We start from the raw sequence: 55,580 nt of genomic DNA on the forward strand, positions 1-55,580 counted from the left end.
TGCGCCGGGCGGCAGGCAAACAGGCCGCCATCCTGAACCGGATCGTGGATGAGCTCTCAAGGACCCATGCGGTGCCTCAGGAACGGCTGATGGAACTTCTGGGACACACACCCATGGAGGTCCTGGCGGGCGCCCTTCTGGGCGTGGTGGTGGGCGTGCTGTTCGGAGGATAACGATGGAGCGATTTCTGTATGAACTGGCCATGTGGCTGCCCGGAATTCTCCTGGCCCTGAGCGTGCACGAGTTTGCCCATGCGTGGACGGCCGTTCGTCTGGGCGACCCCACGCCCAGACTCCTGGGACGTCTCACACTGGATCCCCTGCGCCACATCGATCCGGTTGGGCTTGTGCTTCTTGTCCTGATCCACATTGGATGGGCCAAACCCGTTCCGGTGAATCCCGCCTATTTTCGTCATCCCCGGCGGGATATGGCCCTTGTGGCCTTTGCGGGACCCCTGTCCAACCTGCTTTCGGCCCTCCCTGCGGCCCTCCTTCTGCGTTCTGGCCTCCTTCAGGGGCTCCCGGGTCCGGCGGGAGGCCTGGAAGCCATGCTGTTTGCCTTCGTCTTTATTTCGCTGGTGCTCGCTTTCTTCAATCTCTTCCCTGTGCCCCCACTGGACGGATGGCGAATTCTCTCCAGTCTGGTGGGCCCCCGGCCCTGGGTGATCCAGATGGAACGGTGGGGCGGGCTTCTGCTCCTTGCTGTGCTCCTTCTTTTGCCTCGCCTGGGGCTGGATGTGATCGGGTGGTGGTTGGTGCCCTGGATGCGGTTTGCCGGCATGCTTTATCTGGGCATGCCCCTTGCATAGGAGGATCACCGTGGGTGTGCGCATTCGAGGGATGGGTCACTACGTTCCGGAAAAGGTTCTGACCAACTTTGATCTGGAAAAGATGGTGGACACCTCCGACGAATGGATCCGGACCCGGACGGGGATCCGGGAACGTCGGATCGCCTCCCCGGAGGAGGCCACGTCAGACCTTGCGGTGAAGGCCGCCCGAAATGCCCTGGAACGGGCGGGGATCGCGCCTGAGGATCTGGATCTCATCCTGGTGGCCACGGCCACGCCGGACCACATGTTTCCCGCCACGGCCTGCCTGGTTCAGGCCAAACTGGGCATCCGGGGTCGGGCGTGCTACGATATGGAAGCGGCCTGTCCGGGCTTTGTGTATGGCCTCGTTCAGGCGAAAGGGCTTCTGGAGGTTATGCCGGACTGGCGTTATGCGCTGGTGGTGGGTGCGGAAACCCTGTCCCGGATTGTGGACTGGACGGACCGGAACACCTGCGTTCTGTTCGGCGACGGGGCCGGCGCGGCGGTGCTGGAAAAATCGGACAACGACACCCTTCTCTCGGCCGTGCTGGGAGGGGACGGTTTCCTGGGTGATCTCCTGATCCAGGAAGCCGGAGGGAGCCGGCTTCCTGCGTCGGAGGAAACTGTTCGGAACAAGCAGCACGTGGTGAAAATGGTGGGCCGGGAGGTGTTCAAGCACGCCGTGATCGCCATGCAGCAGGCTTCCCTCCAGGCCCTTGAAAAAGCGGGGCTTTCCCCGGATGACATCACCTGGGTGGTGCCCCATCAGGCCAACCTGCGGATCATTGAGGCCACCCGGGAGCGCCTGGGCGTGCCGCCGGAACGGGTGTATGTCAATCTGGACCGATACGGCAACACGTCGGCTGCAAGCATCCCCATCGCCCTTTCCGAAATGGATGCCCGGGGTCTCCTCAGGCCCGGTGACCGGGTGCTGATGGTGGCTTTCGGGGCAGGGTTCACCTGGGGGGCGGTGGTGGTGGAATGGGGGTGACCCTGTTGCCGCGGACCATTGTCCCCCGCCTCCTGGTGTTCACCGGAATCCTCCTCCTCCTTTCGGTGGGGGCAGCCTTTTATCTCGTCCGCGCCCTGGAAGGACGGATCCGGAGTCAGGTGGATCTCACAGCCCGGCTGTATTCGGCGCTCCTCACCCTTCCGGGCAATCAGGAAATCCCCGCCAACCTCATTGACGATGTCCTTTCCCGCCTGGATTTTCCCATCGTGATCACGGACCCCACAGGCAAACCGCAGGCCTGGCGCAACATCCCCGGCCTTCCCGACGAACCGGTGGCTGTTCCGTTTGACTCCCTTTCTCCAGGAGATCAGAGAAAGGTCCTTTCCATTGTGGAAACCGCCCGTCAGTCCGGTCTGGAAGTCCCCCTTTCCTATGAGGGGTTTGACCTGGGACGGCTCTTTTTCACACCTCCACCGCTCCTTCGGCTTGCCCGAACCCTCCCATGGATTCTGCTCGTGGTGGGACTTTTGAGCCTTGTGGGTATGATCTGGTCGGCCCACACCCTGAGTGAAGCCTATGCCCGGGAACTCTGGGCCCTGTTTGCCAAGGGGCTCGCCCATCAGATGGGCACGCCCCTGTCCAGTCTGTTCGGGTGGGTGGAGCACCTGAAATCTTCTCCGGAGGAACTCCCGGACATCCTGGACGAGATGGAACAGGACCTGGAAGACCTGCGGGATATTTCTCTCCGGTTTTCTCGCATCGGTCAGCCGCCGGCGTTTCAGATCTTTGACCTTTCGGAGGCCCTCCAGCGCTGGGGGTATCGCTGGAAACGCCGGTGGCTCCGGGGGGTGGATCTGGTGCTCGACCTTCGCCCGGCCCGGGTCCGGGGGGATGAAATCCTCCTCCGGTGGGCCGTGGAAAACCTGGTGAAAAACGCCATGGAAGCAAGTCAGAACGGCGGGTCCATCCGCGTGATTGTGGATGAACTCCCCACCCGGCACGTCCGCCTCCGGGTGGTGGATCAGGGGATAGGGGTTCCCGAGGATGTCCGCCGCCATCTCTTTTCCATGCGGGTGTCCACCAAACCCCGGGGATGGGGCATGGGACTCTGGGTGGTGAAAAAAATCGTCGAAGAGTGGCACGGGGGCCAGGTTCGCCTGGTCACCTCTCGCCCCGGCCACACCGAGTTTGAGATCCTTCTTCCCGGAACATGAAGCAATCCCTTCGCGTCTGGATCACCGGGCCTCCCGGCGTGGGCAAGACCACGCTGGTGGAGCGGGTGGTGGACACCTGGAGAGAGGCGGGCCGACCGGTCCAGGGATTCTTCACCCGGGAGATCCGGGAGGAGGGGAGACGGGTGGGTTTTGAACTTATCCTTCTTCCGGAAGGGCTCCGTTTCCTTCTTGCCCACGTGCGCCCCATCGGACGAGAACGTCTGGGACGGTATTATCTCACCTTTGGCGGACTCCAGGCCGCTCTTCCCCGCCTCCAGTCAGCGTCGAATTCCACGCTGGTGGTGGTGGATGAGGTGGGACCCATGGAGCTCCGGTATACTCCCTTTCGAACCTGGGTCCAGAACGCCTCCTTTCCACCCGTTTTTCTCGGGACCTTTCAGATGAAACTGGAAGGCACCTTACGGTCCTGGGGTTGCCTGGAAGGGGAGACCGTCTTTCGGCTCACCCGGCAAAACCGGGATACGATGGCTCAGGAAGTGCTTTCAGCCTTGCGCCAGGGTAAAAACACAAAAGGAGGTTGATCATGGCCGAGATTCTGATCCTGAAGGGGGAAGACGACACGGTGGCAGGCCAGAAACTCCAGGCTTTCCTGGGGGAACACGGCTTTGATGTGGGGGAGGTGGACGACGACGGGGATTTCCGGGTGCGATATGAAGGCCTCACCTATCTCTTCCAGCCCCGTCTTCAAACGGATTCCATTGATCGGGTGGTGGTCCACCTCTTCTTCCGGCCCAACCCCTCCCTGTCGGGTGAGGAGATCCTCCACCGTCTGATGGACATGAACCGCCGGTATAACGTGGGGAGCTTCTGGATGGATGAAGATCTGGAGGTGGTGGGTCTCACCACCTACCTAACTTTCCGGGATGCTCTCCACATTGATGATGTTCGGTCCTTCATGCGGTGGATCGCCCGGGTGATGGACCAGCTCGCCGGGGAATTTGGGGACATCGTGGTCTGACTCAGAACGGGAGGGTCCGGAACCCCAGATAAGGGAGAAGGACATGATTTTCCCATACATAGGTGAAGGGCCAGAAAACCCAGAACCCCACCAGGGCCCATAGAGCGCGGTCATCCACCCGATCCAGCATGTCCGGATTGGCCATCATTCCGTCCAGCATGGGCCAGAGCAGGATGGCGTTGGCAATCCGGGTTCGGTCCATGGCCAGCGCGCTGCCCAGCCATGCAATCCCCAGCGCCCCCATCCACCCCTTTCTCCTTTCGCGGGGAAGGCGAGCGAGAAGCACCCAGAGGGGGCCCAGCATGCTCCAGATCCAGAGGGGCAGGGTGGCACCTCCCCACAGGAAAATCTTGTCCGTCCACAGGGCAAAAAACTGCAGCCGGGAATCCGGGGGAACCCCGAGCCGGATGAGATACAACCGCAGGGTGATCCAGCCGAGAATGATCCCGGCCAGAAGGGCACTTTCTGAGATGCCCGGGCGTTTTCGCCGTGAGATCATCCAGGCTATCCATCCCAGAAACGCCGTGGGATAGTGAGTCCAGCCGAGAAGAAATCCCAGGGCTGCCCGTCCCAAAGGCAGGCGGATACCCCAGGCAAGCACCATGAGAAGGAACAGCAGCCCCTCGTTGTTTGGAAGATGCAGGACGCCTGCCGTGAACGCAAAAGGGGAAAGGAAAAAGAGGGTCATGCCGCGCAAGCGTTGAGATAGGGAAAGGGATCGGTGCAGCGTGAGGAAGTAGGCGCTCACCAGCAGGGTGAGAACCACGAAGTGAAACAGGATCAACGTGGAAAGGGTGCGCACCCTGAAAACCCGGAGAAGCGCCCAGAGCAGGTAATTTTCCACGGGGAACACATACGCCGGCGAGAAGATCTGGGTGGGCTGGTCCAGATGGTCCAAAAGCAGGGGAAAATAGCGTGCCACCGTGACAGGATAAAGCCAGAACTGAAGGATCCACCAGACACAGATAAAGGCAAGAACCACCGCCGGGACCCTTCCTGGGGTCCCGGCGGTTTTCAGTTCACGGGAGGTCAAGGGAGAAGGAAAGATCCCGGAACACCCGGTCCGCAAACACCAGGACCTGCCTCAGGTCCAGATAGATATACTGGGTGTGGCCGGGCGGCACCAGGTTGGGGGGATAGACCCCGTACCCTTCGTATTCCGCAAAGTGGAGGAGCGAATCCGGATAGCCCGCCTGCTGGAGTTCACTGTGGAGTTTCCGGGCGTGGAACTGGAGGAGATAGTCGTCCTGAGCCGCCGCGAGGATCAGAATGGGTTTGCCCGCAATCACGCCCGCCTGCACCGAATCCACCAGCATGGTTTTGGCATCCTGGGTGAGCCACTGTTGCCACACAGAGGGGATCAGGATCTGGCTCGTGTCATAAAGGGACGTGTCGTTCAGGAAAGGCAGACGCACCACAAGGCAATACGAACCCTGCGGCTGGAGGCAGAACTCCCCCTGGGACGGATCCAGGGCGTCGGGCGACTTGACCCCGGCGAAGGACCACTGGGCAGCCATGGCCGTCATGAAGGTGGTCACCACCCGGTCCGGTCCCAGCAGGGCCGCCAGGGGCACGTCCGTGGGAACGGGTCCGTTGTTCTCCATGAAAATTTGATCCAGGATGTCCGGACGGCCGTTTCCGTCCAGGTCGGTTTCAATCACCGCTTCCAGGCTGAGCATTCCCTCCATCATGGCCGCGCCCCGGAACATGTCGTGGTGACGGGAGAACAGACGGGCGGTGCCATAGCCTCCCATGGACTGCCCGGCGATCACCCAGTTGGTGTCCGAGACGTTGTAGAGGGCCAGCACCGTGTCCCGCACCACCTGGGTCACATAGGTCTCATACTGCCCGAAGGCCCCGTCCGTATACCAGCCTCCGCCCAGGGCGTTCCGCCCCGTGGGCATCACGATCACGAAGGGCTCCACCTCTCCGGCGTTGATCAGATAGTCCATCATCTGGTCAACGGTGAATACCTCCAGCCAGGAGGCCCCATTGGCTCCAAAACCGTGAAGGAGGAGGAGCACCGGATACGGGTCGGTACGGTTGGGATCGTATCCGGGGGGAAGATACACGTACACTCTGGTATCGGTGGCCGGATCATAGGGCAGGAGACCCGCATAAGGGACATCCAGCACCTCCACCGTCCCCTTCCGGGTGATCTCCGGGCCCTCCACCTCTTTCACACTGGAGCACCCCCCGAGAAACAGGGCCAGGGCAAGAACCGGGAAAATCATGCGTTTCATGGTTCACCTCCTCAAAACGTGTAGGCCACGCCGAATTCAAGGGCCTGAAGGTCCATGGAGTATTTTCCGGGCATGTTGTCCGCCGTGTTGTCCGCATCGGGGTCTTCAAGGCCGGTGAAGTCCAGTTCGGGGACATACAGGAATTCATAGTGTCCGTCAATGCGAATCCGGGGGGTGGCCTGATAGGAGAAGCCCAGGTTCAGCCCCCACTTTGCCCCAATGTCCGGGATGAGAGGCGTGAGGGTGGCATGGGGAATGGGGGTGGGATCGTAATACACCCCGCCCCGGAAACTCACGGTCTCCAGGCTGTACATTACTCCCAGGCTGTGCCGAAGGGTACTCTTCCAGAAAAAGGCAAGCTCCTCATCCTCCAGAGGTTGCCCAAGGGGATCGTTTCCATCCAGTTGAGCCTTCACGGTCTGGAGATCCCCCCAGGTGGTGTAGGAAAGGTCATAAGCCACCAGCACGCTGGGGACAGGTCGCCAGGCCAGGCCAACCGTGTAGGTCCAGGGCAGGGGCAACGTCGCCTTCACATCCGCCGTGGAACTCCGGGTGCCCCCGAGGAAGAGGACAGAATCGGCTGCCCGATCCGGATCCTGGGCAAGCTGGCTGGCAATATAGCGGTTATACGGAAGATACAGGGTGAGATCGGCGGTTCCGGAGAGATTCGGGTTGGTTCCTCCACGCACGGACGCGCCCACCGAGACGTTCTCCACCGGCTGATAGCGCAGTCCGGCGGAGAAAAAGGCGTGAATACCCGACGCCTCCATTTTCTGGTCCACAAAGAAGTGGCTGTATTGCACCGGGAGTTCGGTCTCACCGGTGAAAACCGCAACAGGACGCCGGAGATAGATTTTCGTGTACGCCCCTCCCACAGAAAGACCGGCCTGAATCTGTCCGAACGTTTTGGCCGCGCCCAGTGCAACCACCACATCCTGAAGGTTGCTCTCCCAGTCATACCGGGGATAGGTGGGGGCGTCCTGGAGGGTGTAGAGGGTATCGTAGGCATAGTAGCCCAGGGGAAGGTCAAAGAGATCAAAGCTTCCCCCCAGACCGAAAGGTACAAAGAGGGAAAGGCCGAGGGCAAGATCTTTGTCTTCCATCGGGAAGGTCACACCGCCCGAGGGCACGGGGATCCAGCCCTGCTTGTTGGCCACCCGGGTGCGCCAGGCAAAGCCTCCATCATAGTAATACAGCCCCGTTTTTGGTTCATAGGAGATCACGGGACGGATCCCCACACCGGACAGGGCCACTTCCCGGGGCGCGGCAGCCAGTCCGGCCGGGTTCCAGAAAATCGCAGAGTGATCCGAGACCCAGGCCGAGGCCGCACCGGCCATACCCTGGGGCACCACGCCTGTCCCCGACAGGGCGAATCCGCCCCCATAGGTTATGCCGGGGAGCGCAAGCCACCACCATCGCTTCATACTGCAACCTCCTTGTTTGAGCATTGCTGGCGTTCGCAATTCATGACAGGGAAAATCCCCTGGATGCCAGTTTTTCCCTGACAAAATCCCGCACCATCCGGGCAAGGCGAACCGCCTCCCGGGCTTCATCCACGGAAGGGAAAACAGGGGAATCGTATCGAACCTGAACGGCATAATCGGTCAGGAGATCCACGTTCTGATCAAGAAGGACACGAAATGCTTCATCGATTTCCATACAGCGGTGGAGAAGAAGGGAGAGATCATGGGTTCGGGGAATTTCCTGACCGTGGAACACGAGAAACGCTTTCAGATATTTTTCCGCACATTGCTGGGCGTGAAAACACACGGTATCGGTGGCGGGTTCCCGTGTCTGCAGTTCGTCCATGGCGGTTTTCAGATCGTTTTCGGCCCTGCGCATCCAGATCCTGACCGCATCCTCGTTCATAGTTCCACGCCTTCCCTCAACACGTAGTAGGTTAAGAACCCGGGGTTGTTTCTTTGCTTTTCCAGGCGTTCAGGGGTTTCAAAAACGATGTCTCCCCAGAATCCGTGTTTCACAAACGTCCTGCGGATGCGCAGGCGGATGTATCGTTCAAGAGGGCGTGGAATTTCCCGGTCCACCACAACGAGAAAGTCCCAGTCGCTGTCCGGGCGTGCATCGCCCCGTGCCCGGCTCCCGAACAGAATAATCCGGAGAACCCGATAGCCCTCCCGCTCCACCCCTTCGGTGATGATCCTGCGGGCAAGCGCGCGGGGATCGGTGGTCATGACGTTTTCACCAGGCGGCTTGCAAGCCAGGCCAGGGCGAAACTCACGGGGAAGGCCACGAAGAGTTCATACAGCCCTCCGGGGCGTCCCAGACCATCCCGCCACAGAATGGTCACGATGGGACCGGCAAGGAGGGCGGTCAGGGCCCCGAATCGGTTGAACTTCCGGTCATAGAGAGACAGGATGACGATGGGCGAAAAGGCAGCTCCCAGGGCACTCCAGGCATAGAGCACGAAACGGTATATGAACCGCACATTCATGAGGGCCAGCCCGAGCGCCACAGCCGCAAGCACAGCAATGACGGCCCGGGTGGTCCAGACGAGCTTCCGGGACTCCAGGCGCCGGCCGGTCATGGCAAGATACAGGTCGTTCACCAGGGTGGTGGAGGCATAGATGAGCTGGGAGTCCGCCGTGGACATGATGGCGGCCGTCACAGCGGCAAGAACCACACCCGCCAGGACGGGATGGAGGAAGGTGGCGGTGAACACGGCGAGGGCTTTTTCGGGATCGGCAGGCTGGGGCATTTTCGCCTGGGCCACCAGCACCCGGGCAACAATCCCCAGGGTGACCGCGCCGAAATAGGCGAGCACGCTCCACACGATGGCAATCCAGGCAGCCCGACGGGCCTCCGTCTCATTTCTCACCGTGAAATACCGGATCACGACATGAGGCATGCCCGGATAACCGAAGGCGATGCCCAGGGCTTCCGCGAGAATCACCCCCAGTGCCCCCAGGGCAAAGGCATGGGGACCCCAGATGTGGGTGAGTTCCAGTTCAGTTGCCACCCGCCAGAGCTCCACCGGTCCACCGGCCATCACCACCCCCCAGAGGGGAAAGAGGACCAGAACGGTGGCCATGAGAAGCCCCTGGATCAGGTCCGTGTAGGAGACGGCCGCATAGCCCCCCATCAGGACATACAGGGCGATCACCACCGCGCCCACCCACACCCCGGTGGTATACGACGTGAGGCCCATCCCCTCAAGCTGTTTGCCAGCTCCGGTGAACTGCGCCACCACATAGGCGGTCATGAAAATGGTGATGATCAGGGCGGATAACACCCGAAGAAGATGCTTCGGGTCCTGGAGTTTGTGCTCGATATAATCGGACAGGGTGAGACTTCCCAGCCGATCACCTTCCCGCTTCAGAGGAAGCATGATAAACCGTGCGTTGAACCAGTAGCCCAGGATCCCCCCGAGGGCAATCCAGTACGCGGCGAACCCCTGGGTGTAGCCCATGCCGGAAAGTCCGAGGATCAGCCACGCGCTTTCCGCACTCGCCGCCGCTGAAATGGCCGTCACCCACGCGCCCAGACTTTTCCCGGCTGCGACAAAATCTTTATACCCACGGGAAAAACGCAGCTCTCCGTACAGCCCTATTCCCAAGAGGAGGACGAGATATACGGCGAAGGTGACCCAGACCGCTCCCGCGTGAATGTCGCCGGCATGAAGAAGAGAGGGAAGCAAAAGGACGAGCGCCACCCGCTTCATGTTTCGCCTCCTTTCATGAAGCGGTAAACATCCAGCACCATGATCAGGGTGGGAAGGAGGATGAACAGGACAAACAACAACACATCCATCATGATCGCACCTCCCCGATTTGACCGATCCCGTTCAGGCAAGCCGTTCGCCGTGTATTGTACACCTTGCCCATCATGGCGTCAAGAACAGAAACGATCCCCACTGAAGTTCACCCATGAGTTCGGACACCGGGGAAGAGGGATTGGATGAACGTGTGGTGCACACGTTGAATCAAGGATCTCCATTCTTTGGGTGGCAATCGCCATTTCTTCTCAAGCAGGATAAAAGGTCCGGAAAAGCGTTTCCATCTTGCAGAGCCTGTACGACGGAAAAGTTCCTGGCGTACCTCTCCTCCAAGAAGCAGCACAATACCGTAGACCAGGAGCAAAAATCCTACCAGCTTTTGTCCCGGAACGATTCCCCCATCTCCTCTCCATCCGCCTCCGACACAACCGCAGCGCTTCTTCAGGTTCCGGTGTGGTCATCAGCCATCAAGGTCACCCGCCCCCACGCCCACGTTGACTAACGAATACTTTCCGGGGTCCCCATGGCGTTTCCTTCAGGAAACGCCATGGGGTGAGAGATGGCGCAGGAGAGTCGTATAGCTGAATTCCCGGTCCATCACAAGGGGACGATTTCCAGAGAACCTTCCAGGAAAGAAGCGTCTGGATGTGGACGGCATTTCGTGAGTTTCCCGTATCTTTGAGGGTTCTTGAAGAGAAGGTGGTCATGGCAAAGGGGATGGCGCGTCCTCGCAGGAGAGCGCAACGAGGAGCCAGAAGCCGCGGGTTTTGCCATCTTTCAGGGTTCCGACGTATTCTGTCTTGCGGGCCTGGGGTCTTTCGATTTCGGTGACGTCGGCGATCACGAAAGGAGCGGTTTCAGGGAAAAGCCTCCAGAGGGTTTCATGGGGATCAAAATGTTCGAGGAAGCGCTGGATACGCTTATACGCGGCACCTTCAGAAACGCCTTTCATCTTGCGAGCCATGGAAGAGATCCGCAGTGATCGGGCTTCCAGGAAAGCGTATCCGAGGGGAAAGTATACAGCTTTCCCCCGGAGGATCCCCACCTCCCTTTCACCCCTGTCCGAACTCTTGTCCGGAGGTCAGATCCCCACAGTTGAACCTTGACCGCTCTATCCTGTACAATTTACGATGTCCGGGTGTGCCGGAGTGGCGGAACTGGCAGACGCGGCGGATTCAAAATCCGCTGGGGTTTCCCCGTGTGGGTTCGAGTCCCACCTCCGGCACCAGACAGGAGATGCGGCCATGTGCGGGATTGTTGGATACGTTGGGAAAAAAGATGTGACTTCCGTGATCCTGGTGGGGCTTGAGAAGCTTGAATACCGGGGCTATGATTCCGCCGGGGTGGCCACCCTGGAGCAGGAGGGTCTCCGGATTGCCAAACGAAGCGGACGGCTCAAACACCTGTATACCCTGGTGAACGGCCGGCCCTCCACCGCCCGGGTGGGCCTGGGGCACACCCGGTGGGCCACCCACGGAGCCCCCACCGACATCAACGCCCATCCTCACACAGACTGCGAGGGCAAGATCGCCGTGGCCCACAACGGCATCATCGAAAACTTCCAGGAACTCCGGGAAGAACTCCTGGCCCGAGGGCACACGTTCCGTTCCGAAACGGATTCCGAAGTGATCCCCCATCTGATCGAGGATTACCTACGGGAGGGAAAAACCCTCTTTGAAGCCGTGCTGGCCACGGTGCAGCGTCTCAAGGGATCGTTTGCGCTGGTGATCCTTGCCGAGCAGGAACCGGACAAACTCATCGGCGTCCGGAAAGACAGCCCCCTGGTTGTGGGCGTGGGGGACAGGGAGATGTTTCTGGCTTCGGATATCCCGGCCATTCTCTCCCACACCCGCCGGGTGATCATCCTGGGAGATGAGGAAATCGCGGTCATCACCCGGGACGACTACCAGATCTTCAACTTCGACGGGATCCCCATCGAAAAAGAAGTCCGGGAGATTCCCTGGAATATGGAGGATGCTGAGAAGGGGCCCTATCCCCATTTTATGCTCAAGGAGATCCACGAACAGCCCCGGGTGGTGGAGCGCATTCTTTCCCAGTATATCCGCCACGGAGAGGTTCAGCTCCTCAAAGACAACAACCTCCGGAGACTTCTCCTCTCCAAACGTCGGGTGGTGATCCAGGCTGCGGGGACGTCCCTCCATGCTGGCATGGTGGGGCAATATCTCCTGGAACGCCTTGCCCGTATCCAGACCTCCGTGGAGTTTTCCTCCGAATTCCGCTACAGAGAACCCGTGCTGGATCCGGACACCCTGGTGGTGGCCATCAGCCAGTCCGGGGAAACCGCGGACACCCTTGCCGGTGTGCGGATGGCCCGGGAAAAGGGGCTGGAAGTTCTTTCCCTGGTCAATGTAGTGGACAGCTCCATTGCCCGGGAGTCCGACTACGTGATTTATCTCCACGCCGGACCCGAAATCGGTGTGGCATCCACCAAGGCCTACACCGCGCAGATCCTCACCCTCACCCTCCTTTCCCTGGAGCTCGGCCGCCTCAAGGGTTTCCTGGAAGAAGACGTGTATGCACGGTATGTTGAGGCCCTTTTCAACCTCCCGGATCAGATCCGGGAGATCCTGGCTCAGGAACCCTTCATCCGGGCGGTGGCGGAGAAATACGCATCGGCCAACAACTTCATGTTCCTCGGACGGGACCTCCACTATCCCACCGCCCTGGAAGGCGCCCTGAAGCTCAAAGAGATCTCCTATATCCACGCCGCCGGATATGCGGCAGGGGAGATGAAGCACGGTCCCCTGGCGCTCATTGACGACACCTGGCCGGTGGTGGTGGTGAACCCCCGCACCGCCGTCTGGGAAAAAACCCTGTCCAACACCATGGAGATCCGGGCACGGGGTGGGAAAGTTCTCTCCGTCCTCACCCAGGGTGACCAGCGGGGGAAAGAGGTCTCCGACGAGGTGTTCTGGATCCCGCCCACAGAAGATTATCTCACGCCCATCCTGGCCATTGTCCCCCTCCAGCTTCTCGCCTATCACGTGGCCGTCCTCCGGGGCTGCGATGTGGACAAGCCCCGGAACCTTGCCAAAAGCGTGACGGTGGAGTGAGCCGAAAACGACGAAAACGCCGCTCCCCTATCCGTGTCACCAGCATGACGGGGTTTGGACAGGCGGAGGGTCGGGTGGGGGATCTGTGGGTCCGGGTGGAAGCCAAATCCCTCAACCACCGCTCGGTGGATTTCGGGTTTTCCCTTCCTCCGGGCTGGGATCTCCTGGAAATTCCCATCCGGGAGCGGGTGAACCAGCACCTCCACCGGGGGAAGGTCTGGATCCGGATCTACGCCACCCCCCTCACCCTACCCCGGGAAGCCTTCCCCTGGGACCAGATCTCCAGCCTGGTGGAGGAGCTCCAGCGTCGGGGGGTTCAGCCTGTGGCCGATATCCCGCATCTCCTTCAGCTGGTTCAGCAGAGCCGGATGCGGGAAGCACCCCCTCAAAAACCGGTGTTGAAACTGGTGGACACCGCCCTGAAAGAACTCGTCCAGAGTCGGAAGGCGGAAGGGGAACGCCTGCGGCGTTTCTTCATCGAGGCCCTGGAGCAACTCAAACGGGGCCTGCGAAAAGCCCGGACCCTCAAAGAGCGGGAAATCCGACGGCTGAAGGAAAAGCTCCCGGAACTCCAGAAAGAGGACGAAACGCCTCCCGAGGTGGCGGACCTCTATTTACGGATCCGGAAGGAAATCGAAGGGGAGGAAGAGCTCACCCGTCTGGAATCCCACATCCAGGCACTGGACCAGGCCCTTCGGGAACCGGGTCCGAAAGGCCGGAAAGTGGAGTTTCTTCTTCAGGAGCTTCACCGGGAGTGGACCACCCTGGCCCACAAATCCAGCCTGCCCGAACTTGTCCACCTCACCATTGAGATGCGGGAGATCGTGGACCAGCTCAAGGAGCAGTCCCGCAACGTGGAATAACCATGACCCCGAGGTTTCGTTTTGTGGCGGATGGAACCGTGGTGCGTCTGGCCCGGATGCTTCGCTTCGCCGGCTATGATGTTCAGGTGCTCCCGGATTCCCTGCAAGCCTATCGCACGGCCCTCCGGGAGAACCGCCTCCTTCTCACCCGAAACCGGCGCCGCTTCGGACACCGCTCCGATGTGGTGGTTCTGGAATCCGAAAACCTGGAGGATCAGCTTGTTCAGGTTTTGCGTGCCTTCCCGCAGGAGGTCCGCCCGGGGCTGCGGTGCATGGAATGCAACGCCCTCCTTGAGCGCATCTCACCCTCTGAGGCGCGGGGCCAGGTCCCGCTCTATGTTTATCTCACCCAGAGGGTTTTCCACCGGTGTCCCCGGTGTGGCCGGATCACCTGGCCGGGGACCCATGTGACCCGGATGACGGCCCTGCTTCACCGGGCCCTTCATATCGCCCGTCGGAGCGAATCCGGATCACCGTCTTGACGTTCCCCCGGGGATTCCAGTCCCCCACCACTTCAAGGAAACGGGGTTTCAGGAGATCGTGCAGGGCCCCATAGATTTCGTTGGTGGCCGCTTCGTGGGAAATATATCGATTCCGAAACTTGTTCAGCCAGAGTTTGAGGGACCGAAGTTCCACGATGTGTTCGTCGGGAACATAGCGGATGTGGATGGTGGCGAAGTCCGGATAGCCCGACCGGGGGCACAGGCAGGTGAACTCCGGAAAGGTGATTTCGATCAGATAATCCCGCTCGGGATTGGGGTTGGGCCAGGCCTCCAGCCGGGCCTCCCGAATGGCCTTTTCGCCGTACCGCTCTTCAGGCGTCATCCCGCCGGGGTGGCCGGTGTCCAGGGACTGGGGCCCAGAAGGTTGATCACGATATAGCCCACGATCCACACCAGGAACCCGACCCACAGGAGAATCAGCCAGGCAGGCATGCCACCGTCTTTTCTGGCCTTTTCGGTCATGGTTTCACCCCCGTTTCGTCTTCCAGATCCAGCATCCGCCGGGATGGCTCCTCCACGTCCTCAAACTGCCCGGAGAAAAAGGCCCAGAGGAAGAGACCGCCCACGCCACCCAGCGCGGCAACACCGAAGAGAAAGGCAACCCAGTACTGGGCGAGATCGCCCGCAATGTCCATCACCCATCTCCCTGTGTCAGGGTGTCCGACCGCACACCGGTTTCTTCATCCAGCACAAGCATCCGGAATTTAGGATCTTCCGTGTCTTCGTAATGGCCGGCCGAAACCGACCAGAAGAGCATCATCACCGCCCCGAGGAGATAGGGTCCCACCACAAACACCACGAACCAGCGAATCACCGGCCCGTCCACGTTGCAAAAGGGACAGGCGGAGGCAACCCCCGGAAGCAACATCACCGAAGCACCCACCACACCCTGGACCAGCCAGCGCATCCTGCACTCCTTGTTCAGGCGCCCCCGGAGGGACTCGAACCCCCAACCTGCGGATTAGAAATCCGCTGCTCTATCCCGTTGAGCTACGGGGGCACAGGGATATGTGAAGTGTAGGGGCGAACGGGCGAAACATCAAGGTCCCGGGGGGGACTCCGATTTGACCCTTCACCGGGAGGGGTGTATGGTTGGATATCGGTTCAACTGAACAGGAGGGGGTAGGATGATCCATGCATGGGTATTGCTTCTGGCGGGGGTTGTTCCCGGTGCGAATTCCCTGAGCGGATTTGACTCCCTGAATGTGAGTTTCGTGGGAAACTGGCCCTTTGGCCCTTCCAGGGCGGTCGCTGTGGATTCAGCACGCTCCCTCGCGTTCCTGAGCTCGGGAGGAGGTGTCGTGCTGCTGGATCTGCAGAATCTTGCCAGCCCGGTGAAACTCTCCGAGATCCGAACCCGTGGAAGCGTGGTGAACTTCTCCTACAACCCGGGAACGGGGCGGTTGCTGATCGCATCCGCGGACGGAGGACTGGAAACCTGGGATGTGGTCAATCCGACCAGCCCCATCAGGATTTCCCGGTTCTGTCCACCCGGGAAAGTTTTTGATGTTGCTGTGGCGGGTTCATACGCGTATCTGGCAAGCTGGGATCAGGGCCTGCGGGTGGTGGATATCTCTGATCCAGCCCATCCCGTGGAGGTGGGTTCGTTCGTCACACCGGACCTTGCTCTTGCTGTCTCCGTTTGGGGAAACTATGCACTGCTCCTGGATGGAAGCGGGCTGCGAATTCTGGACACCTCCGACCCCACCAGCCCCGTGCAAGCAGGCTCTCTGGCCACAGGACCGGCTTACGATGTTCAGGTGGTGGGAACGCTGGCGTTTGTCGCAGCGGGATACGCCGGACTCCGGGTGGTGGATCTGTCCGACCCCACAAACCCGGTGGAGATTGGATTTCTGGACACGCCTGGATCCGCATCGGGAGTGTTTGTATCCGGCAACCGCGCCTATGTGGCCGACCTTTATATGGGTCTTCGAATCCTTGATGTCTCGGATCCCACCAGCCCGGCGGAAACCGGCTTTTATCTCCCGGGAAGCACCGTGTGGAACGTGGACGGTTTTGGGAACTATGTCATGGCCGCGAGTTTTGCCCGGGGGCTTCGGATTCTGGATGTCTCGGACTCCACCAGTCCGGTGGAAGTGGGTCGGTTTGATGTGCCTGCCTATGTTCATGACCTTTCCCTTTTCGGGAATCACGTGATCCTTGCGGATGGCTCCGGCCTGCGCATCCTGGACCTCGCGGACACCACAAATCCCGTGGAAACCGGTTTTCTGAGCACGCCGGGGAGCGCAGAAGGGCTGGATCTTGTGGACACCCTTGCCTATGTGGCGGATGGGTTCTGGGGACTGCGGGTGATCCAGATCTCGGACCCCACCAGCCCGATGGAAATCGGCGCCACCACAACCCCCATGTATGCCAGCGATGTGGTGGTCACCGGTTCATACGCTTATGTGGCGGACTACCAGTTTGGACTGCGGGTGATGAACATCACCGATCCTCAGAACCCTGTGGAATCCGGATCTTTCGCCACACCGGGCAATGCCTATGGCGTCACCGTTGGGGGCAACCATGCCTATGTGGCCGCTTATGACTCAGGTGTGCGGGTGATCGACATCTCCGACCCCTCCAATCCGGTGGAAGCGGGGGCTTATGACACCCCCGGAACCTCGCGATCCGTGAGAATTGCCGGAACCCTCGCCTTTGTGGCAGACGGCAGCGCCGGCATCCAGATCCTCGATATCTCTGACCCCTCCAATCCCGTGGCGGTGGGGACGTTTGACACACCGGGCACCGTATACGATCTCTGGATTTCGGGATCCCTTGCCCTGGTGGCGGACGGAGTGGGAGGCCTCCGGGTTCTGGATGTCTCGGACTCCACCAGTCCGGTGGAGATCGGTTTCTACGACACCCCGGGGATCGCTGTGGGCGTTTTCGTCGCGGAACCCTTTGTGTTTGTTGCCGACGGAACGATGGGCGTGCAGATTTATCGCCTGCTTCTTACCGATATTGCGGAGGGAGCACGGGACTTCCCCGGGGTCACCGTCTCGCCAATGGTCAGGGATCGAATCGTGGTGACCTTTCAAAAGACACCCCCCACGCCTGTGCGTTTTGCCCTGTACGATCTTCAGGGACGGCAAGTGTTTCAAACCCGTGTTCCCCCTGCCGACCGGGTGGTGCTGACCTCACCAGAAATCCGGCATCTCCCTTCCGGGATGTATATCCTTCGGATGGAAGGGGGGAACCTTCGGTCTTTTCGTCTTGTGAAACCCTGAACACCCCGTCTGGACCCCTGAAACCCTTGCAGGGTTCCAGGAGAGGCTGTATCTTTTGAGCATGCAGGAACGGGTGCTTGCCTACGTTTTCCTGGGCCTGGGTACCCTTTTGATGCTCCTGGAGTTCGGGGTTCCCACCCAGTTTGATCTTTTTGCCCTCGGGGCTGGAACCTTCGCCGCGGGATTTCTGCTTCTCCTCGGCGCACCTTTTCCCGTGAGCGTGGGGACGGGCCTCCTCCTGGCTTTTGCCATCGTGCTGGCCTCCCGCCGTCTCCTTCGCCGGCTTCCCACTGAACGGGCCTTCACGCCAGAAAGCGTGGTGGGCCAGGAGGGGAAGGTCCTTCTCTCGGAAGGTGACCGGATGGTGGTCCGGGTGGCGGGGGAAGACTGGCTTGCCGAAAGCAACGCGCCCCTCCAGCCCGGCGACAGGATCCGGGTGGTGAGACAGGAAGGAAACAGGCTGTTCGTCGTACCCCTTGAAGAACAGAATCCAGGAGGTGGGGCATGAATTCGGTTGCCATGCTCGTGGTTCTGGTGTTTCTGGTGATGGTGATCATCGCCTTTCTCCTCAACGCGGTGGTGATCCTCCGGCCCTACGAGGCAGGGGTGGTGGAGTTTCTGGGGAAATACCGCCGGACCCTCCCCGCCGGCCTTCACCTTGTGATCCCCATGATGGAGCGGGTGATCCGGGTGGATCTTCGGGAGAGCGTGGTGGATGTGCCGCCCCAGGAGGTGATCACCAAGGACAACGTGGTGGTCACGGTGGACGGGATCATCTATTACCGGGTGATCAAACCGGAAGACGTGGTTTACAAGGTGCAGGATTTTGCAATCGCCGCCGTGGCCCTCGCCCAGACCAACCTGCGAAACATCATCGGCGAACTCACCCTGGACGAGACCCTCACCAGCCGGGAAATCATCAACACCCGTCTCCGCACGGTGCTGGATGAAGTGACGGATGCCTGGGGCGTCAAAATCACCCGGGTGGAGCTCAAACGCATCGATCCGCCCCGGGACGTGATGGACGCCATGCACAAGCAGATGAAGGCGGAGCGCGAAAAGCGGGCCATGATCCTGGAAGCCGAGGGATACCGGGAGTCCCAGATCAAACGGGCGGAAGGGGAAAAGCAGGCCAAAATCCTGGAGGCGGAAGGGCAGGCCCGGTCCATCCAGCTGGTGGCGGACGCCGAAAAATACCGCAAAATCGCCGAAGCCGAAGGGCAACGTGAGGCCCTCAAACTCGTTCTGGAGATTATCAAAGAGGTCCAGCCCACGCCGGAAGTCCTGGCCCTGCAATATTACGAAGCCCTGAAAGCCATCGCCCAGGGTGAGGCGAACAAGGTTTTCATCCCGGTGGAACTGTCCGCGCTGGCCACCGCCCTGGGGGTGGGGACAGACCTCCTGGCCCAGAAGAAATCCGACGGCGAAGCCTCCTGACCCGCCCGGCTGACGTTCCGTGTGGTGTGCTGTATATTCCCCTCATCAGCAAGGAGGAACGGGAATGTTTGGATTCGTTCTTGCTCTTTTGCCGGTGAGTTCTGCGTTTGGTGTGGATTACGCCGCGGGATTCGTGAATCCTGCAGACCTCGGACAGCGTCCGGGCACCCGGATCGTGGTCGGCGGGTTCTCCGGTGTGTATGAACAGACCCGGGAAGCCGTTCTCTATGACAACTTCGGCAACTTCACCGGATGGATTCCGGTCTCCCGCATCCGCTTGTGGGAAGGCCCCCAGCCCTGGATTGGCGTGGCCTATGAATCCGAAGGCCGGGGCATCGCCGTCCAGGTTCAGCCTGAAGTTTTCTCCTTCTCCGGCGATCGGGAGAAGGTCTATGCTCCGGACTACACCCTCATCCAGGACCTGGAACAGCGCACCCGGACCCTGATCCACCGGTATGTCCTCTCCGGAGGGGGCACGTGGGGGGCGTTCCGGGCAGGGCTGGAAATGGCCGTCCGGGAAGGCGTGACCGTGACCGAAAGGGTGGACCACCTTTCTTCCACCCGCGCTGAAACCCGTTCGGGCTACCGGGGCTATGACCTGGCGGTGGGCGCGGCCTATCTCCGGCACCCCGTGCGGGTGGACGGGTATCTCATGGCCCCCCTCTCCGAAGAAGGGGGAGAACTTCCCCTGGTGATGGAAGCAGGGATGGAGGCGCTGGGTGCCCAGGCTTTTCCCACCCATCTCCGGATCTCCTATCGTCAGGAACGGGTTGCCGGGTCCCGCACGGAAGCAATCCGTCTGGCCACCCGCCAGGCCATCCTGGACCGGTATCTCCTGGGTCTTGCCGCTTCCGGTGTTCACGACAACACCTGGACGCCGGTGCTCTCCGTCATCACCGGATATCAGCAATCCTTCTACGGTGACCTTTCGGTGGTGGTGGGTGCGGACGCCCGCATCTTCCCCCGACGGGAGGCGGGCACCGAACGGATCGCAAGCAGCCTCACCCGGATCTACGCCTATCTCGTGTTCCGCCTGTGATGGACACCCTTCACGTCGTTCTGCTTGCAGGGGGCAAAGGCGAACGCCTGTGGCCCCTCTCCCGAGCCGGCAGGCCCAAACAGTTTCTCCCCCTTCTGGAAGGCAAACCCCTCATCCAGACCACCCGGGAGCGCTTCGCCTTCGTGCCGGATGAGCGGGTGTTCGTGGTGGCTCCCCGGGAACAACGCCCCCTGTTTGAACGCTATACCCCTGAGCTTTCGGTGCTTGCCGAACCTGAAGGAAAAAACACCTTCCCTGCCCTGGTCTTTGCTGCCCTCGCTGTGGAACGCCGGTCTCCCGGTTCCCCTCTCTTCGTCGCCCCGGCGGATCACGTGGTCCGGGAACTGGATGTCTTCCGCCAGACGCTGGAAGCCCTGTTTCCCTTTGTCATGGACGGATATATCGGAACGATCGGGATTCTCCCCGATCGTCCGGAAACGGGTTATGGATACATCCAGCCCGGGGAGGTGCTGCGACAGGATACACCCCGGGTGTTCCGGCTTGCACGGTTTCACGAAAAACCCGACCGGGATACGGCTGAACGGTATGTTCGGGAGGGGTTTCTCTGGAATTCGGGCATGTTTTTCTTCCGGAGTGATGCGTTTCTTCAGGAAGTGATCCGCCTCTTCCCGGATCTCCGGGAGCGGCTCACAGGCTTTTCGGAAGAGGAGGTGGATGCCCTGTATGAGGCGCTTCCGGCCACCTCGGTGGACTATGCGGTGATGGAGAAAACGGATCGGGGGGTGGTGGCGGAAGGGCGGTTTGCCTGGGAAGATGTGGGATCCTTCCTTTCCCTCTGGCGGATCCTTCCGAAGGACGAACACGGCAACGCGGTGGTGGGACAGGCAGTGCTTCAGGATTGTCACCGTTCCCTGGTCTGGGTGGAAGACGGTGTGGTGGCTGCACGGGGGTTGAGGGATCAGGCGCTCATTCAGAGCGGCGGGGTTGCGGTGACGGTCCCCCTTCAGGAAGCCCAGGAAGTGAAGGCCCTTCGACGGCTCAGCCTCGCGCGCTTTCCCGATCTTGCGTCCGGATGAACTGGATCCTTGAACTCGACGCTGTCTGGAAATCCTATCCCTCAGGAGAAGGGCGTCTCACCGTCCTGCAGGACGTGCATCTCCAGGTGAAGGAAGGGGAGTGGGTGGGGATTCTGGGCCCTTCCGGATCGGGCAAGAGCACCCTCCTTCACCTTGCCGCTGGGCTGGATCAGCCGGACCGGGGAGATGTTCGGATCGCCGGCCGCTCGCTGGTTTCCATGAGCCGCACAGATCGGGCGCGTCTGCGGCGAAAAATGCTGGGGTTTGTGTTCCAGTTTCACCACCTGATGCCGGACCTTTCGGCCCTGGACAACGTGGTGCTTCCCCTTCTCCTTCAGGGGATGGCCCTGGATCGGGCCCGGGAGGAAGCGAAGAAGATCCTTCATCGTCTGGGGCTCGGGGATCGTCTTGTCCATCTTCCGGAGCGTTTGTCGGGAGGTGAACAGCAGCGCGTGGCCCTGGCCCGTGCGGTGGTCCACCGCCCACCCCTGCTCCTTGCCGATGAGCCCACGGGCAACCTGGATGCGGAGAACGCCCGGCAGTTCCTGGAACTCCTCCGGGAGTTCCGGAATGAGACGTCCCTCACCGTGGTGATGGTGACCCACAACCTGGAACACCAGAAGTATTTTGACCGGGCCCTCTTTCTCCGGGAGGGTCGGCTGGTGGGGCTTGAAGGTGCCCCTTCAACCCCGTAATCTGTGGCAAAAACCTTGAGGAGGAGAGAGGAGCATGGAAGAGAAAACGCGGTCTCTGATTCCCCCCTACGGGGGTGAACTGGTGGATCTCCTGGTGGGTGAAGACGAACGGGAAGAACTCCTGGCCCGCACGAGTTTCATGAAGTCTGTCCAGCTCTCCCTTCGTTCCCTGTGTGATCTGGAGATGCTTGCAACCGGCGGCTTCTCCCCTCTCCGGTCCTTCATGGGAAAACGGGACTACGAACGCGTGCTGGAGGAAATGCGCCTGAGCGACGGGACCCTTTTCCCCATTCCCATCACCCTTCCCGTGGAGAAAGAGTTTGCCGAGTCGCTGGAGGAAGGCGAAGAGATCGTCCTGCGGGACCCCCGCAACGTTCCCCTGGCCGTGATGCGGGTGGAGGAAGTGTTCGCCTGGGATCTGGAAGAAGAAGCAAAAAAGGTGCTGGGCACCACCGATCCCCGGCATCCCCTGGTGGCCGAAATGCACACGTGGGGACCGTATTACATTGCGGGTGAACTCCGGGTGATCCAGCTTCCCCGGCATTACGATTTCCCGCAATACCGCAAAACGCCGGCTCAGGTCCGGGAAGAACTCGCCCGTCTGGGCTTTGATCGGGTGGTGGCCTTTCAGACCCGCAACCCCATGCACCGGGTGCATGAGGAGATCACCAAGCGCGCCCAGGAAAAGGTGGGAGGAGCCCTTCTTCTTCAGCCCGTGGTGGGGGTGACCCGTCCGGGTGATGTGGATCACTTTGTCCGGATGCGGATCTATCACGTGCTGTATGAGAACTATTACGACCACACCTCCACCGTGCTCTCCTTCCTTCCTCTCGCCATGCGGATGGCGGGACCCCGGGAAGCCCTCTGGCACGGAATCATCCGGAGAAACTACGGCGCCACCCACTTCATCGTGGGGCGGGACCACGCAGGTCCCGGAAAAGACAGTCAGGGTCGCCCCTTCTATGGCCCCTATGAGGCTCAGGAACTCTTCCAGAAGCATTCCGACGAAATCGGCGTGGAGATGGTTTCCTTTGAGGAGATGGTGTATCTTCCGGATGAGGACCGGTATGAGGAAAAGTCCGTGGCGGAGGCCTCCGGCAAGACTTTTGTCCAGATTTCCGGAACCCAGGTGCGTGAGAGTCTCCGCAAAGGGGAAAGGCTTCCCGCCTGGTTCACCCGTCCGGAAGTGGCGGAAATCCTCTTTGAGGCCCATCCTCCCAAAACCCGTCAGGGCTTCTGCCTGTGGTTTACCGGCTTACCCAGCGCCGGGAAGTCCACCATCGCCGAGATCGTGGCCACGATGCTTCAGGCCCGGGGCAAAACCGTGACCGTGCTGGACGGGGATGTGGTCCGCACCCACCTGTCCAAGGGGCTGGGATTTTCCAAAGAAGACCGGATCACGAACGTGCTCCGGGTGGGATTTGTGGCCTCCGAAATCGTGCGGCACAACGGTGTGGCCATCTGCGCCCTGGTGAGTCCCTATGAAAGCGCCCGGAACCAGGTGCGGAACATGATGCCGGAAGGGCGGTTCATTGAGATTTTCGTGGACACGCCGGTGGAGGAATGCGCCCGCCGGGATGTGAAGGGGCTCTATCAGAAAGCCCGCATGGGGCTCATCCAGAACTTCACGGGCGTGGACGACCCCTACGAACCTCCGAAAAATCCCGAAATTCGTATTCCGACGATGGAGATGTCTCCGGAGGAAAGCGCCCGGAAAATCCTGGAATACCTGGTGAAGGAGGGCTTCCTCCCGGAAAGCTTCAGGTGACCCGGTTTTCATGGTCTCTCTGAAGGAGGCGAAACGCTATCGGCTTCGGGAGATCCTTGAGGCGTTTCGCCTCCGTCTTCCCGAATTCCAGCGCCCATATGAGTGGGAAACTGAGCACGTGGAGCGCCTGCTCGAAGACCTTCAGGGGGCGTATGAGGCTTTTCAGCGCTTCAAAGGAGAAAACGAAGGCCATGAGTATCTCCTGGGGAATGTGATCTTCTATGAACCCGACAACAAGGATCACCCGCGCGATGTAGAAATCATCGACGGCCAGCAGCGTTTGATCACCATCGGGATGCTTCTTTCCCGGCTGGGCGAAAACGGGATGGAGCTCGAGGTGCGCGACCACCCGGTGAGCCGGCGTCATGTCCGTGAGAACCTGCGCCTCATTGATAACTTCCTCGAGAGATTCCGATCTGCGGAGGAAAAAGAAGATTTTCTCACCTTCCTCAAAAATCATCTTTCGATGACGGTGCTGATCACAGACGATCTGGAGTTTGCTTTCTTTCTCTTCGATTCCCATAACACCCGGGGCAAACCCCTTGAACCCACCGATCTTCTCAAGGTTCACCACCTCCGAAGGGTGATGCAGGAGACGGAGGAGAAAAAAGCAGAATTTATGGCACGTGCATGGGAGGGATGGGAGCGCCCGGATCCTGAGAGAGGCTCCGTTCTTCGAAGCGTTCTGGATGCGCTCTATATCATCCGGAGGAGTATCCGGGGCGAGATCGCGGGAAAAGACCTGATTGACCCGGATCTTTTCCAGGAATTTCAGGCGGAAGCCGGGCCACAGAAACTCTACACCTACAACCAGCCCCCTTTCTTTTCCCACTACACCTACGATATGGAGAAAGACGAGATTGCCTTCCAGACGGTCCCGCTGGTCTATCAATTTCCCGCCTTCACCCTTCCCGAAGGGTGGAGGTTTCTTCCCTTTGAAATCCCCAAATCGGTGGAAGGCGGAGAGCGGTTTTTTTATTTTCTTCACAAGTACATTCGCCTTTTGGAGGAGCTGAAAGCGCTCGAAATCCAGACAGAGGAAGGATCCATCAGGTTTTTTGAACTGTTCGAGGGCACATGGAGATCGAAAGGGAATTTTTATCTGGATTTGCTTTATCGCTCCGCCCTTCTTCTCTATTACGATATGTTCGGCAAAGAAGGAATCCAGACCTTTGTGGTTGATCTGATCATCCTCCTCACCCATCTCAGGCTTTCAAAGAAGAGCCTTCGTCGTGAAACCGTTGTGCGTGCCCTTGCAAATGACCAGCATGACTGCAAAAACCTGGACTGGTGTCTGAACCTCTTTAAACTGCTTTTCCTTTCCTATGCACCGGAGGTGGTTTCACGAAAACTCGGGAGATTCATTCATTATCACGTTCCGGTTTCTCAAGTACAATCACAGCCCGACTCGCCCACGGTTAGGGCCTGGGTGGACGCGTGGTCAGCCCTGAGAGATCGGGTGGCGCAACGCCTTAAGGAGCTCGGAAAATCCTGGGAGTTTCCTCATGGAACCTGATCGTCAGCGTCCTTCACCTGTGAAACCGGTGCATCTGGGGGAATTGAGCCGCACGTATGCCTTTTTGATTCCTCTGTATCAGCGCCCCTTTTCATGGGGGTATGAAGAAATCGCAACCCTCCTGAACGATCTTGATCGGGCACAGCGTAAAGAAGAAACGGAATATTTCCTTGGCACACTGGTGGTCGCCCCAGCGGGAAAGAAAAAAGATGGAAAAGACGTTCTTGAAGTGATTGATGGACAGCAGCGTCTCTCCACCCTTTTTCTGATCCAGCACGTCCTTTCCAGGCGCTGTCCTTCCTGTGAAATCCAGACGATGAAAGATCTCGTCCTCGAATATCGAATCCGGGAAAAGGCAAAAGAATTTCTTGAAGAGCTGAAGGAAAAAGACCGCAATGAGTTTTTGTCGTGGATCGCTGAGCTTTCGGAAAGGAAAGAGGCAGAGGAGGCCTCCGCGCTGGTCCAGGCCGTCCTGGCCATCCACCGATGGGCATCGGAGCATCCCGATGCATGTGAGAAGGTTTGCCGCTTTCTGAATTCAGACAGGGGCATCGTGTTTGTGCTGTCGTTTGTTCCGAAATCCATTGACGTCGCCCGGTTTTTTGAGGTGATGAACAGCCGGGGGAAACAGCTTGAACCCCCCAGCGTCCTGAAAGCGCGTTTTCTGAACCTTCTTCCGGAGCAGGACAGGGGGGTTTATGCCGCCCTGTGGGATGCCTGCAGTGTGATGGACATCCCCATCTGGAACACCCTGCTGAAAGCGGGGGAGCAGGGAGATCAGGAACGGGAAAAGAAAAAGAAAAGACTTCTTACGTTGCCCCGGAGACGAATCGAAGATATCCAGGCAATCGAGGAAGAGCTTAAGAAAATTCTGGCCCAAAAGGGCGCTGACCATGGAGAGGGAGGAAAAATCAGCCTCACCGAGTTGATGGAGAAAATCCAGAAAAAGCCTTCTGGTGAAGAAGTTGGGAAGAGGCGGGATGTGGAGACCACCCATCAGGCACCTGTCCGCTTCAGCACCTTCCTGCTTCATGCCATGTGGCTGTTCCGTTATGGTGTTCAGCAGCATGGTGTTCAACAGGAAAAGCTCAAGAAGGACGAAATCTCGCTCGCAGACAGCGAACTGCTTCAAACGTTTCAGGGAGGATCCAGCGACGGATTGTGGTTCGCTGGTTCAGAGAATCGGGCGGACATCGCAAGAAAGTTCCTTCTTTTTCTCCTGCAGCTACGCATCATTCTGGACCTGTTTGTGATTCGTGTTCCCAAACGCGGTATCCAGAGCAGGGAAGGAGCCGTTCTCGAAAGCGTTCAGGAGAGAAATCGTCAGTCTGACAACATCAAACACCTGGTCAATCTCCAGCATCTTTTCTATCTGACCGCACCCGATTACACAGAACAGGCATGGCTTCTCCCCACGCTGAACTTTCTTTACGACCTTTACGGCGAACTTCAGAAAGGGAAAACGGAACATACGGTCACAGAACGGGCAAAACACGACGCCCTTGACGGCGAACTTCAGAAGGGGAAAACCTTCCAGGACCTGGATCAGGGTCTTCTTGCATTCCTGCAGCGCATGAACCACGCCATGGCGACGGAAAGGCTCAAAGAAAGAAAAAATCGTGATTTCATGGGCAACGTTTTCTGGGAGTTCCTGAAGCCTTCACAACATTCATCCACATCGGATCACGCAGGTCAGGACTATTCCCAAAAGCTCCGTGAGGCGCTTGAAGGGAATGGGACCCGCACAGAACATTACTGGTTTTACCTCACCGATTACCTGCTCTGGAGAAAGTGGAAAACACGTAAACAAGACAAAGAGAATCCATGGACGAAAGAGAATAAAAAAGAGAAAGAGAGTGATGAGCAGGAGCGAAAAAAGGAGAAGAAAAATGAGCTAAAACAGATGTTCGAACAGGATGGACAAAAGCAAGAACTCGAGAATATGATCAGCGATTTTCGATTCCGCAACCTGGATTCTGTGGAACACATCTGGCCGAAGTCCGGAGCGGAAGCATGGAAAAATATGGGGGGTAACGGAGAAGGATGCGGACTGGATGATTTCGGGAATCTTGCGCTCATCAGCTTTCACATGAACATGACCCTTGGCGCCCAATTGTTTGAAGATAAAAGGCATGACCTCATCAAACAACTGAAAAGAGGAACGCTGGAAAGTCTCAAGATGTTGCTGGTGTATATGCGTTATGACGAATGGACCCCGCAACATGCGAAAGAACACCATGAAGAGATGATCCAGATGCTTCAGGCCTATCTGGAAAATCCCGGAAGCGGTCACGCAAGCCATTTGAGATCCGGATAGGTTCGCTCCGCGTCTTCCCGGGTCCCTTCCATCACCTTCCGTTCCGCATCCGGACATCCGAGGGCCTGGGCCACCTGGGTGAGGGTTTGCTCAGCCAGCCGGTGGAGGTCCTTGCGCAGAACGTCCTCCATCCACTCCAGCATCCCCGGGCCCAGCCATCCCTGAGAGGCAAGGGTGTCCAGAAGTTTCCGGGTGGTTCGGGGGTCCACCACATAGAGAAGGAGAAGATCCTCACAGGGGACCGTCCCCCTGAGAGGGGAAAGATCTTCCGGGAAACGGGTCATCGCCAGGACACGCATCATCCACCTCCCAGAATCCGGGGCCACCACAGGGCCACCAGCCCGCACACCACGAAAAAACTGACCATTTTCATCACAAGCCCCGACAGGAGAATCTGGCGGGGATACAGGAGATTGCCTCCGGTGGCGATGGCCAGGACGGGGGTGCTGATGGGCAGAAGAAAGGCAAGTCCTGCCGGATAGGCCACCGCCAGCGCCACCAGCCTTCCCGGCACCCCCAGGGGACCCGCAAGGGCAAGCCCCAGAGGCATCAGAATGGCCACCGTGGCCACGTTGCTCACCGCTTCCGTCAGAACGAGGGAAAGAAAGGCAAGTCCCAGCAGAAAGAGCCCGGGATGAAGGCTGACCTCCGAGAGAAGCGTCCGGGCGAAATGATCCGTTACGCCCGTCATCTCCAGAGACGCGCCCAGCGCCATGGCACTTCCATACATGATGATGATGCCCCAGTTCACGTCCTCCTCAATCTCCCGCCAGGAGACCACCCGGAGCATGAAGGTGAGCATCACACCGAAGAGGGCAATGCTGTCCAGCCCCCACCGGTCTCCCATGGTGATCCAGAGGAACACCGTGAGGAGCAGAATCCCGGCCGTTCGGGCTTCCCGTCCGGTGAAATCACCCAGCGCGGCCACGCGATCCGTCAGGCTCTTCAGGAGCAACGGCGGGAGGCGGTCCGGGAGATCCCGGAGGAGAAACAGAAGCCCCACCCCATAGAGGGCCATGACGGCGGGAAAGGCCGCTGCCATCCACTCCAGAAACCCCAGGCTCTCTCCCCGCGTGGACTCCAGAAACCCGATGGCGAGGGGTGCCCGTGCGCCCCCGAGCAGGGTTCCCGTTCCTCCCACAATGCACCCCCACGCCATGGCCAGAAACAGCCGGGGGGCGAGACGCGGCGCATGTTCCCGAACACCAGAGGCGAGTTCAAACACGATGGGAAACATCATGGCCGCCACGGCATGTTCGTTGATAAAGAAGGAAAACACCGTGGCCAGGGTGAAGATCACCGCCACAAGGCGACGGGGGGTCCGGGCAAAACGAGAGACGGTGTGAAGGGCCACACGGCTGGACAGACCGGAACGCATCACGGGAGATGCAAGGATGAGCGCACCCAGAATAAACATCACGGCAGGGCTTGCAAAGTGCATGTACGTTTCGGTGTGGGACAGCGCGCCTGTGGTGGGAAGGAGCAACAGAACCACAAGCCCCGTCACGGGGAGGGGAAAGGCGTGGGTTCCCCACAGATAGGCGGCCAGCACGAACACCGCAAACGCACGATGGGCGCGGTCTTCCAGGGGCAGGGGCCAGGCGAGGAGGAGGGCGAACAGGGCAAATCCCGCGCCCCACCACATCCATCGGCGATGGGGTGCCCGGGATGCCCGCCACAGCGATCGGAGATCCACGGTGCATATCGTAGAGGACCCGTGGCGAATGAGCAAGATGGCCTTGCCGACGCATCCGTTGTCCCGTATGATAGACCTATGCATGGACAAGGAGCATGCCGATGATCCTTTTCCCCCTCCTGCTGGGTGCCCTGCCCCTGTCCCTTCCCTGGGGCTCGAGAATCCAACACGCCCTCGGACCGGACAGCCTGACGCTCCATGCCCGGGTTGTCCTTCCCGACACGTCCCTGCGGTGGGTGCTCCATCTTCCCGCTGCCCGGTTTGATCCCATTCTCCGGGTGAACGGCCAGACCGTTCCCCTTTCCGGCGATGATTTCCTCCCCCGGAAGGTGGAGATTACCCCGTATGTCCATGCCGGTGAAAACACCCTGGAACTCACCCTCCACAGCTGGACCTCCCGTCTCCTGGATCCCCCCGCCTGGCTCAAGAAAGAAAAAGACTGGATCCGGGTCCGCTGGCGGGTGAAGGATCAGGCCCTGGCGCCCATCGGGGGCCGGTTTCATCAGTTTGGACTGTATGGGAAAGCCTATCTGGCGGGTTATCCCGGGCCCTATGTGCAGGACGTGGAGGTGTGGACCTTTTTTCCGAATTCCCTTGTGGTGGAAGTGGAACTCTCCGATCCCGCCCCTGTCCGGGGACGGATCCGGGATTCGGTTCGGAGTTTCTGGACGTTTCGGGGAAAGGGAAAACATCTACGGTGGACGTGGATCCCCCCGGACCTGGAACGCTGGTGGCCTGATACGCCGCGACTGTATACCCTGGAGATTCTTGCCCCCGGAGAAACCGCCCGGGTGGCGGTGGGATGGCGGGGTTTTGAAGCCCGGGACGGGGCTTTCTGGCTGAACGGGCAGAAGGTGTTCCTCTGCGGCACGAGTTTCTGGCCCCCATGGCCTCCGAAATACCACGACCCGGCGTATATCCGCAAAACCCTTCTCAGAATCCGGAACCTCAACGCCCGGATGTTCCGGACCCACACCCAGCCCTGGGACACCCTCTGGTATGCCCTGGCCGATTCCCTGGGCGTGCTCATGATGCCGGAAGGGGCGCTGTTCAACGACGACGAACTTTACCGGCTGGATGATCCCCGGCTTGACAAGGCGGTTCGCCGCCATCACGAAGCCATGATCCGAACGCTGGGGCATCACCCCTCCGTGGTGATATGGAGTCTGGGCAACGAACTGTGGGGTGAGCGTTCCAAGGCTCCGAAGTATGAACGTCTTCTCGGCAGCTGGCTGGATCACGCCCGAAGGGTGGACCCCACCCGTCCGGTCTTTTTTGAGGCAGACGGTGATCCAGCAGGCAAAAGCGACGTGATCGGGATTCACTATCCCCTGCGGTTCCGACGATATCAGATCTGGCCCTTTGCCGTGTTTTTCCTGGACCGGTCCCTTCCGGTGAGACACTGGTTCTGGCCAAACCGCACATTTTTCTGGGACCGAACGAAACCCCTCTATATCGGGGAGTTTCTCTGGATGCCTTCTCCCACACCCCATCCCTATGTGCCCATTGTGGGTGACGATGCCTTCCAACCTCTCGGATGGGCGGAAGCCAAAGCAAGGGCATGGACCTGGCAGATTCTGGCTTACCGGCACTTCCGGGTGTCCGGATTCACCCCCTGGAGCGTCCAGGACCGGGGCCTGTCCATTCTGGACGACACGCCTCTTTATCGCGCCCAGCAGGACGCCTGCAAACCCACCCGGACGGCCTTCCGGCGATTCCGGCGAAGCGCACCCGAAGGCTTTCTTGATGATACCCTGGAAATTTTCCATGACGATTTTGCGGGCCAAACCTTCCGGCTCGTGATTTCGGGAAACAACCGGACGTTTCTGGACACCACGCTGGACCTTCCGTCCTTTTCCCATCGGGACCTTCCCCTGCGCCTTTTCCTTCCCCCGGGCAGGATCCTTCGACGGGAAACGTTGCGCGTGATCCTGTATGACGAACAAGATAGGGTGGACGTTCGCACCCTCCCCGTGGATGTGTTTTCTGTCCCTTCGAGTGAGGGTCAGGACAATGACAGACCCCGTATCCTGCGAATCGACCGAACTTCCCCGTGGGGCACGTTTTATGACCGCCCCGCCGCCCTCCTCCATCCCTGGTCTCCTCATCCCCTGTTGAACCTGTTCCCAAAGGACTTCATGAGTCTGTGGGGGAAAGAAGGGGTTTCTGCCCGGGGCATGGTGGATCCACCCCCTTCTCCCTATGTACTTCCACTGTGGGGCGCGGGGTTGCTCCGGGGGATGAAAGCCGTGGTGTTGCTTGAAGCCCGCCGGGATGGCGCGGTCGTCTGGCACACCCTCAACGACACCACACCGGAGGGAAGGATCTGGCTTGCCCGGATGCGGGAGGCCCTGGATACACTGCACCTTCCGGAAGGGCTCACCGTCTGGCCCGATCTCGGGGATCTCCGGGGTGTGATCGCCGTTCCCTATCCGGGGCGCACCGCCTGGTGGCTCCGCCCCCATCCCCGGCGCCTTCAGAAAATCAAAGAGCTTGTGCCCTATGTTCGCCGCGGGGGACGGGTGTGGGTGGAACGCCCCACAGAGGAAGAAGCCCGTTTCCTTGGCCTTGAGATAACCCCGGCGGAAACCACCGTCCAACGGTCGGATCATCCCCTGGCCCGCTGGATCCTCCGGGAACACCTTGCGTCGTATGGGTCGTCCGGGACGATATGGCGAAACGCCCCGCAGCATCCGGTGACAGAGGCCACGTTGCGGGGGGGCATCCCCCTCACGGATCCCCCCGCCCTGGCCGTGGTCCCTCAGGGGCAAGGGTTCTGGGTGGTGAGCACCCTCAAAAATCCGAAAGAGGTTCCGGTGCTCCAGCAGGCCTGTCTGGACATCCTGCGAATGATGCTGTGGATGCCGAACACGCCGTGAGGCGAGAGGACAGACCGCGCCGATCCAGTCCGTGGGCGTGCAGCATGCTGGATAGCCTCATCTCCGCAGGATTTCTTCTCTTCACGGGGCCAGAACCACCCGGCACGGCACGTCTTCGCGCAGCAATGAGTGTGGTCGAAAACACCGGCACGCATGATCAGGTCCGGGTGTTCTTTACCCCTCGGCCACCACGTCTTTTTCCCACCGATCCCCGGGGGTGCCGTCGGGATACCGGATCTCCGACGGGACGGTGAGGGAGAATCCCAGGGCCGTGTAAAACCGGTGGGCGGGGGTGTTGTCCGAGCGGACATGAAGGGTGATCCGGGATCGGCCCAGCCGTTGAGCCAGGGCTTCTCCTTCCCGGATCAGCGCCCGTCCGATCCCCTTCCGGCGATGTTCCGGAACCACGAGAAGGGTAGCAAGATACAGCCCATCCCCCTCGTCCCAGAAACTCGCCACACCGATCAGTTCCTGAAATGTCTCCGCAACGAAGGGAAACCGCAGAGGGTGCTCCTGTTCAAATCGCCACTGCTCTTTCCCCCACCCTTCCCCCGGAGGCATCAGGGCCCGATGGAAGGTCGCAACCCGGGGAATGTCCTCTTCCCGGAGGGGACGGATCCACCAGTCCCGCTCAGGCATGCCGGAAATGACGGATCCCGGTGAACACCATGGCCACGCCGAGTTCCCGGGCCCGGGCGATCACCTCCTCATCCCGGACCGATCCTCCCGGCTGCACAATGGCCCGGATTCCCGCACGAGCGGCCTCCTCCACCGAATCGGGGAAGGGGAAAAAGGCATCCGAAGCAAGGACGGCGCCCTGTGCCTTTTCACCCGCCTGGGCGAGGGCGATCCGCACCGCCTGCACCCGGTTCATCTGGCCGGCACCCACCCCCAGAACCTGTTCGTTCCGGGCCACCACGATGGCGTTGGATTTGACGTGCTTCACCACCGTGAAGGCAAACCGGAGGTCCTCCCAGAGTTCTTCCGGGATCTCCCCTGAGACCACCTGGAGTCTGTCTTCCTCCCAGATTCCCAGGTCCGGCTCCTGAAGGAGAAGGTCCCCACCCAGGAGGCGGGCGTCATATCCATTGGGGAGGGGAAACTGGAACCGGACGAGCCTCCGGTTTTTCTTTTTCGTGAGGATCTCCCAGGAGGGGTCCGGAAATTCCGGCGCCGCCACGATCTCAAGAAAATGTTCGTTCAGGCGACGGGCCAGGGCCTCATCCACCGGGCGGTTCAGTGCCACGATCCCCCCAAAGGCCGACACGGGATCACCGGCCAGGGCTCGCTCATAGGCCTCCAGAACGGTTTCTCCCCGGGCCGTTCCACAGGGGTTGGTGTGCTTCACGATCACACAGGCGGGCCGATCTTCCCCGAGGTCCTGGAGCAGGGCAAGGGCGGCATAAAGATCCACGAAGTTGTTGAAAGACAGGGCTTTCCCCCAGAGGGGCTGGAGGGTGGAGAAGAACCCGCGGGACAGGGATTCATACGCCCAGCCCCGCTGATGGGGATTTTCACCATACCGCAGGGTGTTCATCCGCCGGTAAACGGGGAACAGGTACTCCGGGGGATCTCCGTGTTTCCGGCGGTAGAGTTCGGTATAGATGGTGGCGTCATACACCGCCGTGTGCACAAAGGCTTTCAACGCCAGTTCCCGCCGAAGTTCCAGGGCATCCTCCCCGCTCCGGAGGGCATCCACCACCCGGGGATAGTCACGGGGATCCACCACCACGAAGACGTCCCGATAGTTCTTGGCGGCAGCCCGGATCAAACTGGGTCCCCCGATGTCAATGAACTCCAGAAGGTCCTGCTCCTCAAGGTTCTCCTTCGCCTTCCGGGCGAAGGGGTAGAGATTCACCGTCACCACCTGAATATCCGGGAGATCGTGCTCCTTCATCACCTCCCGGTCTTCCGCCTTCCACCGCCGGGCCAGAATTCCCCCGAAAATGAGGGGATGCAGGGTCTTCACCCGACCGTCCAGAATTTCCGGAAAGGATGTGAGGTTGGATACGGGGATCACGGTGAGCCCCGCTTCCTCAAGGGTGCGGGCGGTTCCTCCGGTGGAGAGAAGGGAAAACCCCAGCTCGTTCAGGGCTCTGGCAAATTCCGTGATGCCGTGTTTGTCATACACCGAAAGGAGAGCATAGCGCATGGTTCACCTCCTAAAGGCCCAATCGCTTCAAAAAGGCCGGATCCTTGCGCCACCGGGGTCGCACCTTGACCCACAGCTCCAGGTGAACCCCCCGTCCCAGAAAGGACTCCATTTCTTTCCGCGCTCGAATTCCCACCTTTTTGATCTTTTCCCCACCCCGACCGATGAGAATGGGTTTCTGGGATTCCCGCTCCACATAGATCACCGCCCGGACATAGGTTTTCCCCCCGTGTTCCGGGTCGTCGTTCACGAACTCCTCCACCTCCACCGCCGTGCTGTAGGGGACCTCCTCACCGAAGAGTTCAAAGATTTTCTCCCGGATGATCTCCGCCGCCCAGGTGCGAAGATCTTCGGGCGTCACGGTCTCGGGATCATAGAACGGCGGACCTTCCGGGAGATACTTGAGAATCACGTCGAGAAGGATGTCCAGACCGTCCCGTTTGAGGGCGCTGATGGGAACGGCCTCTTTGAAGGGATACAGGCGGGTGTAGGCATCCATCACCGGCAGGATTTCCGGCTTATACACCCGATCAATCTTGTTCACCACCAGGATGGCCGGTTTCTCCGCCTGCCGGAGGAGGTCCAGAAACTTCTCGTCTTCTTCCGTGGGAAGCACGGGCTCCACCATAAAGAGCACGAGGTCGGCGTCCTGAAGGGCGTAGCGGGCCTGGTCCATCATCCGGCGATGGAGTTCGTATTTGGTCCGGGAAAGGAGCCCCGGTGTGTCGAGAAAAACAATCTGCGCGTCTTCCAGGGTGAGCACACCGAGAATGCGCTTCCGGGTCGTCTGGGGCTTGGGTGTAACGATGGAAACCTTGGTCCCCAGAAGCTGGTTCAAAAGCGTTGATTTCCCCACATTCGGTCTTCCGACCAGGGCGACAAAACCGGATTTCAAGTGGATACCTCCGAAGGTTTGATGGGAAAAAGGATACACGGCCCGAAAAGAACCATCAACAGCGGTATGCTGCCGTGTACCGTATGGGCACGCGAAAAAACCTTCGTAGGGAACTTGTTCCGGCCCCATACCACAAACCCCGAATTTCGCGTGGGGATATGTCAAGGGGCAATGGGGGTATTGAAGGTCTTTGGGCGGCGCCCTATACTTATAGGGGTTGCGCGCCCGTAGCTCAACAGGATAGAGCGCCGGCCTCCGGAGCCGGAGGTTGGGGGTTCAAGTCCCTCCGGGCGCGCGTTCCTTTTTCAAAACCCGCTGACAGGAGTCCACCATGACCCGACAGGAAATCCGCGCGGTTCTCCTCCTCACATCCGTTCTTTCCCTTCGTCTTCTGGGCATCTTCATGGTGCTCCCCATTTTCAGCGTCTATGCCCTGCACTACCAAGACGCCACGCCGTTTCTGGCAGGCCTCGCCTTCGGGATCTATCCCCTGGTGCAGAGCGTCTTCCAGATGCCCTTCGGAATGCTGAGCGACCGGGTGGGTCGCAAACCCGTGCTGGGCATGGGCCTTGCCTTCTTCTTCCTGGGGAGTGTGGTGGCCGCAGCAAGTCATTCCATCTGGGGACTGGTGGCCGGACGAGCCCTGCAGGGCATGGGAGCCATCTCGGCCGTGGCCATGGCCACCCTGGGAGACCTCACCCGGGATGAGGTCCGGGCACGGGCCTTTCTCCTCGCCGGCATTGGCGTGGGCGGGAGTTTTGTGGTGGGGAGCGTGCTGGGCCCCATTTTCGCCTCCTTCTGGGGGCTCTCCGGGGTGTTCTGGATTCTGGCCGGCCTCACCCTCCTCGCCCTCCTGGTGATGGTGGTCCTGCTGCCTGAACCCCGGGAGATTCACCACGCGGAAAGGCCCCAGGGCGGGTTCCGGGCCCTTCCCTGGACGGTGCTCCGTCCCATCTTTCTGGCCGTGGGCGTGCTCGCCTTCCTGACCAACACCTTCTTCTTTCTGTATCCCCTCCTCTGGACCGAACTGGGATGGGAGAAGGCCGCCCTGTGGAAGGTGTATCTCGGCGTGGTCACCCCCATGATCCTGCTCTATCCCGTGATCCGCCGGGCGGAGGTCCACGGCCGCTATGGTCCGGTGATGCGTTCGGGCTGGGGACTTCTTCTCCTTTCCTGGATCGCCCTGGCCTTTCCACCCCGTGTGATCCTGCTCTTCACCGCGGGTCTCTTCTTTTTTGCAGGCTACACCATCTTCCAGCCCCTTCTGCCCGCCTTTCTCACCCGGGCGGTGGGGGCACGGGAACGGGGAACCGCCACCGGGCTCTATAACCTCACCTCTTTCCTTGCCTCCTCGGCCGGAGGCATGGTGGCGGGATGGCTTGCCGGACACCACCTCCGGGCGGCGGTGGGGGTGAACCTGGTGCTTCTGGTGCTCTGGGTTCTTCTGGGTTTTCCCCGGCCGCCGGAGAGCGGCCATGCGTCGGTTTGACCGGTTCATGGAGGACGCCCTCTATCACCCCGAACGGGGGTATTATGAGCGGGTGGCGTCCTTCGGAAAAACCGGTGACTTCTACACAGCCCCTTCCTTTCACCCTCTCTTCGCCTGGAGCCTGGCCCGGTTGGTGACCCCCGTCCTGGAGGCGTTCGCCCATCCGGTGGTGGTGGAGGCGGGCGCGGGTCTGGGCGATCTCGCCCTTCACGCCCTGGGGTTCTGGAAGCGCTTTCATCCCGATCTATATGCCCGGCTGGAATACCGCATCCTGGAACGAAGCCGCAACCTGCGCAGGCGCCAGGAAGAACGCCTCCGGGACCATCCCCGCGTGGTGTTTGTGGAGGAACTGGACAGGTTTTCCGGTGTGTTCTGGGCGAACGAGATGCTGGATGCCTTTCCCGTCCGGGTGTTTCGCCGGGTGGAGAAAGAATGGTGGGAAATGTATGTGGACGGGGACCCGCCCCGGGAGGTCCTCCGGCCCGTGGAGGACCCGCCAGAAGCACTCTCCCGTGTGCCGGAAGGGGTGGAACAGGTGGAGATTCCGGTGGGGATGGAGGCCTTTGTGCGAAAGGTGGCGGCCTCCCTTGTGAAGGGGATGGGCGTGTTTGTGGATTACGGGGAGGAGGAGGACGTTCTTTTCAAACGGTATCCCGCGGGGACCCTGCAGGGCTACCGGAACCACCGGGTGGTGGATCCCCTGGAGGCACCGGGAGAAACGGACATCACTGCCTTTGTGAACTTTTCGGAGGTGCGACGGATTCTGGCATCCGAAGGGCTTGAGGTGGAGCCGCTTCTCACGCAGGAGCGCTTTCTTTTCCGGATCGGGACCCATGAGGTGCTGGAGATGTATGAACGAGCCTTTCCGGAAGAGGGCATGAAAGCCCGTCTCGCCCTCAAAACCCTCCTTCTCGGGTTCCCCACCTATCGGGTGCTGGTGTTCCGGCGATGAAGGTCCTGATCACGGGGATCACCGGTCTTCTGGGGCGTCATCTCGCCCGGGCCCTCCGGAAAGAGGGCCACGAGGTGGTGGGAACCTCCCGCACCCGCCACGCCCCGGATGTGGGAATTTTTCGCTGGGACGCCCTCCGGGAGGATTTCCCCGACGAGGCGCTGGAAGGGGTGGACGGAGTGGTCCACCTGGCGGGTGAACCCATCGCCGGCCTCTGGACGCCGGGAAAAAAGCAGAGAATTCGGGATTCCCGGGTGCGGGGGACCCGACGGCTGGTGGAGGCCCTCAAGCGCCACGACTTTTCGGGCGTGCTGGTGGGGGCATCGGCCACAGGATTCTTTGGCCACCGGGGAGACGAGATCCTCACGGAAGAAAGTCCCCCGGGGAAGGGTTTTCTTTCGCAGGTAGTCCAGGCATGGGAAGGGGAATACCGGAAGGCGCCGGGAAGGGTGGTGTGGGTGCGACTGGGTGTGGTGATCACCCCCGAAGGCGGGGCCCTGCCCCGTCTTCTAAAGATGGTTCGGTGGGGAGGGGGCATGGCTTTCCGGGGACACTGGCTTTCCTGGATCGCTCTTCCAGACGCGGTGGAGGTCTTCCGTTTCACCCTTGCTTCACCGGATCTTTCCGGACCCGTCCTGGGTGTGGCCCCGCAACCGGTACGGTGGTGTGAGTTTCTGAAACTTCTGGGCCGGTCCGTTCACCGGTCCACCTTCTGCCTTCCCCGCCCTCCCTGGGTCCCGGAGTTTCTCCGGGAGATGCTTGCAAGCCAGCGGTGTGTCCCGGAACGCCTCCAGACGGAGGGGTTCCGGTGGAGGAGGGCAGAGATCCTGAACGCCCTCCTGTCGCCCTGATCGGCCCAATATCCTTTCTGAAATATTGCCCCTACGAGTTGTCGCATTTCTGAGACACCGCCGTCCCGGGATGTCCGGGAAAAACCGCATCCATCGTGACCCAAAACCCCACCTCAACAAATCCGCCCTGGCAACAATTTTGCAAGATGACCCATGCTATGGCGGTGCACAGGCATTGGAAGACCCGTGAGGTTGCCCGGGGGGATGGGGCACAGAATGCATTCCCCCCCTCCGTCTCGAACATGCCTGTCGTGTTGAGGGGCTGGCTCTTTCAACCCATCGCCGCTGGATGGACCCTTCGTTTTTCTGGAAAAGGAGTGAGGGCATGAGCCGATTTCACCGGGATCTTTCCTGGTGGTTATCCCGGATTGTGCTGGGCATATGGATTTTGTTCGGAATCTGGGTGTGGGAAAAATTCCTGACCGTGCCTCCGGAAACCCTGACGCCCGGCGCCGTGGTGGATGTTGGGCCGCTGGACAGGATCCAGGTGGGCCTGGCCCGGATGGTCCACGTGGGGGAAGCGCCGGTGATGCTCATTCGTCTGGGAGGAGAAGAAGTGGTGGCGCTGGAGGCCACCTGCACCTTTCATCCCTGTGAACTCACCTGGGACCCCTTTGCCCGGGAACTGGTGTGTCCCTGTCACGGTGACCGTTTTCTCCCCAATGGAACCGTGCTTTCCGGCCGGGCCTCGCGACCTCTCCGGCAGATTCCAGTGAAGGTCTATGAGGGCCATGTGTTTCTACTCTGGGGGAAAGATCATGGAGACCCTCCGGAAAACGGGATCTCATGATCGTTCTTCTGATGAGCCGGGGCGGATCTGGCGCTTCTCCCGGCTCCTGAGCAAGCTCACGCTTGCCACCCTCCTTATCACCGCGGTGAGCGGTCTGTTCCTCCTGTCCTATTACCATCCCTCTCTGGACGGTGCACGGGCGTCCCTTTCCTTCCTTCACACTCGGGTTTTCCTGGGAGGCGCGGTCCACGCCCTCCACTTCTGGGGAGCACGGCTCCTCCTGATCCTCCTTGCGCTTCACGTGGTGGAAGCCGGGTTTCGATCGGATCTTCCCTGGATTCCCTGGATTGCGGGGCTTGCTCTGGGAGGAATGGCCCTGATTTCCTATCTCACCGGCCACCTTCTCTCCGGCACCCATACGGGATACTGGGCCTTTCAGATGACCCTGGAACATATACGGGAATTTCCAAGTATGGCCTGGTTTCTTCACACCGTGCTGGGTTGGGAAGGTGGGGTGAACGACGTGGTGTTCGGCCGTAGTCTCGCCTTTCACGTGAGCGCCTTCTGGGCCGTGGGGGGCGTGCTCGCATGGATGCACCTGAAACGATGGCTGCCCGTTCTTTCCCTCAAGGGGGAAGCGGCGTTCTGGCATTCCCTGGTGATCGTGCTCGTGATTGCGGCGGTGCTGGGCACGGTGGGCGTGGTTCTTCCTCCCCAGGTGGAGCAGCCTATTGACTTCTTCCACCCTTCCGGGCAGGTGCTCCTTCCCTTTGTTCCTTTTGTGTCACCTTTTGAAGGACCCGCGGGAAGCGTGCATCGCCTGCTGATCTTTGCCCTGGTTCTGGTGGCCCTGGTGCTGCCCCGGATCCGGGAGGGCATCCGACGTCCGCTCTGGACACTGTGGATTTTGTCCATGCTGGTGTTTCTCTTTGCTGGACGGGGGGTCGGATGATGATGCTCTGGCTTGTCTTTGTTGCCCTTACACCGGATTCCACCTGCCTTGGGTGTCATGCACCCTACCGGCAGGCCTTCGAGGAGAGTGTCCACACCCCGGCCGGTGTGACCTGTGTCACGTGTCATGGGGGAAAGGCCGGCACCCTGAAACTTCCGGATGCCCACCGGGGGCTGGTTCGTCTCACACGCCCGAAGGTCCTCGCACTGTGCGCAGATTGTCACACCCGTCCAGAGGCCATGGGCCCCCATCGCCTCCGGCTGGATATCCTCGCATACTGGAACTATTCCGCTCATGGAAAAGCGTGGAAGAAAGGAGATCCCCAGGCTCCCATCTGCACGGATTGTCATACCGCCCATGAGGTACGCTCAACAAAGGATCCCCGGAGTCCGGTCGCCCTCCGAAACCAGCCCGAGACCTGCATGCGGTGCCACGACACCCCCGGCGTGCAGAACTATCTTCATTCCCAACACTACCGTGCTCTTCAAGAAGGTCATGCCCGGGCTCCGGTGTGTGCCACCTGCCATCAGGATCATGGCGTGGTCCGTCCTCAGGGATGGGCACCGCTGGCCCTGTGTGGGCAGTGCCATGTGCGGGAAAAATCCCTTCTCCTCGCGAGCCCTCATGGGCAGCACCGCGTTCTTCGGCGTATGAATGCTTGCACAGGCTGTCACGAGGCTCATGGGAAAGAAATCCGGCGGGAACCCGATGAGGTCTGCTCGCAATGCCACAAAGAAGAAGAGATTCTCCAGGAGGCCCGGTGGTGGACCGAAACCATTCACCGGGAGGAAGAGGCCTGGAGAGAACTGGATGAGATCCTGGTTCAGGCTGCACGCAGGGGGGTGGAGGTGTCGCCCCTCCGGAGCCGGTTCGCCGAACGGGATCTTCTGCTTGCGCAGGCTTATGCCGCGGTTCACACCCTGAATCGGGATTCCCTCCAGAATGTGCTGGCGCGGTCGGAAGCCCTTCGTCGTGATCTGGAGGAAGCCCTTCGGGAACGTGAGGCTCATCACGCCGAGCGCAAGCTCTTCCTCGGAGTGTTCTGGCTGTTTGTTCTGGTGACTGTGGGCGTGGCCCGGTGGAGGATCCGGGCCCTCTCCCGAAAATCCCCACCGTCATCATGATCCGGCGGGTTCAGGAACTCTGGCGCCTTTTCCGCGCCCGTCCCTTTGGGGAGCAGGTGACCATCCTGGCCCTCCTGACTGGCGTGGGCCTCATGGTGGCCTTCACCGCAGGGGTGGGGCTGATTGAACTCACGTCCACCCCGACTTTCTGCCGATCCTGCCATGTGATGGTTCCCTATTATGAGACCTGGAAGCATTCCGCCCACAACGGAATTGCCTGCATCCAGTGTCACATTCCTCCCGGTGTGGAAACCGAGATCCACAAGAAGATCGAGGCCCTCAACATGGTGGTGGGGTATCTCACCCGGGCCTGGAGCGATAATCCCTGGGCGGTGGTGGAGGACGCGGCGTGTTTGCGGTGTCACAGCAAGGCCAGGCTCACAGGCGATATGCTGTTCCGGCAGGTCCGGTTCGATCACACCCCCCATCTGCTGTATGAGGACGCCGGACTGAAACTCCGGTGCACCAGCTGCCATGCGCAGGTGCTCCGGGACGAGCACATGTGGGTGGATCCCCGGGTGTGTTTTCTGTGTCATCTCCGTGAAGAGGCTTCCCCCGCGATGCGGGCCTGTGAGACCTGCCATGTCCCGCCAGACACGGTGTCTCACAAGATCACCGTGTCGTTCCGTCACGGGAGAGTCCGGAAAAACGGGATGGCCTGCACCTGGTGCCACGGGGAAGGGGGTGAGGGAGATGGACGGGCACGTTCCTTCCGATGCCTTGCCTGCCACAACCGTTCGGAGGTCCTTGCCTCGTTTTCCGAGGTTCCCCGCCTCCACGAGATCCACACCCGCAAAACCAAAGTGGATTGCATCGCCTGCCACACACCTGTGGACCACACGCCTCAGAAGGCGCTGGAGGTCCACGCCTCAGGAATGGACGACCTCAACCCTCCGGTCGGGAAGGGGTGTGACGCCTGTCACGCATCACCCCACCGGGAAATTCCACGGATCTACACCGGAACAGCGGTGACCGGGTCCCGGGACGCCGTGCCGGATCCCATGGCTCAGGTGGGTGTCGGGTGTGAGGCCTGCCACACCCTGGAGAATCAGGTCCGGGGACTGTCCTGTATGGCCTGTCACAATGCCCGGTTCAGGAGTATCCTGGACAACTGGAAAAAGGCCCTCCGGGAAGCCCAGCGCCGGATCCGCAAAGCGCTGGTGCAAACCGGCCCAAAAGGAACGGTTCCTGCGTGGATGATCTCCGGGACGGCCGGTCTTCACAACATCCGTCTTGCCCTTCGCGAGATGCACATGGCGTATGACCGCATCCGACGGGAGAAGGGCCTCCCACCCTGGCGGGTTTTCCCCGGGGAACTGGAAGACCCCTGCGGCGCCTGCCATGTAACGGTGGAGCGCCTATGGAAAGCCGGAGAATGGGTTCGGCCCTTTGATCACAGCGGCCATATCCAGCCGGCCCTTGGACTTGACTGTATGGACTGTCATCGTTCCCATGACCAGAAACCCCGGGGAGAGGTCCTGAAACCCGGTTTTACCTGCAACACATGTCACCACACCCGCCCGGCCGCAGATCGTTGCCAGAACTGCCATACACCCCTGCCAGAGGATCTCGTGATTGGAGAAGATCTGGAGTTTCCCCATGAGGAACATTACGATCCCGAGGGCGAAGACATCCCCTGCAAGGATTGTCACGACATTCAGGCCAATGCGATACAATGGAATCGCTGTGAGGAATGTCATGACCCGGAGGATCTCCCCGGCGTACCCCTTCAAGGGGACATGTGAGCTGAAGGAAAACCATGATTCTCAGGCAACAAACAGGAGGTGCACGATGAAACGTATCCTGATGGTGATGGGCATGATCCTCCTGGTGGCACCGGCCCTTCACGCCGAAGGGCAATTTGAGTATGTCGGCGTGAAGAAGTGCAAAACCTGCCACAAGAAAGAAAAGATCGGGAACCAGTATGGGAAGTGGAAGGAGGGTCCGCACGCCAAGGCCCTGGAGTCCCTGAAAACGGACAAGGCCCGAGAAGCGGCCGCGAAGCTCGGCATTGACGATCCCACGAAGTCCGAGAAGTGTTTGAAGTGCCACACCACCGGATTTGGCGAGGGTGGCTATGACCTCTCCAAGAGCCCTGAAGAAAACGCAAAATTTGAGGGGGTTCAGTGCGAAGCCTGTCACGGTCCCGGTTCAGCCTACCGGAAGAAGAAGATCATGCAGGCTCTTGCCCGGGGAGAGATCAAACCTGAAGAGGTGGGGATGGTGCTTCCGACGGAAGAGGTTTGTCTGAAGTGCCACGGAAAGGGCAAGGGAGATCCCTTCGAAAAAGATTTCGTCTTTGAGGAATACAAAGAAAAGATCGCCCATCCCGTGCCGGAGGGATAACGGACCCCGGATTCCGCGGTCGGGAGTCTGAAGGTTCGGAGTTGTTCAGACTTTCGGGGGAGGGGAACGCCCTATGTTCGGGTGTGCGCTTCCTTCAGCCGGTGATCCGGACAGTCCACCCGGAGGTCTTCCGGGCGGAGGGGTTCGTTGAGGAAGGTGCAGTATCTCCGGGAAGGATCAAAAAAGGCGCAGGAGAGACACATCCGGACATAGGGGATCCGGTCTTCCTGAAGCAAGGCCAGCATCACCTCTAGAAGGGTCCACAGCGTCTGGGCTTTGGTCTCGTCCGGAAGATGGGACAGGCTTTCCCGTAGGGGGTGAACCCATGCGGCAAGGTCCCGGGCGATCGTCCTTCCTTCTTCGGTAAGCTGGATCAAGATTTTTCGCCGGTTTCCGGGATGGGGGACCTTTTGAAGGAGTCCCCGTCCTTCCAGGGAGGACACGGTTTCGCTCACCGTCCCGGGCGAAAGACCGAGAAGACGGGCCAGATCCCGCACACCCGGAGGCTTTGGAAGCGCGAAGAGGTAGGAGAGAACCTGGCCCTGGAGGGGGAAGAGATCGTGTTCCCGTCCTCTGCGGGCAAGATCCCCCCGCAGCGCCATGGAAAGGCGCTCCAGGGCCATCACAAGACGCAGATCCAGCGGTTTCATGTTCTGATGATACAGGAACGTCCTCGTTGGATAAAGGGCCGAAGAAGCTTATCCCCCACCCATCCCCCTCCTGCAAACGCTATGGAATGACAAAGATTCGCGTGGTTCTCCCCTTTTGCCTGAAGAAATGCGTCCCGCGCAATTCTCAAGCCTGTTTATACACCCGGAAGGGCTTTGAACATCGTATAGATTTTCGATTGCAAGGATAACGCCACCTCGACGTCCCGTGCGAGGCTGTCCGGTGAAAACTCCACCGGATAAACCAGGAAAGGACGGTTTTTGTGGAGCAAAAACACCATGGCCAGGTGCTCCTGAAGTCCTCCTTCTCCAGAAAAATGCATCACCCCGAGGGAGGCTTTCATGCGTTCCAGAAAGGCCGAATCCGGCGCAAGCCCCACGAAATCGGGATGAAAGGATCGGGCGTAGTTCCCGACGGATTGGGGGGTGTCCATGGGATCCATGGAGATCATGACCACCCCGGTCCGGGCGCGCACGTGTTCGGAAAGACTCCGGTAGGTTTCCCGGAATTTGGAAAGCACCACAGGGCACACGTCGGGACAATGGGTGTAGCCAAAATAGAGCAGCACCACGTCCTTCTTCACGGGAAGTTCCGGAACGGACGAGACGTCCTCCAGGAGAAATCCGTGGTAGGAGGGGGAGCATCCCCCGAGAAGAAGGAGGCTCCCCCAGATGAAGCTCCGGAGGTTCATGGCATCACCATAAAGGATCCGGGCAGGTGGACGTTTTTGGGATGGAGTTTGCACCAGATGGTGAAGGAGCCCGGGCGGGTGGCCTTGAAGGAGAACGTTCGTGTTTCGCCGGCTTTCAGGGTTTCGTCCACCTCATAACCGTCCACCGAGAAGTTTTCGCTGATGGGAGACTCGTTCACCAGGGTGAAGTGGATCTTCGTACCCACGCGTGTGACGAAGTCGGCGGGTTCGTTGAGGACGTTGAACTGCCGCACGTTCCTGATGGTGACGCCCTCAATGGTGGCTTCGGGGATGGAGGTGTCGTAAGCCCGGAAGGTCATTTTGAAGTGGACCTCCGGTTCTCCCCGCAGGGCGCCAATCCCCACGAGGACCACGAGCCCTGCACCGAGCAGGGCGGCTGCGCGGGTGGCTCCTTTCATGACATCCCTCCTTGTTCGGGACCCGAACATACAATACGGGGTCCGTTCAGCGATGTCAAGAGACTCACTGTACTTTGAAGGTTCCCCCGGGAGTGCGTACAATCAGGGCATGCTGCCGCTTAAGGACACCATTCCCTCCCGCACCCGTCCATGGGTGACCTACACCCTGATTGTCCTGAACGTGGTGTTCTTTCTGGTGGAGATTGCCCAGGGGCCCATGCTGGAAGCGTTTCTGCGGACCTGGGGCGTGATCCCGGTGGAATACACCCGCGGCGTGGACATTCCGCCTCCTTCCCCGCCCTACGGAACCACCCTCATCACCTCCATGTTTCTTCACGGTTCCTGGGGACATCTTCTCGGAAACATGCTCTATCTTTGGATCTTCGGGGACAACGTGGAAGATCGGATGGGGCACGGGCGATTTCTTCTCTTTTACCTGCTCACCGGCATTGCGGCGGCCTGGGCTCAGATTCTCATCACTCCCACGTCCACCCTTCCCCTCATCGGGGCAAGTGGTGCCATTTCGGGCGTGCTGGGCGCCTATTTCGTGTTTTATCCCCGGGCAGGGGTGATCACCCTGGTACCCGATCTGTTTTTCTTTTATCGTCTGATGGTTCTTCCTGCCGCGCTGGTGCTGGGATTCTGGGTGGTGATCCAGTTCTTCCAGGGGGTGGCTACCCTTCCCTATGCCCACCTGGGAGGCGTGGCCTGGTTTGCCCATCTGGGCGGTTTTGTCACAGGCTACCTTCTGGCACGAACCCGGTTTTTTGACCGCTACAGGGGAGGGGATCCATGGATCGCCTGGTGGTGATGTCCCTCCTGGGGGAAGGCCCGCAACCCTACCGTCCCCTGTGGGATCTCCAGAAAGACCTCTGGGCCCGCAGGGTGGCGGGAGACATCCCCGACACCCTCCTTCTTCTCGAACACGAGCGGGTGATCACCCTGGGGCGGGGGGCCCACAGCGAGCATCTTCTCGCTTCGCCGGTGTTTTTGAGAGAACGGGGATTTGACGTGGTGGAGGTGGAACGGGGCGGAGATGTCACCTATCACGGACCCGGCCAGCTCATTGCCTATCCCATTTTTCTCGTGAAGGAAAAACTTGCGGGTGTGCGGGCCTTTGTCCACAACCTGGAGGAGGTGATGCTCCGGATCCTGAAGGCGCACGGAATCGAGGCCCATCGGGACCCGAAGAACCGGGGGGTGTTCCTGGGAAAGAAGAAAATCGGAGCGGTGGGGGTGGCCATCCGGCGGTGGGTAAGCTTTCATGGCTTTGCCCTGTATGTGAATCCGCCCCTTGAGGATTTCCGGTGGATCATCCCCTGCGGGCTTGCCGACTATGGCGTGACCTCCATGGAGGCGGAGACAGGCAAAGCCCTCCGTCCTGTGGACCTGGAAGAGGAAGCCATTCAAGCGTTTCGGGACGTGTTTGGGTTTGACCGGGTTGAACGAATCCGCGCCCCTGAACTGCACGGGAGCAGAAGACATGGATGAACGTTCCACACGGCAACCGGAGATCATTCTGGCCCTCAATACCCGGGAGGCCTCCCGGGCGATGGAATGGGTCCGGCTGTTTGCGGGGAAGATCCGGTGGTTCAAGGTGGGACTTCCCTTGTTCGTGCGGTATGGTCCAGAGTTGCTGTTTTCCCTCCGGGAGAAAGGAGCCGAGCGGATCTTCCTGGACCTCAAGATGATGGATATCCCCTCGGTGCTGGAGGAGACCACCCGTGCCCTGGCAGATCTCCCCGTGGAGATGGTCACAGTGAGTCTGGTGGCAGGACCGGAGGCGGTGCAGCGGGTCCGGGAGACCGCGCCTCCGGAGGTGATGGTGGTGGGGGTCACGGTGCTGAGCAGCCAGGACGCTTCATCCATTGCCCGGATGCTCCCCCAGCCCGTTTCGGTTCAGGAGTGGAGCGTCCACCTGGCCCGGATGGCCGTGGATCTCAAACTCCCGGCCGTGGTGGCGTCCGGGGATGCGGTGGCCCGGATCCGTGACCTGTTCCCCGAACTCCAGCTGGTGGTCCCGGGAATCCGGTGGGAGGAGGACGGTTCCGATCAGAAGCGAACCCTCACGCCGAAGGAGGTGTCCCGGCTCGGAGTGGAGTATATCGTGGTGGGACGTCCCCTCACCCATGCCCCCGATCCCCTGCGGGCCCTTCAGGAGCTGGAGGAGGCCCTTTCATCATGAAGATCCTGGATGGAAAAGCCACCGCCAGCGCCGTGCTGGCCCAGGTCAGGGAGAAGGTGGAGGACTTCCGGAAACAGGCAGGCCGCCCACCGGTCCTGCGGGTGATCCTGGTGGGGGACGATCCGGCCTCCCAGGTGTATGTGCGGCACAAGTCCCGCAGGGCAGAGGAGGTGGGGATTGATGCCGCCGTGCTCAGGTTCCCGAACGACCTCTCTGAGGAGGCCCTTCTTCAGGAGATTGAACGTCTGAACCGGGATCCGAAGGTGGACGGGATCCTGGTCCAGCTTCCCCTCCCCTCTCATATCCGTCAGGACCGGGTGATTGAGGCCATCCATCCCTCCAAAGATGTGGACGGGTTCCACCCGCTCAACCTGGGTCTTCTCTACAGCGGACGCCCGGCCCTGGTGGCCTGCACGCCCAAGGGGATTCTTCGCCTTCTGGACCACCACGGGATCGACATCCAGGGGCGACGGGCGGTGGTGGTGGGTCGCAGCCTGATTGTGGGACGTCCCATGGCCGCCCTTCTCCTCCTTCGCCACGCCACCGTGACCGTCGTGCACAGCCGGACACCGGATCCGGAGGCCGTGGCCCGGGAGGCGGAGATCCTGATTGTTGCAGCCGGAAAACGTCATCTGGTGGACGAGCGGTGGGTGAAGGAAGGGGCGGTGGTGGTGGATGTGGGGATCCACCGGACAGAAGAGGGCAAACTCACCGGGGATGTGAACGCAGAGCGGGTGAAAGACCGGGTGGCCTGGCTTTCGCCTGTCCCCGGCGGGGTGGGACCCATGACGGTGGCCGAACTCATGGACAACGTGGTGATCGCGGCAACAAGGAGGCTTGAAGGTGTGGTTTCCCCGTCGTCCTGAAAGTGTGGAAGAGACCGGTCTGAAGTTTGACTTTCTGGCCGAAATGATTTTGCGGACCCTCTATATGCGGGGGACCCTCACGGGGGAAGAACTGGAAGATGCCCTGAAACTCCCCTATATGGGCGTGCTGGAGCACCCCATGAAATATCTTCGGGATGAGGCGTTTGTGGAAGTGCGCCGGGGCATCACCATCATGGAGCTCCACTGGGAGTTCCTCCTTACCCAGAAAGGGCTGGAGCGGGCCCGGATGCTCATGGACCGCCTGGGGTATGTGGGTCCGGCACCCGTGCCCTTTGAGCAGTATTATACGTATGTTCGGGATGTGCTCCCGGAGCCCAGGGGCGGTCTCACCGCAGAAAGTCTGAAGCAAGCCCTCCAGGGCCTTGTGTTCAAACCTTCCCTCTATCACCATCTGGGACCCGCCATTTTCTCGGGGTTGCCCACCTTTCTATACGGTCCGCCCGGGACGGGAAAAACTTCCATCGCCGAACGTATTGCCTCCATCCGGCCGGGAAAGGTGTGGATCCCCCATGCCCTGCTGGTCCACGGCCAGGTGATCCGCCTGTTTGATCCCATGCACCACGTGGCGGATCCCACACCCCGGAATGAGGAAGAGAAGGTGGACGAGCGCTGGGTGGAGACCCGACGGCCTTTCGTGATGGTGGGCGGGGAACTCACCCTGGATCAGCTGGAACTCCAGTATGAACAGCATTCCCGGACCTACGTGGCCCCCCTTCACATGAAGGCCAACGGCGGTGTGTTCCTGATGGACGACTTCGGACGTCAGCGGGTGGCGCCCCGGGATCTCCTGAACCGCTGGATCGTGCCCCTCGAGAAGAAGGAGGATTTCTTTTCGCTGCGAACGGGTGAGCAGATCCGGATCCCCTTCAAGGTTCAGATCATCTTCAGCACCAACCTGGATCCACGGGACCTTGTGGATGAGGCCTTTCTCCGGCGCATTCCCTACCGGGTTTTTGTGGGACCACCCGGCGAACCGGAGTTCAAGGCCATTTTCAAAATCGTGTGCGCTCATTACGGCGTCCCCTACGATGAGGCCGCGGTGGATTACCTGATCCAGACCCATTACCGTCCCTACGGCCGGCCTTTCCGGGGATCCCATCCACGGGATCTGGTCATCCAGGTGAAAAACCTTGCGGCCTTCTTCGGACGGGAGGCCCGGCTGGACCGGGACCTTCTGGACCTTGCGGCGGAAAACTACCTGACCATTCTGGACGCCTTTCGTGAGGCGGGGAGCGATGGACAACCTCCCGCCTGAAGTGGAGCGGGCGCTCCGAGAAACCCGGGGCCTCACCACCGAAGCCCTCCTTGCCGAAGCGGCCCATCTGGACCGGATGTCGGTGCAGGAAATCCTTGAGCTCATCCACCGGGAAGACCATCGGGCCTATGAAGCGGTGGGGCGGGCTCTTCCTGAAATGGCCCGGGCGGTGGAGCGCTTTGTGGAAACCCTGCGGAAAGGGGGACGGGTGTTTTATGTCGGTGCGGGAACGTCAGGTCGGCTGGGGGTCCTGGATGCGGCCGAGCTCTGGCCCACCTATCGCCTTCCCTGGGATCGGGTTCAGGGGCTGGTGGCCGGCGGCATCGGAGCGCTGGTCCGGGCTCAGGAGGGAGCGGAGGATCGGGAGGAAGAGGCGGCACGGGATCTGCGGGCGGTGGGGCTCTCCCCAGAGGACCTGGTCATCGCCCTGGCGGCAAGTGCCCGGACGCCCTATTGCGTGGGGGCTCTCCGGTATGCCCGGGAGGTGGGGGCGGGAAGGATTTTCGTGGTGGCGGTGGAGGAGGAAAAGGTGCCGGTGGACCGGGATCTGGCCGAACTCTGGATCCACCTGCCGGTGGGACCGGAGGTGGTGGCCGGGTCCACCCGGATGAAGGCCGCCCTTGCCCAGAAGATGGTGCTCACCATGCTCTCCACGGCGGCCATGGTCCGGCTGGGCAAGGTGTATGGCAACCGGATGGTGGACCTGGTGGCAACCTCAGGCAAACTGGGGGCGCGGGCCCTCCGGATCCTGGAGGAACTCACCGGTGTGCCCCCGGAGAAAGGATGGGATCTCCTTCAGGCCGCGGGGGGCTCGCTGAAGGTTGCGCTGGTGATGGCCCGCAAAAACTGCGACGCCCCAACAGCCCGCAAAATGCTGGAGGAGGTGGATGGCCATCTCTTCCGGATCCTGGATGGGGAATAGTGCATCATGCACATATTGCATTCACCCGGAATGTTGGGCACGGAGAGTGGGAGCACTTGTTCCTATTCTGGAACCACCCCCCTTTTCCTGACCCCCACTTTTCCGGCCAGACCCCTTTGGCATGACATAAGAGTGATTATGTTTCATGTTTTGGGGTCCCCCGGGCACGCCCTCCCGGGAGCAGACCATACCTGGGATCCGTCCCTGAAACGTGCGGTGATCGATCCCTCAGATGCGATCCCCTTCCTCCGGAACACAGGAGGGTGAGAACCCTCCGGAGCGTGGAACCCAAAACAAAAAACCACGGGGCGGGTGGAACCGCCCCGTGGTTCTCCACGATGGTTTCCGGGCTTACATCAGGCTCTGAAGGGCCTCGGCATACCGGGCGGCCACGGCCTCCCAGTCCACCACATTCCACCAGTTCTGGATATACTCCGCCCGGCGGTTCTGATATTTCAGATAATACGCGTGCTCCCACACGTCCAGGCCCAGGATGGGGATGTGGCCAAGCATGTAGGGGGAATCCTGGTTGGGCAGGGAATACACTTTGAGCTCTTTGAAGGGGGTCACGACCAGCCAGGCCCATCCGCTTCCGAATCGGGTGGCGGCGGCGTTGCTGAAGGTCTCTTTGAAGGTCTCGAAGCTTCCGAAGGTCTTTTCGATGGCGGAGCGGAGCTCGCCGGCGGGTTCCCCACCCTTGTTCGGTCCCATCACGGTCCAGAACAGGCTGTGATTGGCGTGACCGCCGCCGTTGTTGCGCACCGCCGTCCGGATGTCCTCCGGGACGCTTTCCAGATTCCGAAGCAGATCCTCCAGGGTGTAGGCCTGGAGATGGGGATGTTTCTCCAGCGCCGCATTCAGCTTGTTCACATAACCCCCATGATGCTTCGTGTGATGGATCTCCATCGTCCGGGCGTCAATGTAGGGCTCCAGGGCATCATACGCGTAGGGGAGCTTCGGGAGCTCTCCGGGAAGTTTGAGTGCCATCGTTCACCTCCTTGTTTATTTGACTTACCTGGTCAAGTTTATGATACATGGCATCGAGCGAAGCATCAAGGCTTGACGGGTCCCTGCGCATCGGGTATAATTTCCGCTGCCCATGGCGGGCGTAGCTCAACCGGCAGAGCGCCAGACTGTGGCTCTGGTGGTTGGGGGTTCGAGTCCCCTCGCCCGCCCCATGATTTATCGTCTTTCTCCCACTTCCTGAAGGGTTTCGTCCACCTGATGAACCCACAGGGACAGTCCCAGGTTGGAGAAGATCTCCCGGGCGCGATGCAGGTAGGATCGTCCCCGGTCCAACTCGCCCAGTTCCAGTTCCACCTCGCCCCGGTGGAGGGCATACACACCGTTGAGCATGGGGCTTCCCAGCCGGCTCAGAATCCTCCGGGCTTTTTCCAGCCACGCATAAGCCTCTTCCCACTGTCCTTCCACCGCCGCAAGCCGTGCCCCGGAAAGATAGGCATAGAGGCGATAGGAGGGGTTGAGTTCTTCCGCAATTCCCCGGACTTTCTGAAACAGCCGACGCAGTTCTTTCCAGTCCCGCTGGGCCAGCGCCAGCTCAAGCTGCTCATAGACCCACCAGAAGGTATCCCGAAGGGACACACCCTTCCGTTCGGCCACCCGTTCACCCAGCCGGAGGACCTTCCGGGTGTTCTCCAGATCTCCCCGGGCCGCATGAATCCGGGCCATCTGCACCAGGGCCTGGAGTTCATACCGCACGATCCCCTGGCGTCGAGCCTCTTCCAGGGAGCGCCGGGCATAGCCCATCGCCCGGTCCAGGTCTCCCCGAAAACGGTGGAAGATGCTCATAAGGCGATAGAAAAAGGGAAGAGGACGGCGGAACTCCATCTGTTCCGCAAGACTCATGGCTTCCTGAAGGAGTTCGATGCCCGGTTCCGCGTGTCCCATGTTCGCATACACCAGCGCCAGATTCCCCTGTGCGGCGACCAGACCTTCCGGATCGTCCATCGTGGCATAGAGCTGGAGCGCCTGGGTGAGGTATTCCTCAGCCTCTCCAAAGCGGTCCTGATCGATGAGAACCAGACTCCAGTTGGTGAGGATGGCCGCCTCCCCCCGCCGGTCCCCCAGCCGGCGATACACCTCCAGGGCTTCCCGGAAGGCCCGGTGGGCTCCCCGGTAGGAACCCTGAAACCGGCGAATCTGTCCAAGGAAATTCAGGGCACGTCCACGATCGGGGTGATCCCGGGGGATTTTCCGCAGAAGCGGCTGGAGCCTTTCCATGGCCTGATCCACCTCACCCATGTTGATGAGAGCCCAGACCTGCTCCAGGGCGAATCCGATCCGGGCATCCGGATCACGGAACCGCTTAAGGAGTCCCTCGGCCTCCTCCAGGGCCCCCCGGTAATCCCCCCGGGCAATCCGGTGATCCAGGGCAATCCGGGCAATTCTTGGAGACATGTGCTTGTGCTGTTCGAGAAACCCTTCAAGTTCGGGATCTCCCGTCTGGCGGAGCACCAGAGCGCGGGCCTCCAGGAGCCTTCGTTCCACGTCCCGGGGCGGACGACCGAATCCCTCCACCAGACGGAGCAATAGGCGAATGGCAGGGGCATCGGAGCGCCGAAACATTGTGTCCAGCGCGTCTTCCACCCTCAGCCAGAGATCCTGTGCGCTGGCGAGGTGGGCAAGCCACACCCTCCGGATCTCCTCCCCGGACTCCGGAAGCACCTCCAGAACCCGGCGGGCAAGGGATGCGCGGGTGGATGGGTCCAGTTCGTGGACGGCGAACATTCCCCAGATCCCTTCCCGAAGACAGACCACCGGACCCATCTCCACCAGATTTTGCTCCACCAGTTCGTCCCTGATTTCCGGCATCCAATCGGCAAAAGCCTTCTCCAGGAGATCGCGCGACATTCTGCCCCCCGCAAGCCCGAGAAGCCCCAGGGCCTGGATGCCGCGGGAGGTGAGACGGCTGGTGCGATAGGTCCAGAGAGGTTCGAGCTGCGCGGGCCGAAAATCGGGAGGATACCCGGCATACCGCCAGGTCCGGCGGACCGCCAGCCAGCCCTGCTCATAAAGCTCCCGGAGGATTTCTCCGGCGAGGCGGGGAAGTCCACCCGAAAGATCCTGCACGTCCCGGAGGAGGTTCTCGGGAGGCTGGGCCTGGAGAGCCCCCCGGAGAAGAAACTCCATCTGGGCTGGTCCCATCGGGCCCACCTGCACCTCCTGCACCCAACCCATCCGGTAGGCCTGATGGAGATGTGCGGCCACCACCTCCTCCAGCTCCTCATCCCGGATCGTGGCGATCACCCGGTATCCTTCTGTGATCAGCAGAAACAGGACCTGCCAGCTGGCCTCATCCAGCCACTGGAGATTCTCCACAACCAGGCCCCCTCCCCCGAGGCGCGTGCGAAGGGCGGAAAAGGCTTCCAGGGACGTGGATACTTCGGGATTCAGATGGCGAAAGGGATGGAGGAGCGCGCCCCGGGCATAGGCATTCACCCGAATCCACGACCCGGAGTCCCTCTGGATCAGACGGTTCACAAGGGCCGATTTTCCGGACCCCGCCGGTCCCCGAACCAGGATGAGGGGCTCCTTCCCCTCCAGCGCCCGGAGGAAAGCCCGCTCTTCCTGAATCCGGGATACATAGGGGGGAGGCCACACGAAGCGGGGATCCTGCCGTTCGGGGGTTTCCACCCTCCCCCGTCCCCTTCGCTTCGCCTCAAAGAGCGCCTGATCGGCCAGGGCCAGGAGTTCATAAGGATCGGTGGAGTCAACGGGAAAGGCGGCGAGCCCGATGCTTGCGCCCATGGAGAAGCCCGCAAAATCTCTTCTGGACGCCTCTTCCAGAAGGCGGTGGGCCAGGGACCGGGCCGTGTCCCGGGGGGTGTGGGCAAGCAGAATCACAAACTCGTCCCCTCCAAACCGGATCACCCGATCACTGGGGCGGAAAAAAGACTGGAGAAACCGGGACCAGGCAACGATCACCGCATCGCCGGTTTCGTGGCCATACGTGTCGTTGATCTCCTTGAACTGATCCAGGTCCAGGATCAGGACCGCGAAGGGCGTCCCCCTCCGCTCGGCCTCCCGGGCAAGGTGTTCAAGCCCTTCCCGCAGGGCCCGGCGGGATAGGAGTCCCGTGAGCGGGTCCCTCACAACCACCTCCCGTTGTGACGAACCAAAGATACACCTTTCCGGCCGGCAGGGCAAGGGGGTGTCGTGCTATTCTCCTTCGTGGAGGGCGGCGTGGATGGTTCGGGCAAGTTCGGGCCCGATGCCGGGCACCCGCTGGAGGTCGTCCACACTGGCACCCCGGAGGGCCTCCACGGAGCCAAAATAACGCAAAAGAAGCTGTTTGCGCTTCTCGCCCACGCCGGGGATGCTGTCCAGCACGCTTTCCTTCACCCACCGGTCCCGGCGGGAGATATGGTAGGTCCGGGCAAACCGGTGGGCTTCGTTCCGAATCCGCTGGAGGAGCTGGAGGGCGGGACTTGTGGGGGGAAGGACCACCACCTCGCCGGTTTCGAACATCAGGCGTTCCAGTCGTTTCGCAAGACCCACGATGGGGAGATCCTCGTCCGGGATCCCCAGATTCCGTGCGGCCTGCCGTGCGGCCCGGACCTGGGGGACACCGCCGTCAACAAGAAGTAGGTCGGGCAGAGCCTTTCCCTCTTCAAGAAGCCGCCGGAGCCGCCGGTGGACCACCTCAAACATCCCCCGGAAATCGTCCCCTCCGGGGGCCTGTTTGATCCGGTAGCGGCGGTATTCCGATTTTTTCGGGAACCCCCGCTCAAACACCACCACGCTCCCCACCGCTTCCCGGCCAAAAATATGGGAAAGGTCCACCGCCTCCATCCGGTAGGGCGGGCGGGGGAGATCCAGCACCTTCTGGAGTTCCCGCACACTCCGGGGAGGCCGTTTTCGCTTCTCCAAAAACAGGCGGAACTCAAACAGCAGGGTCTCCATCCCCACACGGTACAGGGAAACCTCCTCTTTCCCGGGTTCCCGGAGGGTGAAACCGAAGGCCTGTTCCAGAAGATGCCGCTCATCGGGGGAGGGAAGGGGCCGGATCACCACCTCCTGGGGAAGGTCCAGCCGTCCCGCGTAGATCTGCTCCAGGA

General features: G+C 60.5%; 56 protein-coding genes, 4 tRNA genes and 1 pseudogene (2 of these 61 cut by a window edge). 37 read left to right on the plus strand and 24 right to left on the minus strand.

Annotated elements, in window-relative coordinates:
• The 6 genes in view from AC6HU3_RS08875 to AC6HU3_RS08900 are tightly spaced (at most 2 nt apart) and all read left to right on the plus strand, a layout consistent with a single transcriptional unit that may run on beyond the window.
• Positions 1-173, plus strand: partial view of a divergent PAP2 family protein gene (locus AC6HU3_RS08875; RefSeq protein WP_497536308.1) — the final stretch only. 265 nt of this gene lie to the left of the window's left edge; the window shows 173 of its 438 coding nt (coding positions 266-438); its start codon lies beyond the left edge, outside the window; it ends in the stop codon at positions 171-173.
• Positions 174-175: 2 nt separating this feature from the next.
• Positions 176-808: a site-2 protease family protein gene (locus tag AC6HU3_RS08880; protein WP_497473414.1), complete on the plus strand. Its 633-nt coding sequence runs from the start codon at positions 176-178 to the stop codon at positions 806-808.
• Positions 801-1,799 (plus strand): beta-ketoacyl-ACP synthase III, encoded by a 999-nt coding sequence (locus AC6HU3_RS08885; RefSeq protein ID WP_497473415.1) that lies wholly within the window; start codon positions 801-803, stop codon positions 1,797-1,799. The genes AC6HU3_RS08880 and AC6HU3_RS08885 overlap by 8 nt, the downstream gene beginning before the upstream one ends.
• Entirely contained in the window at positions 1,796-2,974 is a 1,179-nt protein-coding gene (locus AC6HU3_RS08890; protein WP_497473416.1) for a sensor histidine kinase, read from the plus strand. The genes AC6HU3_RS08885 and AC6HU3_RS08890 overlap by 4 nt, the downstream gene beginning before the upstream one ends.
• Positions 2,971-3,516: a nucleoside-triphosphatase gene (locus tag AC6HU3_RS08895; RefSeq protein ID WP_497473417.1), complete on the plus strand. Its 546-nt coding sequence runs from the start codon at positions 2,971-2,973 to the stop codon at positions 3,514-3,516. Before AC6HU3_RS08890 ends, AC6HU3_RS08895 begins: the two co-directional genes overlap by 4 nt.
• A 2-nt stretch (positions 3,517-3,518) precedes the next feature.
• On the plus strand, positions 3,519-3,953 hold the full coding sequence (locus AC6HU3_RS08900; RefSeq protein ID WP_497473418.1) for a YbjN domain-containing protein: 435 nt from the start codon (positions 3,519-3,521) through the stop codon (positions 3,951-3,953).
• A gap of 1 nt (position 3,954) precedes the next feature.
• On the opposite strand, the gene AC6HU3_RS08905 is transcribed toward AC6HU3_RS08900, so the two are convergent.
• From AC6HU3_RS08905 to AC6HU3_RS08940, 8 genes are all read right to left on the minus strand, one after another.
• The gene (locus AC6HU3_RS08905; RefSeq protein WP_497473419.1) at positions 3,955-4,935 is read right to left on the minus strand and encodes a hypothetical protein; all 981 of its coding nucleotides are present in this window, start codon (positions 4,933-4,935) and stop codon (positions 3,955-3,957) included.
• Positions 4,936-4,972: 37 nt separating this feature from the next.
• A complete protein-coding gene (locus AC6HU3_RS08910) occupies positions 4,973-6,196 on the minus strand; it encodes an alpha/beta hydrolase (RefSeq protein WP_497473420.1) in 1,224 nt (407 codons plus the stop codon).
• Between the two features lie 11 nt (positions 6,197-6,207).
• Positions 6,208-7,620, minus strand: coding sequence for an OmpP1/FadL family transporter (locus tag AC6HU3_RS08915; RefSeq protein WP_497473421.1), 1,413 nt, complete (start codon positions 7,618-7,620; stop codon positions 6,208-6,210).
• 40 nt (positions 7,621-7,660) lie between these two features.
• Entirely contained in the window at positions 7,661-8,038 is a 378-nt protein-coding gene (locus tag AC6HU3_RS08920) for a HEPN domain-containing protein (protein WP_497473422.1), read from the minus strand.
• Between the two features lie 23 nt (positions 8,039-8,061).
• Positions 8,062-8,388 carry a nucleotidyltransferase domain-containing protein gene (locus tag AC6HU3_RS08925; protein ID WP_497473423.1) on the minus strand — a complete coding sequence of 109 codons (327 nt, stop codon included), beginning with the start codon at positions 8,386-8,388 and terminating at the stop codon, positions 8,062-8,064.
• Positions 8,385-9,875, minus strand: a complete 1,491-nt coding sequence (locus tag AC6HU3_RS08930) for a sodium/proline symporter (protein ID WP_497473424.1) — start codon at positions 9,873-9,875, stop codon at positions 8,385-8,387. The genes AC6HU3_RS08925 and AC6HU3_RS08930 overlap by 4 nt, the downstream gene beginning before the upstream one ends.
• A 199-nt stretch (positions 9,876-10,074) precedes the next feature.
• Positions 10,075-10,293, minus strand: coding sequence for a hypothetical protein (locus tag AC6HU3_RS08935; RefSeq protein ID WP_497473425.1), 219 nt, complete (start codon positions 10,291-10,293; stop codon positions 10,075-10,077).
• A gap of 339 nt (positions 10,294-10,632) precedes the next feature.
• Positions 10,633-10,893 (minus strand): hypothetical protein, encoded by a 261-nt coding sequence (locus AC6HU3_RS08940; protein ID WP_497473426.1) that lies wholly within the window; start codon positions 10,891-10,893, stop codon positions 10,633-10,635.
• 178 nt (positions 10,894-11,071) lie between these two features.
• Here AC6HU3_RS08940 and AC6HU3_RS08945 point away from each other — a divergent pair.
• From AC6HU3_RS08945 to AC6HU3_RS08960, 4 genes are all read left to right on the plus strand, one after another.
• Positions 11,072-11,157: transfer RNA gene (locus tag AC6HU3_RS08945), tRNA-Leu, on the plus strand.
• Positions 11,158-11,173: 16 nt separating this feature from the next.
• The gene (gene glmS, locus AC6HU3_RS08950) at positions 11,174-13,003 is read left to right on the plus strand and encodes a glutamine--fructose-6-phosphate transaminase (isomerizing) (protein WP_497473427.1); all 1,830 of its coding nucleotides are present in this window, start codon (positions 11,174-11,176) and stop codon (positions 13,001-13,003) included.
• 44 nt (positions 13,004-13,047) lie between these two features.
• Positions 13,048-13,866 (plus strand): endoribonuclease YicC domain-containing protein, encoded by an 819-nt coding sequence (locus AC6HU3_RS08955; protein ID WP_497473428.1) that lies wholly within the window; start codon positions 13,048-13,050, stop codon positions 13,864-13,866.
• A gap of 2 nt (positions 13,867-13,868) precedes the next feature.
• Positions 13,869-14,348, plus strand: coding sequence for a Mut7-C RNAse domain-containing protein (locus AC6HU3_RS08960; protein WP_497473429.1), 480 nt, complete (start codon positions 13,869-13,871; stop codon positions 14,346-14,348).
• Here the strand turns inward: AC6HU3_RS08960 and queF are convergent.
• The 5 genes from queF to AC6HU3_RS08985 all read right to left on the minus strand — a co-directional run bounded on the left by queF (position 14,254) and on the right by AC6HU3_RS08985 (position 15,369).
• Positions 14,254-14,691, minus strand: coding sequence for a preQ(1) synthase (queF, locus tag AC6HU3_RS08965; RefSeq protein WP_497473430.1), 438 nt, complete (start codon positions 14,689-14,691; stop codon positions 14,254-14,256). The two genes, AC6HU3_RS08960 and queF, sit on opposite strands and share 95 nt — an antisense overlap.
• Positions 14,688-14,831 carry a hypothetical protein gene (locus AC6HU3_RS08970; protein WP_497473431.1) on the minus strand — a complete coding sequence of 48 codons (144 nt, stop codon included), beginning with the start codon at positions 14,829-14,831 and terminating at the stop codon, positions 14,688-14,690. The genes queF and AC6HU3_RS08970 overlap by 4 nt, the downstream gene beginning before the upstream one ends.
• Entirely contained in the window at positions 14,828-15,004 is a 177-nt protein-coding gene (ccoS, locus tag AC6HU3_RS08975) for a cbb3-type cytochrome oxidase assembly protein CcoS (RefSeq protein ID WP_497473432.1), read from the minus strand. The genes AC6HU3_RS08970 and ccoS overlap by 4 nt, the downstream gene beginning before the upstream one ends.
• Positions 15,004-15,276 carry a cbb3-type cytochrome oxidase assembly protein gene (locus AC6HU3_RS08980; RefSeq protein WP_497473433.1) on the minus strand — a complete coding sequence of 91 codons (273 nt, stop codon included), beginning with the start codon at positions 15,274-15,276 and terminating at the stop codon, positions 15,004-15,006. The genes ccoS and AC6HU3_RS08980 overlap by 1 nt, the downstream gene beginning before the upstream one ends.
• Before the next feature lie 19 nt (positions 15,277-15,295).
• Positions 15,296-15,369: transfer RNA gene (locus AC6HU3_RS08985), tRNA-Arg, on the minus strand.
• A 127-nt stretch (positions 15,370-15,496) separates the two neighbouring features.
• On the opposite strand from AC6HU3_RS08985, the gene AC6HU3_RS08990 reads away from it, so the two are divergent.
• From AC6HU3_RS08990 to AC6HU3_RS09035, 10 genes and pseudogenes are all read left to right on the plus strand, one after another.
• Complete coding sequence (locus AC6HU3_RS08990) at positions 15,497-17,599, plus strand: T9SS type A sorting domain-containing protein (protein ID WP_497473434.1); 2,103 nt, start codon at positions 15,497-15,499, stop codon at positions 17,597-17,599.
• A 61-nt stretch (positions 17,600-17,660) separates the two neighbouring features.
• Positions 17,661-18,107: an NfeD family protein gene (locus AC6HU3_RS08995; RefSeq protein ID WP_497473435.1), complete on the plus strand. Its 447-nt coding sequence runs from the start codon at positions 17,661-17,663 to the stop codon at positions 18,105-18,107.
• Between the two features lie 11 nt (positions 18,108-18,118).
• A complete protein-coding gene (locus AC6HU3_RS09000) occupies positions 18,119-19,036 on the plus strand; it encodes an SPFH domain-containing protein (RefSeq protein ID WP_497536309.1) in 918 nt (305 codons plus the stop codon).
• A 64-nt stretch (positions 19,037-19,100) separates the two neighbouring features.
• Positions 19,101-20,075: a hypothetical protein gene (locus AC6HU3_RS09005; RefSeq protein ID WP_497473436.1), complete on the plus strand. Its 975-nt coding sequence runs from the start codon at positions 19,101-19,103 to the stop codon at positions 20,073-20,075.
• A complete protein-coding gene (locus AC6HU3_RS09010; RefSeq protein WP_497473437.1) occupies positions 20,075-21,112 on the plus strand; it encodes a mannose-1-phosphate guanylyltransferase in 1,038 nt (345 codons plus the stop codon). Before AC6HU3_RS09005 ends, AC6HU3_RS09010 begins: the two co-directional genes overlap by 1 nt.
• On the plus strand, positions 21,109-21,807 hold the full coding sequence (locus AC6HU3_RS09015) for an ABC transporter ATP-binding protein (RefSeq protein ID WP_497473438.1): 699 nt from the start codon (positions 21,109-21,111) through the stop codon (positions 21,805-21,807). Before AC6HU3_RS09010 ends, AC6HU3_RS09015 begins: the two co-directional genes overlap by 4 nt.
• A 34-nt stretch (positions 21,808-21,841) precedes the next feature.
• A complete protein-coding gene (locus AC6HU3_RS09020) occupies positions 21,842-23,575 on the plus strand; it encodes a bifunctional sulfate adenylyltransferase/adenylylsulfate kinase (protein WP_497473439.1) in 1,734 nt (577 codons plus the stop codon).
• 10 nt (positions 23,576-23,585) lie between these two features.
• On the plus strand, positions 23,586-25,091 hold the full coding sequence (locus AC6HU3_RS09025) for a DUF262 domain-containing protein (RefSeq protein ID WP_497473440.1): 1,506 nt from the start codon (positions 23,586-23,588) through the stop codon (positions 25,089-25,091).
• Positions 25,081-25,695 (plus strand): annotated as a pseudogene (locus AC6HU3_RS09030) (DUF262 domain-containing protein); the annotation flags it as partial. The gene AC6HU3_RS09025 and the pseudogene AC6HU3_RS09030, both read left to right, overlap by 11 nt.
• Before the next feature lie 123 nt (positions 25,696-25,818).
• Complete coding sequence (locus AC6HU3_RS09035) at positions 25,819-27,408, plus strand: GmrSD restriction endonuclease domain-containing protein (protein WP_497536310.1); 1,590 nt, start codon at positions 25,819-25,821, stop codon at positions 27,406-27,408.
• Here the strand turns inward: AC6HU3_RS09035 and AC6HU3_RS09040 are convergent.
• Together AC6HU3_RS09040 and AC6HU3_RS09045 are read right to left on the minus strand one after the other, a co-directional pair.
• Positions 27,381-27,710 carry a hypothetical protein gene (locus AC6HU3_RS09040; RefSeq protein ID WP_497473441.1) on the minus strand — a complete coding sequence of 110 codons (330 nt, stop codon included), beginning with the start codon at positions 27,708-27,710 and terminating at the stop codon, positions 27,381-27,383. The genes AC6HU3_RS09035 and AC6HU3_RS09040 overlap by 28 nt on opposite strands.
• Positions 27,707-29,104, minus strand: coding sequence for an SLC13 family permease (locus tag AC6HU3_RS09045; RefSeq protein WP_497473442.1), 1,398 nt, complete (start codon positions 29,102-29,104; stop codon positions 27,707-27,709). The genes AC6HU3_RS09040 and AC6HU3_RS09045 overlap by 4 nt, the downstream gene beginning before the upstream one ends.
• Positions 29,105-29,205: 101 nt before the next feature.
• On the opposite strand from AC6HU3_RS09045, the gene AC6HU3_RS09050 reads away from it, so the two are divergent.
• Positions 29,206-31,983 carry a glycoside hydrolase family 2 TIM barrel-domain containing protein gene (locus AC6HU3_RS09050; RefSeq protein ID WP_497473443.1) on the plus strand — a complete coding sequence of 926 codons (2,778 nt, stop codon included), beginning with the start codon at positions 29,206-29,208 and terminating at the stop codon, positions 31,981-31,983.
• A 174-nt stretch (positions 31,984-32,157) separates the two neighbouring features.
• Here the strand turns inward: AC6HU3_RS09050 and AC6HU3_RS09055 are convergent, their stop codons facing one another.
• Genes AC6HU3_RS09055 through era form a run of 3 tightly spaced genes read right to left on the minus strand, consistent with a single transcriptional unit; the run spans position 32,158 to position 35,030 of the window.
• Positions 32,158-32,622 (minus strand): GNAT family N-acetyltransferase, encoded by a 465-nt coding sequence (locus tag AC6HU3_RS09055; RefSeq protein WP_497473444.1) that lies wholly within the window; start codon positions 32,620-32,622, stop codon positions 32,158-32,160.
• Positions 32,615-34,135: a bifunctional phosphoribosylaminoimidazolecarboxamide formyltransferase/IMP cyclohydrolase gene (purH, locus tag AC6HU3_RS09060; protein ID WP_497473445.1), complete on the minus strand. Its 1,521-nt coding sequence runs from the start codon at positions 34,133-34,135 to the stop codon at positions 32,615-32,617. Before purH ends, AC6HU3_RS09055 begins: the two co-directional genes overlap by 8 nt.
• 10 nt (positions 34,136-34,145) lie before the next feature.
• Complete coding sequence (era, locus tag AC6HU3_RS09065) at positions 34,146-35,030, minus strand: GTPase Era (protein WP_497473446.1); 885 nt, start codon at positions 35,028-35,030, stop codon at positions 34,146-34,148.
• Positions 35,031-35,251: 221 nt separating this feature from the next.
• On the opposite strand from era, the gene AC6HU3_RS09070 reads away from it, so the two are divergent.
• From AC6HU3_RS09070 to AC6HU3_RS09110, 9 genes are all read left to right on the plus strand, one after another.
• Positions 35,252-35,325 (plus strand) — tRNA-Arg (locus AC6HU3_RS09070).
• Between the two features lie 36 nt (positions 35,326-35,361).
• Complete coding sequence (locus tag AC6HU3_RS09075) at positions 35,362-36,519, plus strand: MFS transporter (RefSeq protein ID WP_497473447.1); 1,158 nt, start codon at positions 35,362-35,364, stop codon at positions 36,517-36,519.
• Positions 36,506-37,471 carry an SAM-dependent methyltransferase gene (locus tag AC6HU3_RS09080; RefSeq protein WP_497473448.1) on the plus strand — a complete coding sequence of 322 codons (966 nt, stop codon included), beginning with the start codon at positions 36,506-36,508 and terminating at the stop codon, positions 37,469-37,471. Before AC6HU3_RS09075 ends, AC6HU3_RS09080 begins: the two co-directional genes overlap by 14 nt.
• Entirely contained in the window at positions 37,468-38,322 is an 855-nt protein-coding gene (locus AC6HU3_RS09085; RefSeq protein ID WP_497473449.1) for a TIGR01777 family oxidoreductase, read from the plus strand. The genes AC6HU3_RS09080 and AC6HU3_RS09085 overlap by 4 nt, the downstream gene beginning before the upstream one ends.
• Before the next feature lie 325 nt (positions 38,323-38,647).
• Positions 38,648-39,112 carry a QcrA and Rieske domain-containing protein gene (locus AC6HU3_RS09090; RefSeq protein WP_497473450.1) on the plus strand — a complete coding sequence of 155 codons (465 nt, stop codon included), beginning with the start codon at positions 38,648-38,650 and terminating at the stop codon, positions 39,110-39,112.
• Positions 39,081-40,004, plus strand: a complete 924-nt coding sequence (locus tag AC6HU3_RS09095; protein ID WP_497473451.1) for a hypothetical protein — start codon at positions 39,081-39,083, stop codon at positions 40,002-40,004. The genes AC6HU3_RS09090 and AC6HU3_RS09095 overlap by 32 nt, the downstream gene beginning before the upstream one ends.
• Positions 40,004-41,128 carry a cytochrome c3 family protein gene (locus AC6HU3_RS09100; protein ID WP_497473452.1) on the plus strand — a complete coding sequence of 375 codons (1,125 nt, stop codon included), beginning with the start codon at positions 40,004-40,006 and terminating at the stop codon, positions 41,126-41,128. Before AC6HU3_RS09095 ends, AC6HU3_RS09100 begins: the two co-directional genes overlap by 1 nt.
• On the plus strand, positions 41,083-42,873 hold the full coding sequence (locus AC6HU3_RS09105; RefSeq protein WP_497473453.1) for a cytochrome c3 family protein: 1,791 nt from the start codon (positions 41,083-41,085) through the stop codon (positions 42,871-42,873). The genes AC6HU3_RS09100 and AC6HU3_RS09105 overlap by 46 nt, the downstream gene beginning before the upstream one ends.
• A 46-nt stretch (positions 42,874-42,919) precedes the next feature.
• Positions 42,920-43,474 (plus strand): cytochrome c family protein, encoded by a 555-nt coding sequence (locus AC6HU3_RS09110; protein WP_497473454.1) that lies wholly within the window; start codon positions 42,920-42,922, stop codon positions 43,472-43,474.
• 71 nt (positions 43,475-43,545) lie between these two features.
• On the opposite strand, the gene AC6HU3_RS09115 is transcribed toward AC6HU3_RS09110, so the two are convergent.
• The 3 genes from AC6HU3_RS09115 to AC6HU3_RS09125 all read right to left on the minus strand — a co-directional run bounded on the left by AC6HU3_RS09115 (position 43,546) and on the right by AC6HU3_RS09125 (position 45,253).
• Complete coding sequence (locus AC6HU3_RS09115) at positions 43,546-44,124, minus strand: MarR family winged helix-turn-helix transcriptional regulator (protein ID WP_497473455.1); 579 nt, start codon at positions 44,122-44,124, stop codon at positions 43,546-43,548.
• A 155-nt stretch (positions 44,125-44,279) separates the two neighbouring features.
• Entirely contained in the window at positions 44,280-44,834 is a 555-nt protein-coding gene (locus tag AC6HU3_RS09120) for an SCO family protein (RefSeq protein WP_497473456.1), read from the minus strand.
• The gene (locus tag AC6HU3_RS09125; RefSeq protein ID WP_497473457.1) at positions 44,831-45,253 is read right to left on the minus strand and encodes a nitrosocyanin; all 423 of its coding nucleotides are present in this window, start codon (positions 45,251-45,253) and stop codon (positions 44,831-44,833) included. Before AC6HU3_RS09125 ends, AC6HU3_RS09120 begins: the two co-directional genes overlap by 4 nt.
• Positions 45,254-45,362: 109 nt before the next feature.
• Between AC6HU3_RS09125 and AC6HU3_RS09130 the strand changes: the two genes are divergently transcribed.
• Genes AC6HU3_RS09130 through murQ form a run of 6 tightly spaced genes read left to right on the plus strand, consistent with a single transcriptional unit; the run spans position 45,363 to position 50,502 of the window.
• A complete protein-coding gene (locus tag AC6HU3_RS09130) occupies positions 45,363-46,064 on the plus strand; it encodes a rhomboid family intramembrane serine protease (RefSeq protein WP_497473458.1) in 702 nt (233 codons plus the stop codon).
• Entirely contained in the window at positions 46,046-46,744 is a 699-nt protein-coding gene (gene lipB, locus AC6HU3_RS09135; protein ID WP_497473459.1) for a lipoyl(octanoyl) transferase LipB, read from the plus strand. The genes AC6HU3_RS09130 and lipB overlap by 19 nt, the downstream gene beginning before the upstream one ends.
• Complete coding sequence (pyrF, locus tag AC6HU3_RS09140) at positions 46,737-47,438, plus strand: orotidine-5'-phosphate decarboxylase (protein WP_497473460.1); 702 nt, start codon at positions 46,737-46,739, stop codon at positions 47,436-47,438. Before lipB ends, pyrF begins: the two co-directional genes overlap by 8 nt.
• Positions 47,435-48,304 (plus strand): bifunctional methylenetetrahydrofolate dehydrogenase/methenyltetrahydrofolate cyclohydrolase FolD, encoded by an 870-nt coding sequence (gene folD / locus AC6HU3_RS09145; protein ID WP_497473461.1) that lies wholly within the window; start codon positions 47,435-47,437, stop codon positions 48,302-48,304. Before pyrF ends, folD begins: the two co-directional genes overlap by 4 nt.
• Positions 48,282-49,580 carry a DUF8689 domain-containing protein gene (locus AC6HU3_RS09150; protein ID WP_497536311.1) on the plus strand — a complete coding sequence of 433 codons (1,299 nt, stop codon included), beginning with the start codon at positions 48,282-48,284 and terminating at the stop codon, positions 49,578-49,580. The genes folD and AC6HU3_RS09150 overlap by 23 nt, the downstream gene beginning before the upstream one ends.
• Positions 49,561-50,502, plus strand: a complete 942-nt coding sequence (gene murQ / locus AC6HU3_RS09155; protein WP_497473462.1) for an N-acetylmuramic acid 6-phosphate etherase — start codon at positions 49,561-49,563, stop codon at positions 50,500-50,502. The genes AC6HU3_RS09150 and murQ overlap by 20 nt, the downstream gene beginning before the upstream one ends.
• Positions 50,503-50,853: 351 nt before the next feature.
• On the opposite strand, the gene AC6HU3_RS09160 is transcribed toward murQ, so the two are convergent.
• Positions 50,854-51,489, minus strand: coding sequence for a superoxide dismutase (locus AC6HU3_RS09160; RefSeq protein WP_497473463.1), 636 nt, complete (start codon positions 51,487-51,489; stop codon positions 50,854-50,856).
• Between the two features lie 115 nt (positions 51,490-51,604).
• Between AC6HU3_RS09160 and AC6HU3_RS09165 the strand changes: the two genes are divergently transcribed.
• Positions 51,605-51,680: transfer RNA gene (locus tag AC6HU3_RS09165), tRNA-His, on the plus strand.
• A gap of 4 nt (positions 51,681-51,684) precedes the next feature.
• Here AC6HU3_RS09165 and AC6HU3_RS09170 read toward each other — a convergent pair.
• The gene (locus tag AC6HU3_RS09170) at positions 51,685-54,615 is read right to left on the minus strand and encodes a diguanylate cyclase (protein WP_497473464.1); all 2,931 of its coding nucleotides are present in this window, start codon (positions 54,613-54,615) and stop codon (positions 51,685-51,687) included.
• 66 nt (positions 54,616-54,681) lie between these two features.
• Positions 54,682-55,580, minus strand: the 3' portion of a protein-coding gene (uvrC, locus tag AC6HU3_RS09175; RefSeq protein ID WP_497473465.1) for an excinuclease ABC subunit UvrC. Its footprint extends 886 nt past the window's final position; the window shows 899 of its 1,785 coding nt (coding positions 887-1,785); its start codon lies off the right edge, out of view; the stop codon is at positions 54,682-54,684.

The organism is Caldifarcimen microaerophilum (assembly GCF_055387105.1).

Coding starts and splice junctions, on each gene's coding strand:
- AC6HU3_RS09010 (WP_497473437.1), top strand. CDS start 20,075: ATGGACACCCTTCACGTCGTTCTGCTTGCAGGGGGCAAAGGCGAACGC.
- AC6HU3_RS08900 (WP_497473418.1), top strand. CDS start 3,519: ATGGCCGAGATTCTGATCCTGAAGGGGGAAGACGACACGGTGGCAGGC.
- AC6HU3_RS09025 (WP_497473440.1), top strand. CDS start 23,586: ATGGTCTCTCTGAAGGAGGCGAAACGCTATCGGCTTCGGGAGATCCTT.
- AC6HU3_RS08930 (WP_497473424.1), bottom strand. CDS start 9,875: ATGAAGCGGGTGGCGCTCGTCCTTTTGCTTCCCTCTCTTCTTCATGCC.
- AC6HU3_RS08940 (WP_497473426.1), bottom strand. CDS start 10,893: ATGGCTCGCAAGATGAAAGGCGTTTCTGAAGGTGCCGCGTATAAGCGT.
- AC6HU3_RS09130 (WP_497473458.1), top strand. CDS start 45,363: ATGCTGCCGCTTAAGGACACCATTCCCTCCCGCACCCGTCCATGGGTG.
- lipB (WP_497473459.1), top strand. CDS start 46,046: ATGGATCGCCTGGTGGTGATGTCCCTCCTGGGGGAAGGCCCGCAACCC.
- purH (WP_497473445.1), bottom strand. CDS start 34,135: ATGCGCTATGCTCTCCTTTCGGTGTATGACAAACACGGCATCACGGAA.
- folD (WP_497473461.1), top strand. CDS start 47,435: ATGAAGATCCTGGATGGAAAAGCCACCGCCAGCGCCGTGCTGGCCCAG.
- AC6HU3_RS09005 (WP_497473436.1), top strand. CDS start 19,101: ATGTTTGGATTCGTTCTTGCTCTTTTGCCGGTGAGTTCTGCGTTTGGT.
- AC6HU3_RS08910 (WP_497473420.1), bottom strand. CDS start 6,196: ATGAAACGCATGATTTTCCCGGTTCTTGCCCTGGCCCTGTTTCTCGGG.
- AC6HU3_RS09040 (WP_497473441.1), bottom strand. CDS start 27,710: ATGATGCGTGTCCTGGCGATGACCCGTTTCCCGGAAGATCTTTCCCCT.
- AC6HU3_RS09125 (WP_497473457.1), bottom strand. CDS start 45,253: ATGAAAGGAGCCACCCGCGCAGCCGCCCTGCTCGGTGCAGGGCTCGTG.
- AC6HU3_RS09080 (WP_497473448.1), top strand. CDS start 36,506: ATGCGTCGGTTTGACCGGTTCATGGAGGACGCCCTCTATCACCCCGAA.
- pyrF (WP_497473460.1), top strand. CDS start 46,737: ATGGATGAACGTTCCACACGGCAACCGGAGATCATTCTGGCCCTCAAT.
- AC6HU3_RS08895 (WP_497473417.1), top strand. CDS start 2,971: ATGAAGCAATCCCTTCGCGTCTGGATCACCGGGCCTCCCGGCGTGGGC.
- AC6HU3_RS09000 (WP_497536309.1), top strand. CDS start 18,119: ATGCTCGTGGTTCTGGTGTTTCTGGTGATGGTGATCATCGCCTTTCTC.
- AC6HU3_RS09160 (WP_497473463.1), bottom strand. CDS start 51,489: ATGGCACTCAAACTTCCCGGAGAGCTCCCGAAGCTCCCCTACGCGTAT.
- AC6HU3_RS09050 (WP_497473443.1), top strand. CDS start 29,206: ATGATCCTTTTCCCCCTCCTGCTGGGTGCCCTGCCCCTGTCCCTTCCC.
- AC6HU3_RS08970 (WP_497473431.1), bottom strand. CDS start 14,831: ATGACCGAAAAGGCCAGAAAAGACGGTGGCATGCCTGCCTGGCTGATT.
- AC6HU3_RS09115 (WP_497473455.1), bottom strand. CDS start 44,124: ATGAAACCGCTGGATCTGCGTCTTGTGATGGCCCTGGAGCGCCTTTCC.
- AC6HU3_RS08915 (WP_497473421.1), bottom strand. CDS start 7,620: ATGAAGCGATGGTGGTGGCTTGCGCTCCCCGGCATAACCTATGGGGGC.
- AC6HU3_RS09095 (WP_497473451.1), top strand. CDS start 39,081: ATGGAGACCCTCCGGAAAACGGGATCTCATGATCGTTCTTCTGATGAG.
- AC6HU3_RS09015 (WP_497473438.1), top strand. CDS start 21,109: ATGAACTGGATCCTTGAACTCGACGCTGTCTGGAAATCCTATCCCTCA.
- AC6HU3_RS09120 (WP_497473456.1), bottom strand. CDS start 44,834: ATGAACCTCCGGAGCTTCATCTGGGGGAGCCTCCTTCTTCTCGGGGGA.
- AC6HU3_RS08925 (WP_497473423.1), bottom strand. CDS start 8,388: ATGACCACCGATCCCCGCGCGCTTGCCCGCAGGATCATCACCGAAGGG.
- AC6HU3_RS08880 (WP_497473414.1), top strand. CDS start 176: ATGGAGCGATTTCTGTATGAACTGGCCATGTGGCTGCCCGGAATTCTC.
- ccoS (WP_497473432.1), bottom strand. CDS start 15,004: ATGGACATTGCGGGCGATCTCGCCCAGTACTGGGTTGCCTTTCTCTTC.
- AC6HU3_RS09075 (WP_497473447.1), top strand. CDS start 35,362: ATGACCCGACAGGAAATCCGCGCGGTTCTCCTCCTCACATCCGTTCTT.
- AC6HU3_RS08960 (WP_497473429.1), top strand. CDS start 13,869: ATGACCCCGAGGTTTCGTTTTGTGGCGGATGGAACCGTGGTGCGTCTG.
- AC6HU3_RS09090 (WP_497473450.1), top strand. CDS start 38,648: ATGAGCCGATTTCACCGGGATCTTTCCTGGTGGTTATCCCGGATTGTG.
- queF (WP_497473430.1), bottom strand. CDS start 14,691: ATGACGCCTGAAGAGCGGTACGGCGAAAAGGCCATTCGGGAGGCCCGG.
- AC6HU3_RS08990 (WP_497473434.1), top strand. CDS start 15,497: ATGATCCATGCATGGGTATTGCTTCTGGCGGGGGTTGTTCCCGGTGCG.
- AC6HU3_RS08995 (WP_497473435.1), top strand. CDS start 17,661: ATGCAGGAACGGGTGCTTGCCTACGTTTTCCTGGGCCTGGGTACCCTT.
- AC6HU3_RS09100 (WP_497473452.1), top strand. CDS start 40,004: ATGATGCTCTGGCTTGTCTTTGTTGCCCTTACACCGGATTCCACCTGC.
- AC6HU3_RS08980 (WP_497473433.1), bottom strand. CDS start 15,276: ATGCGCTGGCTGGTCCAGGGTGTGGTGGGTGCTTCGGTGATGTTGCTT.
- AC6HU3_RS09085 (WP_497473449.1), top strand. CDS start 37,468: ATGAAGGTCCTGATCACGGGGATCACCGGTCTTCTGGGGCGTCATCTC.
- AC6HU3_RS08920 (WP_497473422.1), bottom strand. CDS start 8,038: ATGCGCAGGGCCGAAAACGATCTGAAAACCGCCATGGACGAACTGCAG.
- glmS (WP_497473427.1), top strand. CDS start 11,174: ATGTGCGGGATTGTTGGATACGTTGGGAAAAAAGATGTGACTTCCGTG.
- AC6HU3_RS09020 (WP_497473439.1), top strand. CDS start 21,842: ATGGAAGAGAAAACGCGGTCTCTGATTCCCCCCTACGGGGGTGAACTG.
- AC6HU3_RS09055 (WP_497473444.1), bottom strand. CDS start 32,622: ATGCCTGAGCGGGACTGGTGGATCCGTCCCCTCCGGGAAGAGGACATT.
- AC6HU3_RS09110 (WP_497473454.1), top strand. CDS start 42,920: ATGAAACGTATCCTGATGGTGATGGGCATGATCCTCCTGGTGGCACCG.
- AC6HU3_RS09035 (WP_497536310.1), top strand. CDS start 25,819: ATGGACATCCCCATCTGGAACACCCTGCTGAAAGCGGGGGAGCAGGGA.
- AC6HU3_RS08955 (WP_497473428.1), top strand. CDS start 13,048: ATGACGGGGTTTGGACAGGCGGAGGGTCGGGTGGGGGATCTGTGGGTC.
- murQ (WP_497473462.1), top strand. CDS start 49,561: ATGGACAACCTCCCGCCTGAAGTGGAGCGGGCGCTCCGAGAAACCCGG.